21 protein-coding genes (1 of these 21 running past the window's edge) are annotated in these 57,671 nt (G+C 63.3%); 13 read left to right on the top strand and 8 right to left on the bottom strand.

All coding sequences use genetic code 11. The annotated features are described in order from the left end of the window. The 5 genes in view from J1G18_RS14380 to pepN are tightly spaced (at most 33 nt apart) and all read left to right on the top strand, a layout consistent with a single transcriptional unit that may run on beyond the window. Positions 1–831 carry the 3' portion of a metallophosphoesterase gene (locus tag J1G18_RS14380; RefSeq protein WP_372241222.1) on the top strand. The gene continues 144 nt to the left of window position 1, outside the view, so only the last 831 of its 975 coding nucleotides appear in the window; the start codon falls outside the window, past its left edge; it ends in the stop codon at positions 829–831. After that, entirely contained in the window at positions 828–1,697 is an 870-nt protein-coding gene (locus J1G18_RS14375; RefSeq protein ID WP_223007936.1) for a rhomboid family intramembrane serine protease, read from the top strand. Before J1G18_RS14380 ends, J1G18_RS14375 begins: the two co-directional genes overlap by 4 nt. 33 nt (positions 1,698–1,730) lie before the next feature. Further along, on the top strand, positions 1,731–1,991 hold the full coding sequence (locus tag J1G18_RS14370; protein ID WP_003224178.1) for a YeaC family protein: 261 nt from the start codon (positions 1,731–1,733) through the stop codon (positions 1,989–1,991). Further along, on the top strand, positions 1,988–2,818 hold the full coding sequence (locus J1G18_RS14365) for a DUF2797 domain-containing protein (protein ID WP_027613137.1): 831 nt from the start codon (positions 1,988–1,990) through the stop codon (positions 2,816–2,818). The genes J1G18_RS14370 and J1G18_RS14365 overlap by 4 nt, the downstream gene beginning before the upstream one ends. Positions 2,819–2,828: 10 nt before the next feature. Continuing rightward, positions 2,829–5,486, top strand: a complete 2,658-nt coding sequence (gene pepN, locus J1G18_RS14360) for an aminopeptidase N (protein WP_223007935.1) — start codon at positions 2,829–2,831, stop codon at positions 5,484–5,486. Between the two features lie 118 nt (positions 5,487–5,604). On the opposite strand, the gene katG is transcribed toward pepN, so the two are convergent. Then, entirely contained in the window at positions 5,605–7,875 is a 2,271-nt protein-coding gene (gene katG / locus J1G18_RS14355) for a catalase/peroxidase HPI (RefSeq protein ID WP_223007934.1), read from the bottom strand. A gap of 360 nt (positions 7,876–8,235) precedes the next feature. On the opposite strand from katG, the gene J1G18_RS14350 reads away from it, so the two are divergent. After that, a complete protein-coding gene (locus tag J1G18_RS14350; RefSeq protein ID WP_098968292.1) occupies positions 8,236–8,667 on the top strand; it encodes a hypothetical protein in 432 nt (143 codons plus the stop codon). 45 nt (positions 8,668–8,712) lie between these two features. Here J1G18_RS14350 and J1G18_RS14345 read toward each other — a convergent pair whose 3' ends face one another. After that, entirely contained in the window at positions 8,713–10,944 is a 2,232-nt protein-coding gene (locus J1G18_RS14345) for an LTA synthase family protein (protein ID WP_223007933.1), read from the bottom strand. A gap of 108 nt (positions 10,945–11,052) precedes the next feature. On the opposite strand from J1G18_RS14345, the gene J1G18_RS14340 reads away from it, so the two are divergent. Next, the gene (locus J1G18_RS14340) at positions 11,053–11,214 is read left to right on the top strand and encodes a hypothetical protein (protein WP_171061923.1); all 162 of its coding nucleotides are present in this window, start codon (positions 11,053–11,055) and stop codon (positions 11,212–11,214) included. Between the two features lie 39 nt (positions 11,215–11,253). Here J1G18_RS14340 and J1G18_RS14335 read toward each other — a convergent pair whose 3' ends face one another. Together J1G18_RS14335 and J1G18_RS14330 are read right to left on the bottom strand one after the other, a co-directional pair. After that, complete coding sequence (locus tag J1G18_RS14335) at positions 11,254–11,451, bottom strand: helix-turn-helix transcriptional regulator (RefSeq protein ID WP_098968294.1); 198 nt, start codon at positions 11,449–11,451, stop codon at positions 11,254–11,256. Continuing rightward, entirely contained in the window at positions 11,448–11,822 is a 375-nt protein-coding gene (locus tag J1G18_RS14330; protein ID WP_003224193.1) for a hypothetical protein, read from the bottom strand. The genes J1G18_RS14335 and J1G18_RS14330 overlap by 4 nt, the downstream gene beginning before the upstream one ends. Positions 11,823–12,005: 183 nt before the next feature. On the opposite strand from J1G18_RS14330, the gene J1G18_RS14325 reads away from it, so the two are divergent. Further along, the gene (locus J1G18_RS14325) at positions 12,006–12,500 is read left to right on the top strand and encodes a hypothetical protein (protein ID WP_098968295.1); all 495 of its coding nucleotides are present in this window, start codon (positions 12,006–12,008) and stop codon (positions 12,498–12,500) included. 69 nt (positions 12,501–12,569) lie between these two features. Here J1G18_RS14325 and J1G18_RS14320 read toward each other — a convergent pair whose 3' ends face one another. From J1G18_RS14320 to J1G18_RS14305, 4 genes are all read right to left on the bottom strand, one after another. Further along, positions 12,570–13,049 carry a copper chaperone PCu(A)C gene (locus tag J1G18_RS14320; protein WP_027613130.1) on the bottom strand — a complete coding sequence of 160 codons (480 nt, stop codon included), beginning with the start codon at positions 13,047–13,049 and terminating at the stop codon, positions 12,570–12,572. Beyond that, a complete protein-coding gene (locus tag J1G18_RS14315; protein ID WP_047599796.1) occupies positions 13,049–13,654 on the bottom strand; it encodes an SCO family protein in 606 nt (201 codons plus the stop codon). The genes J1G18_RS14320 and J1G18_RS14315 overlap by 1 nt, the downstream gene beginning before the upstream one ends. 156 nt (positions 13,655–13,810) lie before the next feature. Next, entirely contained in the window at positions 13,811–15,217 is a 1,407-nt protein-coding gene (adeC, locus tag J1G18_RS14310) for an AdeC/AdeK/OprM family multidrug efflux complex outer membrane factor (protein ID WP_316851783.1), read from the bottom strand. A gap of 84 nt (positions 15,218–15,301) precedes the next feature. Beyond that, a complete protein-coding gene (locus J1G18_RS14305; protein WP_098968297.1) occupies positions 15,302–16,096 on the bottom strand; it encodes a helix-turn-helix transcriptional regulator in 795 nt (264 codons plus the stop codon). Between the two features lie 488 nt (positions 16,097–16,584). Here J1G18_RS14305 and J1G18_RS14300 point away from each other — a divergent pair, with 488 nt between their 5' ends. The 5 genes from J1G18_RS14300 to J1G18_RS14280 all read left to right on the top strand — a co-directional run bounded on the left by J1G18_RS14300 (position 16,585) and on the right by J1G18_RS14280 (position 57,206). Beyond that, a complete protein-coding gene (locus J1G18_RS14300; protein WP_223007932.1) occupies positions 16,585–22,998 on the top strand; it encodes a non-ribosomal peptide synthetase in 6,414 nt (2,137 codons plus the stop codon). 181 nt (positions 22,999–23,179) lie between these two features. Further along, complete coding sequence (locus J1G18_RS14295) at positions 23,180–36,193, top strand: non-ribosomal peptide synthetase (RefSeq protein ID WP_223007931.1); 13,014 nt, start codon at positions 23,180–23,182, stop codon at positions 36,191–36,193. Further along, positions 36,190–54,033, top strand: a complete 17,844-nt coding sequence (locus tag J1G18_RS14290) for a non-ribosomal peptide synthase/polyketide synthase (protein ID WP_223007930.1) — start codon at positions 36,190–36,192, stop codon at positions 54,031–54,033. Before J1G18_RS14295 ends, J1G18_RS14290 begins: the two co-directional genes overlap by 4 nt. 66 nt (positions 54,034–54,099) lie before the next feature. Then, positions 54,100–55,248, top strand: coding sequence for a macrolide transporter subunit MacA (gene macA / locus J1G18_RS14285; RefSeq protein ID WP_096797354.1), 1,149 nt, complete (start codon positions 54,100–54,102; stop codon positions 55,246–55,248). A gap of 2 nt (positions 55,249–55,250) precedes the next feature. Next, complete coding sequence (locus tag J1G18_RS14280) at positions 55,251–57,206, top strand: MacB family efflux pump subunit (protein WP_223007929.1); 1,956 nt, start codon at positions 55,251–55,253, stop codon at positions 57,204–57,206. Positions 57,207–57,671: the final 465 nt, after the last annotated feature.

Here is a 57,671-nt window from a genome sequence, read left to right as displayed (position 1 = left end):
GGCGATATCATCGACCGTGGCCCGCGAATCCGCGAGGCACTGCACATCGTCCACGACATGGTCGAGGCCGGGCAGGCGCTTTGCATCATGGGCAACCACGAATTCAACGCACTGGGCTGGAGCACGCCGGCGCTGCCGGGCAGCGGCAAGCAGTTCGTCCGTGAGCACACGCCGCGCCATGCGCGCCTGCTGCACGAAACCCTGACCCAGTTCGAAGACCATCCGGGCGACTGGCATGACTTTCTCAACTGGTTCTACGAACTGCCGCTGGTGGTTGATGCCGGACGCTTCCGTGTGGTGCACGCCTGTTGGGATGCCAGCCTGATCGAACCATTGCGCGGGCTGTTTCCCGATGCGCGCATCGACGAGCACTTTCTCCAGGCGTCGGCCGTGCCCGGCAGTTTCGCCTGCACCGTGTTCGACCGCTTGCTGCGCGGCACCGACATGCGCCTGCCGGATGGCTTGACCATGACCAGCGGCGACGGTCTGGTGCGCTCGTTCTTCCGCACCAAATTCTGGGAAGACGACCCGAAAACCTACGGCGACATCGTCTTCCAGCCAGATGCGCTGCCGGAGCCGGTGGCGCAGAAACCGCTGACCTCCAGCGAGAAAAACAACCTGCTGCGCTACGGCATTGACGAGCCCTTGCTGTTCGTCGGCCACTACTGGCGCAGCGGCAAACCGGCGCCGATCCGCCCGAACCTCGCGTGTCTCGATTACAGCGCGGTGCTCTACGGCAAACTGGTGGCCTATCGTCTGGATCAGGAAACACGTCTGGATCCGCATAAATTTGTCTGGGTCGATGTCGAGCGGCCGGAGGTGCTGCAATGAGTGCGGTAGCGGTATTGCGTCTGCCGTTGGCGGTGGATCTGAGCGGTTTCGTCAAGCTGCTGCAACGGATGCAGGTGCCGCATCGAGTCAGCGAAGAGGCGGGCGAGCAGGTGCTGTGGGCGCCTTCGGAAATCAGCGAGGACGTGCGTTCGCTGTACGAGCGCTTCCCGGCCGGCGATCCCGATCAGCAACTGGACATCCCGCTGGCGCCGACTTTCAAGCGTCCGAGCTTCGCCGAGCAACTCAAACACGCCAAGGCCACCGGGTTGATCCTGCTGCTGAGCCTGCTGGTCGGTGGCCTGACCTATCTGGGCGACAACCTCGAGACCATTCGCTGGCTGACCTTCGTCGACTTCCGCGTGGTCGGCGAGTACATCCAGTTCACGCCGCTGGCCGACAGCCTGGCGGCGGGGCAGTGGTGGCGCCTGTTCACGCCGATGCTGCTGCACTTCGGCATCCTGCACCTGGCCATGAACGGCATGTGGTACTGGGAACTGGGGCGGCGCATCGAGTCACGTCAGGGCAGCATCAACCTGCTCGGACTGACCCTGCTGTTCAGCCTGGTGTCGAACTACGCGCAGTTTGCCTGGAGCGGCCCGAGCCTGTTTGGCGGCTTGTCCGGCGTGCTCTACGGTTTGCTCGGCCATTGCTGGATTTTCCAGTTGCTGGCGCCGAACCCGGCGTATCGCCTGCCGCGAGGCGTGCTGGTGATGATGCTGGTGTGGCTGGTGATTTGCATGTCCGGACTGGTCTCGATGATCGGTTTCGGCCAGATCGCCAACGCCGCGCACGTCAGCGGGTTACTCATCGGATGCTTCACCGGTTTGTTGGGCGGTTTGTATAACCGCCGTAAACTGGCCGCCTGAAATTTTAAGTGAATAAAGAGCACGGAGACCCTGATGTCCTCTTTTAACGACATGATCAAGAACATCACCCCGGACATCTACGAGAGCCTGAAACTGGCCGTGGAAATCGGCAAGTGGTCCGACGGCGGCAAACTCACCGCCGAACAGCGCGAGCTGTCGCTGCAGGCGATGATCGCCTGGGAAATCCAGAACCTGCCTGAAGACCAGCGCACCGGTTACATGGGCCCGCAGGAATGTGCGTCGAAGTCGATCGAAGTACCGAACATCCTGTTCAAGTCGGATGCCATCCATTGATCGAGATTGGCCGCGGTGCAATCAGCAAAATGTCGGCGCGCCTGGACGGGCCGAATGTGCAATACGCGTTTCGTCTGGATGACGTCGAGGTCCCGGTCAACCCCATGATCGGCACCACGGTGCGTCTGGAGTACCTGGGGGCGATTCATTGCACCCATTGCGGGCGCAAGACCAAAACCAGTTTCAGTCAGGGTTACTGCTACCCGTGCATGACCAAACTGGCGCAGTGCGATCTGTGCATCATGAGCCCGGAGCGTTGTCACTTCGAGGCCGGTACCTGCCGGGAGCCTGAGTGGGGGCAGAAGTTCTGCATGACTGATCATGTGGTGTATCTGGCCAACTCGTCGGGGATCAAGGTCGGTATCACCCGCGCCACGCAGTTGCCGACCCGCTGGCTGGATCAGGGCGCGAGTCAGGCGCTGCCGATCATGCGCGTATCGACGCGCCAGCAGTCGGGCTTCGTCGAAGACCTGTTCCGCAGCCAGGTGGCCGACAAGACCAACTGGCGCGCCTTGCTCAAGGGCGATGCGGCGGCGGTGGATCTGGCCCAGGTGCGCGACCAGCTGTTTGAAAGCTGCGCCGAGGGCTTGCAAGGCCTGCAACAGCGATTCGGCCTACAGGCAATTCAGACGATTGCCGATGTAGAACCTCTCGAAATCCGCTATCCGGTCGAGCAATACCCGGCCAAAATCGTCAGCTTCAACCTGGACAAGAACCCGATTGCCGAAGGCACGCTGCTGGGAATCAAGGGTCAGTACCTGATTTTTGACACCGGCGTGATCAACATTCGTAAATACACGGCCTATCAGCTCGCCGTGCATCAATAAGGATTCCAGCATGCGCACCGAACAACCGAAGATGATTTACCTGAAGGACTATCAGGCCCCCGAGTACCTGATCGACGAGACGCACCTGACCTTCGAGCTGTTCGAGGACCACAGCCTGGTCCACGCGCAACTGGTGATGCGCCGCAACCCGGAGCGTGGCCCGGGCCTGCCGCCGCTGGTGCTCGACGGCCAGCAGCTGGAACTGCTGTCGGTAACCCTGGCCGACCAGGAACTGAGCGCCGGCGATTATCAGCTGAGCGAAAACACCCTGACCCTGCAACCGGCCAGCGCCAGCTTCACGGTCGACACCAGCGTCAGGATCCACCCGGAAACCAACACCGCGCTGGAAGGCCTGTACAAGTCCGGCACGATGTTCTGTACCCAGTGCGAGGCCGAAGGCTTCCGCAAGATCACCTATTACCTCGACCGCCCGGACGTGATGAGCAAGTTCACCACCACGGTGGTCGCCGAGCAGCACAGCTATCCGGTGCTGCTGTCCAACGGCAACCCGATTGCCTCCGGCCCGGGCGAAGACGGCCGACACTGGGCGACCTGGGAAGACCCGTTCATGAAACCGGCGTACCTGTTCGCGCTGGTGGCCGGTGATTTGTGGTGTGTCGAAGACACCTTCACCACCATGACCAATCGCAATGTTGCACTGCGCATTTACGTCGAGCCGGAAAACATCGACAAGTGCCAGCACGCGATGAACAGCCTGAAGAAGTCGATGCGCTGGGACGAAGAGGTCTACGGTCGCGAGTACGATCTGGACATCTTCATGATCGTTGCCGTCAACGACTTCAACATGGGCGCGATGGAGAACAAGGGCCTCAACATCTTCAACTCCAGCGCCGTGCTGGCCCGCGCCGAAACCGCCACCGACGCCGCGCACCAGCGGGTCGAGGCGATCGTCGCCCACGAATACTTCCACAACTGGTCGGGCAACCGCGTGACCTGCCGCGACTGGTTTCAGCTGTCGCTCAAGGAAGGCTTCACCGTGTTCCGCGACGCCGGTTTCTCCTCGGACATGAACTCGGCCACGGTCAAGCGCATCCAGGACGTGGCGTACCTGCGTACCCACCAGTTCGCCGAAGATGCCGGCCCGATGGCCCACGCGGTGCGCCCGGACAGCTTCATCGAGATTTCCAACTTCTACACCCTGACCGTGTACGAAAAAGGCTCGGAAGTGGTCGGCATGATTCACACCCTGCTGGGCGCCGAAGGCTTCCGCAAGGGCAGTGACCTGTACTTCGAACGCCACGACGGCCAGGCCGTGACCTGCGACGATTTCGTAAAGGCCATGGAAGACGCCAACGGTGTCGACCTGACCCAGTTCAAGCGCTGGTACAGCCAGGCCGGCACGCCGCGTCTGGCGGTCAGCGAGTCCTACGACGCCGCGGCGAAAACCTACAGCCTGACCTTCCGCCAGAGCTGCCCGGAAACCCCGGACAAGGTGGAAAAACTGCCGTTCGTGATCCCGGTCGAACTCGGTCTGCTCGACAGCAAAGGCAACGAGATTGCTCTGCGTCTGGCCGGTGAAGCGTCGGCGCAAGGCACAACCCGCGTGATCTCGGTGATCGAGTCTGAGCAGACCTTCACCTTCGTCGACATCGCTGAACAGCCGCTGCCGTCGTTGCTGCGTGGTTTCTCGGCACCGGTGAAACTGAGCTTCCCGTACAACCGTGACCAGTTGATGTTCCTGATGCAGCACGACAGCGACGGCTTCAACCGCTGGGATGCCGGTCAGCAACTGTCGGTGCAGGTCCTGCAGGAGCTGATCGCCCAGCAGCAGAAGGGCGAGAGCCTGGTGCTCGATCCGCGTCTGATCTCGGCGCTGAAAACCGTGCTGTCCGATGAGTCGCTGGATCAGGCCATGGTCGCCGAAATGCTTTCGCTGCCGAGCGAAGCGTATCTGACCGAAATCAGCGAAGTGGCGGATGTCGAGGCGATCCACACCGCTCGCGAGTTTGCCCGCAAGCAACTGACGGACAACCTGTTCGAAGCGCTGTGGCTGCGTTATCAGGCCAACCGCGATTTGTCGAAGCAGACGCCGTATGTGGCCGAGGCCGAGCACTTTGCCCGTCGTGCGCTGCAGAACATTGCGCTGTCGTACCTGATGCTCAGCGGCAAGCCGCAAGTGCTGGCCGCTACGCAGGAACAGTTCGAAAACAGCGACAACATGACCGAGCGTCTGACCGCGTTGGCGGTGCTGGTCAACTCGCCGTTCGAAGAACAGAAGGCCAACGCGCTGGCGACTTTCGCCGAGCACTTCAAGGACAACCCGCTGGTCATGGATCAGTGGTTCAGCGTGCAGGCCGGCAGCACACTGCCGGGCGGTCTGGCGCGGGTCAAGGCGTTGATGCAGCACCCGGCGTTCAACATCAAGAACCCGAACAAGGTGCGTGCGCTGGTCGGTGCGTTTGCCGGGCAGAACCTGATCAACTTCCACGCCGCCGACGGTTCGGGCTACCGCTTCCTCGCGGATCTGGTGATCGAACTGAACGGCTTCAACCCGCAGATCGCTTCGCGGCAATTGGCGCCACTGACCCGCTGGCGTAAATACGACAGCGCCCGTCAGGCGTTGATGAAGGCTGAGCTGGAGCGGATTCTGGCTTCGGGGCAGCTGTCCAGCGATGTATATGAAGTGGTGAGCAAAAGCCTGGCGTAACGCATAACGAAATGTGGGAGCGGGCTTGCTCGCGAAAGCGGTGTGTCAGACACGGAGATGTCGACTGGTATACCGCATTCGCGAGCAAGCCCGCTCCCACAGGTTTTTGCGTTTTCTGTTATTTCAGGTCGAATCGATCCAGATCCATCACCTTGGCCCACGCCGCCACGAAGTCTTTGACGAACTGTTCCTTCGCGTCAGAGCTCGCATACACCTCGGCCAGCGCACGCAGGATCGCGTTGGAACCAAACACCAGATCAACCCGCGTCGCCGTCCACTTCACGCTACCGGTCTTACGGTCGCGTCCTTCAAACTCGTCCGCTGCCGCCGACGTCGGCTTCCACTCCACACACATGTCCAGCAGGTGGGTGAAGAAGTCGTTGCTCAGCGTTTCAGTGCGCGAGGTGAACACGCCATGCCGGCTCTGCCCGACATTCGCCCCCAATACCCGCAGACCACCGACCAGTACGGTCATTTCCGGAGCGGAGAGGGTGAGCAGTTGCGCCTTGTCGATCAGCAGCGCCTCGGCCGACACGGTGTATTTGCCCTTGCTGTAGTTGCGGAAACCATCGGCAATCGGTTCGAGGAAACCAAACGACTCGACATCGGTTTGCTCCTGAGTCGCGTCGGTGCGTCCTGGATTGAACGGCACAGAGACCGAGTGCCCGGCGTTTTTCGCCGCTTGCTCGACCCCGGCGTTACCCGCCAGCACGATCAGATCCGCCAGCGAGACTTTCTTGCCGGATGATCCGGCGTTGAACTCGTTCTGAATGCCCTCAAGGGTCTTCAGCACCTTGTCCAGTTGCTCCGGCTGGTTGGCCTGCCAGAATTTCTGCGGGGCCAGACGCAGACGTCCGCCGTTGGCGCCCCCCCGTTTGTCCGAACCACGGAATGTCGATGCCGCGGCCCAGGCGGTGGACACCAGTTGCGACACCGACAGGCCGGAAGCCAGCACTTTGCTTTTCAGCGCTGCCGCATCGTTGCTGTCGATCAGTGGGTGAGTGGCATCGGGAATCGGGTCTTGCCACAGCAGTTCTTCGTTCGGCAGTTCCGGGCCGAGGTAGCGCGACAGCGGACCCATGTCGCGGTGGATCAGTTTGTACCAGGCGCGGGCGAAGGCGTCGGCCAATTGATCAGGATTGGCCAGGAAACGGCGGGCGATCGGCTCGTAGATCGGGTCGAAACGCAGCGCCAGGTCGGAAGTGAGCATGGTCGGCGAGAGCTTTTTGCTCGGATCGTGCGCATGGGGAACAGTGCCAGCCCCGGCGCCGTTTTTTGGTTTCCACTGATGCGCACCGGCCGGGCTTTTGAACAGTTCCCACTCGAAACCGAACAGGTTTTCCAGGTAGTTGTTGCTCCACTGAGTCGGGGTCGTGGTCCAGGTGACTTCGAGGCCGCTGGTGATGGTGTCGGCGCCTTTGCCGGTGCCGAATGCGTTGCGCCAGCCGAGGCCTTGTTCTTCCAGCCCGGCCGCTTCCGGCTCAGGCCCGACATTATCGGCCGGGCCGGCGCCGTGGGTCTTGCCGAAGGCGTGACCGCCAGCGATCAGGGCCACGGTTTCTTCGTCGTTCATGGCCATGCGGCCGAAGGTTTCGCGGATATCGCGACCGGAGGCGACCGGGTCGGGATTGCCTTCAGGGCCTTCCGGGTTGACGTAGATCAGGCCCATCTGCACGGCGGCCAATGGATTTTCCAGATTGCGTTCGCCCTGATCGGTGCGGCTTTGCTCTTTGCCGTGCAAGTCCGGTTCGGCCACCAGCGTACCGTCACCCGGTTCCTGCATGGCCGACTTGTCTTTGCCGTAGCGACTGTCGCCGCCAAGCCATTCGCGTTCCGAACCCCAATACACGTCTTCGTCCGGTTCCCAGACATCGGGACGTCCACCAGAGAAGCCGAAGGTCTTGAAGCCCATCGACTCCAGCGCGACGTTGCCGGTGAGCACGATCAGGTCGGCCCAGGAAATATTGCGGCCGTATTTCTGTTTGATCGGCCACAGCAGTCGCCGCGCTTTGTCGAGGCTGACGTTGTCCGGCCAGCTGTTGAGCGGAGCGAAACGCTGTTGCCCGGACCCGGCGCCCCCACGGCCATCGGCGGTGCGATAGGTGCCGGCGCTGTGCCAGGCCATGCGAATGAACAGCGGGCCGTAGTGGCCGAAGTCGGCTGGCCACCAGTCCTGGGAGTCGGTCATCAGTGCGCGCAGGTCTTGTTTCAGCGCCTGGAAGTCCAGGCTTTTGAAGGCTTTGGCGTAGTCGAAGTCCTTGCCCAGCGGATCGGACTTGGGCGAGTGCTGGCTGAGGATCTTCAGGTTCAGTTGATTCGGCCACCAGTCACGGTTCGTCGTACCACCACCGGCGGCGTGGTTGAACGGGCATTTCGATTCGTTTGCCATGTTCGAGTCCTTATCAGGTCTTGTGCGGCCGGCTCATGCCGACTTCGGACTAGTAAGGCTAGACCCGACTTGGGCAGTCAGCTAATAGGCCGACTATTGGAGCGTGATAGGCGCAGTCTTTCGAGACCCTGGTAACGCGGGTCTATTCCATAGCTGGCTGATACTTTGCCGAAAACTGGTTTGATAACGCCGTTAATGATTTTAAATATTGAACTTTTTATTTCGAATTGGGCTAGCGGCCTGTCAGATATGACAGTAGCGCTCGAAGTAATGGCGCATTAGCTTTGTCAGCGGAAGCAACGGTCTCAAGATTTTTTGAGAGCCAATCATCACTATAAAACTATTTTGGAATGCATTCGGATGAACAAATCAATTAATACAAAAGAGCAACTTGATGCGTTGCTGCAGGAGATTGGTCGCGGCTCTAATGGTGAGTTCAGTGCATCTATTGGTGGAAGAAATTTCTTGTCGGCGACGAAGGAGAATGCGACTTTTTATATAGCAGCAAATGACTTCATGATTATTGGAGCTGATGACAACAATCGAGGGCATGTAGCTTTCTGCGTTCCAAAGAGCCTGGTTGGTGACGGACCTCATGAGGTGACGTGCTACACAGGTGACTTGAGTTGGACCGCGGCTGACAATGACAATTATCAACTTATTAAATCAGGACGGGCAAAACTGACGTTCTTGAAAAAGGAACATGCGCGAGTCGGCGTTACAGGAAAGATCTATTTTGATTTTCCTGATGGAGGGGAAATAGAGGGGGATTTTAATATCAAGCTTGTTTAGCAAACGTAAAGGGACGGATCCAGCCAATCCGTCCCTTCCCTGATTTCAACTCGATTGCACAGTCTCATCATCGGGCAACGCATCCAGCGGATCTTCCTGCCCCGGCAATTCAGTAATCACACTGAAATCCGTGACCTCGACCGCACCCAATCCATAACCCAGCAAATGAAACGAGAAAGCCTTGCGTTGCTGCGGGTTGTCGAAGCTGAAATCCATCTCCAGCGGCTGATCGGCTGTGGCGACCATCTCGGTCGGCAGGCCCAGTTGCACGTCCTGTTCGAACTCCTTGGCCTTGAGCTGAATGTACGCCGCCTGCTGCGGATCTACTGAGCGCACGGTCAGGCGCACGCGGGTGTGCGAGCCCTTGGGCATTTCCAGGTATTGCGCGCCGATCAGGTTATCGGCCCAGTCATCCTTGATCTGCGCTTGCAGCGGGATGACGTTGTTGCTGCCGAACTGGTAACGCTGATTGAGCGGGGTGCGCAGCAGCGACAGGTCCAGCGCCATGGCCCGCGCGGCAATTTGTCGGGCCTGCTGGCTGCTTTCATTGCCCTTGAAGGTGGCGCGCTCGGCAATGAAGCCGGGGCTTTCGTAGTAGCGGCAACGGCGCGGCATGTCGCACTCGGAGAAAATCCCCTGGCCGTTGTGGTAGCGCAGTTTGCCGTTGGTGTAGGACATGATTTCACGCCCGCTGTCATAGTCGCGGAACAGCGAACGGCCGCTCAGCGCTGACGGCACCGGCAGGTCGAAATAATCGAGGATCGACGCGCTCAGATCGACATGCCCGTAGACCCCGGCATTCAGTCGCGGCAGTTGCTCATGTTCCGGGGCCAGGGTCAGGTTGAAACCCCAGGACGACGCCAGACGCACGCCGTCGATGCCGTGGGATTCGTCCGAGGTGATCACCACCAGCGTGTCCTTGAGCACGCCCTGACGTTCGAGGCCGCTGAGGAACTGCTCCAGTGCATCGTCGAGGTAACCGACAGCCGCCTGTTTCGGCGTCTCGTAACGCGCCAGGTAGTCTTCCGGCGCGGAGTAGGGCTGGTGGGTGCCGACGGTCAACAGGGTGAGCATCCACGGTTGCTTCTGCTTCTTCAGTTGGCCGACGTAATCCAGCGCGCCTTCGAAGAACGCCTTGTCATCCTTGCCCCACGGGAACTCCAGATAATTGGCGTTAGTGAACCATTCCAGACCATGGGTCGCATCGAAACCGATGTGCGGCATGATCTTGTCTTTGGCCATGAAACGCAGACCGGCGCCTTGCAGGTAATGAGTGCTGAATCCGTTCTGCCGCAGCTGCGCCGGCAGGCAGGCCTGATTGCGCTCCTGCTGGGTGAGCATTTCCACGCCTTTGGGCGTGCCGTTGTTGAGCTTGTCGTAATCGCCACAGAGCATGGCGTACAGGCCGCGAATGGTCTGGTGCGTATGCAGCACGTAATCCGGGGTGTTCATGCCGCGCTCGGCCCAGCGGCTGAGATGGGGCATCAGGTCTTCCTGATAATGACTGCCGATGGCCTCGCGATTGGCGCGGATGTACGCGCCGGGGATGCCTTCCAGGGCGATGATCAGCACATTGCGCGCCTGACCCGGTGCGGCCAGCAGCTTGTGGCCATTGAGATCCAGATCGGTCAACCCGGCCATCTGTGGCGCGGGCTCTTCGACGTCACCGTCCAGCCATTCCTCGGCCTGCAACTGCAGCTCGGCGACTTGCGAGGCGAGCAACTGATGCGGCAGGTTGTACAGGCGCCACGGATCTTCCTCGCTTGGCCACTGGTTTTGCACGCCCCAGTGCGCGGCGAACAGCAGCGCCGGTGCGGCCCACACGGCACGGGGCAGGGCAGCAGCGGGCTGCGCGCGATTGGCGAAACGCGTCAGCAACCAGAGCAGCAGCGCCAGCAACAGGGCCGCGCCCAGCGCCGGATGGGCAAAGCCGCCACCGGTGGAGTTCTCCACGAACTGCGGGTCAATCAGGTAATGCAGGTCGGATGGGGTCGGCAACCGGCCGACAGCGCTGACCAACTCCGCCGTCGCCACCGCCAGCAACCCCCAGAACAGCAGCAACGGCAACGCCAGCCACCACGCGCGGCGATGCAGCAACAGCACCAGCAAACTGCCACTCGCCAGGTCGGACAAATAGCCCAGCGACGACGACCAGCCCAACGCCGCGCGCAGGCACACCGGTACGATCAGCACCAGCAGAATCAGGGAAAACAGGCGGGCATGCGGCTGCCGCAACCAACGCAATAAAACGCTCACAAACAAAGACCTTCCAGCCATCAAACCGTCATAAAAGTGTGCGCGATGATACCAAGGGTGGGCTGTCTGATCGCCCTTTTAAACACGCGGCTGATCTGCTCTCGCAAGCGCGGTAAAGGGCCTGAAGCCATGACCGGCGTTCGTGTCAGCTCGATAGCGGCGAATGGGCGCGCTGCTATCGACGGCAGATTTATTGTTTCAGGCTGTTTAAGGAAGTCGCCCGCACTGTATGAAAGCCACACCACGACGGCAGCTGGAATCGAAGAAGTGCATGGCGATGCCGGCAGCTGACAACTCTGAGGCATCGCCCACCGTCAGCCAATTCGGCGATCAGTCCAAACCGTCGTCGAAGATGCTTTCAATCGGTAACTCGAACGCCCGGGCAATCTGAAACGCCAGTGGCAGGCTAGGGTCATAACGCTCGTTTTCGATGGCGTTGATCGTCTGGCGCGACACCTTGAGGCGTTCAGCCAGATCGACCTGCGACCAGTTGCGCTCGGCGCGGAGTGCCTTGAGGCGATTTTTCATTGGTAGCGACGTCGCGCGATTTGCAGGCCGAGAATCCACATGGCGCCCATCACAGGCCACACGCAAGTCCACGGTATGTGTGGGGCGCCGACGTTTTCCAGAAAACCGTAACTGAAGGTCAGCAGCGCTGAGGCGGCGAAGGCAAATCCCAGCGCTTCGAACTGTATACGCAGATGCATTTCGTCCATGCGCCGCATGTTGCGCACGATGCTCCAGCACATCAATCCTGCCGGGATAATCGGTGTCAGCGCGACGGCTGAACGCAGAATCATGTTGGCATCCGTCAGGTATTGCGTAGCGATCACTGAGGCCGTCAACACCAGCATATAGAGGATCAACGCCGCGCCCATTTCAAGGTAGTACCGGTTCATTCTTCAACTTCCTGTGTAAAAGACCCTTTACATACTTGCTAAAATTTTTCCTTATGTAAAGCAAGCTTTCCATAAACCTCGACCGGGTTGTTTCTGGACAGCCTGATGGCCACTCAGTAGCATTCGAGCCCAACGGATTTTCCCTTCGCACGTCGTCCGACGTGGAGTTCTCAAGGAATCGACATGCGCGACACCCCCAATGGCGAACAACGAACGGTCGTGACCTTAGTCAACGGCGAGATTCATCACGAAACCCAGATCAGTTTCAGCTCGGTGTCGGTCGTCAATGGAGAAGTGCGGGTGCATACCGCTGAAGGCAATCAGATAAATGTCCAGGTGCCGGGGGCGGACTTCTCATTGCGCTTTGATCTGGATGGAGTGCAGCAGATTCCAGTGGCGCAGCAGGCACCGGTTGAAACGGTGCCCGTCGACAACAACCTGAAGCTGTTCACCTGGAAAACCGTACTGATCACCCTTGGGCTGTGGACGGTGGTCAACCTGATCACTGGTTGGCTGGGATTCTTCGCGGCGGCCGGTTATCTCGGTTATCGCTGGAGTCAGGTGTTGAAGCGCAAGCAGCAGTTGGCGGCGGCGCCCGTGGAGAAAACTGCGGCGGCATCGCGCTCGGGGATGTCGAGAGAAAGCGTGCGCAATGCACTGGCCCGCAAGCGCGGCTGACATGCGCGATAAAAAAGGGGCGACCTGATCATCAATCAGGCCGCCCCTTTTTATTACCGCCAAGTCAGATCAATGCATCTTGCTGTGATCGTGGCCTTCCATGTGCGTCAGCGCACGCACTTCGGCTTTGACTTCGACGGTTTCTTTCTCGCCCTTGGCGTTTTCCACGGTCAGGGTCAGCGGTACGCTTTCGCCTTCCTTGAGCTGGCCGGTCAGGCCCATCAGCATCACGTGGTAGCCGTTCGGGTCGAAGGTGACGGCTTTGCCGGCTGGCAGGTCGACCGATTTGACCGGGCCCATGCTCATCACGTCGTTCTTCATCGACATTTCGTGGATCTGCACATCCTTGGCCACTGGCGAGGCCACGCTCAGCAGTTTGCTGTCGCTGTCAGCGGTGACGGTCATGAACGCGCCGCTGGCCGATTGGGTCGGCACGGTCGCACGCACCCAGGCATCATCGACCTTGGTCTGAGCCGAGGCTTGAAACGCCAGGCCCAGCAGGGACAGGGCGAAAACGGCGCGTTTGATGTTGTTCAAAACGGGGTGCATCAGCAGACCTCCATAACGGTGAGCAAATCTTCCGTGCACTCTTGTGCCGAAAGCGATACAGACAGACCCATGCGCAACTGGCCACGCGAGTCGTAGACGTAACTGGTGGACGTGTGGGAGATCGTATAGGTGTCGCCGGCCGGCACCTTCTCGAAGAACACGTCGAATTCCTTGGCGGTGGCCTGGGTTTCTTCCAGCGTGCCGTACAGTGCGACGAAGCTCGGGTCGAAGGCTTTGACGTAGGCGTCGAGGATCTGCGGCGTGTCGCGTTCCGGGTCGAGGGTGATGAAGATCACCTGCAGACGGTCGCCGTCCTTGCCCATCAGCTTCTTGATTTGCGCGGCGCGGGCGAGGGTGGTCGGGCACACCGCCGGGCATTGGGTGAAGCCGAAGAAGATCATCGGCATCATCCCGCGAAAGCTCGACAGCGTCATGGTTTCGCCGTCGGTGTTCTTCAGCTTGAAGGTGCGTCCGAGGATCTTGTCACTCAGGTCCTTGCCGTACTTGTACGACAGTTGGCCACGGGTGTCGCAGCCGGCGAGCAGGCCCAGGCCCAGCACGCCCATTCCCGCAAGCACCTTGCGGCGAGTCAACAAAGCCGTCATCTAATACCGCCTTTTGCAGCCCGTCAGTCGGCAGGACTGGCGGGGGGTTAACCGTAAAAGCGGCGCATGATACCAAACTGACGGCAGACGCCGGCCACGGATCGCCGCGCGGCGTCGGATCGGGCGACAAAAGGTGTAAGAAAAAGTGACGAGGGGCTACTGAACCCGGGCCTCATTGGCCTGCCAGCCGCCGCCCAGCGCGGTGTACAGGTTGACTTCGGCAACCAGCTGCGCAAGACGATCAGTGATCAGCCCCTGCTGTGAACTGAACAGCGAACGCTGTGCATCGAGAAACGTCAGGCTGCTGTCGACGCCATTCTGATAACGGTGTTGCGCCAGGTTGTAATAGTCCTGAGTCGCCTGCACCAGATCGCGTTGTGCCTGCAATTGCTGCTGATAAGTGCTGCGCGCCGCCAGGCCGTCGGCAACTTCCTGAAACGCGGTTTGAATCGATTTCTCGTATTCGGCGACCGCGACGTCTTTCTGCAATTTCGAATAATCCAGACTCGCGCGCAGGCTGCCGGCGTTGAAAATCGGCAAGTTGATTTGCGGCTGGAACGTCCACGCCCCGGAGCCGGCGCTGAACAGGCCGGACAGATCGCGGCTGGAGGTGCCGGCGCTGGCGGTCAGGCTGACACTGGGGAAAAACGCCGCGCGCGCTGCACCGATATTGGCGTTGGCCGCTTTCAGTTTGTACTCGGCCTGCAGAATGTCCGGGCGCCGTTGCAGCAGGTCCGACGGCAACCCGGCCGGCAATTGCTGAACCAGATCGTTGGCCAGTGGTTGCGCCGGCAGTTGCTCGGGGACTGGCGCGCCAACCAGCAGTGTCAGGCTGTTGAGATCCTGCGCCACCTGACGTTTGTATCGCGCCAGATTGGCTCGCGAACTGTCGACGCTGGTTTGCGCCTGCGCCTGTTCCAGCGCCGAAGACTTGCCGGCCTCACGGTTGCGCGTGGTCAGGCGCAGGCTTTGCTGATCGGAGGCCAGGGTCTGGCGCGTCAGTTCGAGCAACTCCTGATCGGCGCGCCAGGTCAGGTAGGCATTGGCGACATTGGCCACCAGACTCAGCTCGGCACTGCGCCGCGCCTGTTCGGTCGCCAGCCAGGTTTGCAGCGCCTGCTCGCTGAGGCTGCGCACTCGGCCGAAAAAATCCAGTTCATAGGCACTGACGCCCAGATTCACCGCATAGGTCGAATTGATCATGGCTTTGCTGCGGGTCACGCTGGGCGGCATGCGCTGGCGCGACTCGCTGGCATTGGCCGATACCGCCGGCAGCAGATCGGCGCGCTGGATCCGATACTGCGCCTGGAACGCCTCGACGTTCAGCGCCGCGACCCGCAGGTCGCGATTGTTCACCAGCGCGCTTTCAATCAACTGTTGCAGCGCCGGGTCGTTGAACAGCGTGCGCCAGTCTTCAGTGCGCGCTGCGGCGGGTTTCGGTGCCGGGTAAACCGCGCCTTGCGGATACTGCGCCGCGCTCGGTGAGGCAGGGCGCTGGTACTCGGGAATCAACGAACAACCGGCCAGCAGGGCGGCGAGGGACAGCAGGGAAATGCGCAGCATCGAACGCTCTCATGCAGAAAAAACACGTGCCGGGCACTGCGTCCCCACACCATCATCAAACACCGTTGAACCACGGCCGCGCGGTTATGCCCCAGCCATCCAGCGCGCCAGACCGTGCCGTCCGCTGACCCCCAGTTTGGCGGTCGCCCGTTTGAGGTAGGTCTCGACCGAACTGCTCTTGACCCGCAGCTTCTCGGCCAGTTGCGGCACGGTACCGCCGGTCAGCAGACCCAGGCAGACTTCCTTTTCCCGCGCCGACAGCACGATGCCACCCAGCGCCAGGCGTTCGTCGAACACCTGCTGCAACGGCGCCTGCTCCAGATCGGCCAAGGGCAGGCGCGGCTGTTTGGCGACAATCTGCCGACTGAGCTGCGCGTGCCGTTCGATCAGCGGCAACAGCGTGTCGGACAGGCTTTTAAGAAACGACAGCTCCGGCAAGGAAAACACTCGTTGCGTATGCGGTCGGTAGAACGAGATGACACAGCGGCGATTAGAGGTGCGGGACACCAGATTGCACTGGTGCACGCTGTGCTGCGGATGTTGCGGCTGGAGCGACGCTTTGAGTTGAATCAGCAGGGAATCATTCATCTCGATCATCTTCTGCAACAACGGATGATCGTCCGGACTTTTCAACGGGTCCGGTGGCGGGAAGGTCTGCGGCAGTCCGGCGCTGCCCAGCGCCTTGATCTCGACCACGCTGGCCTGACGTTCGTCCAGCGTCCACTCACTGAGATCGACGCGATTGACCGGCACCAGGGTGTCGACCAACTGGAACAGGTTGCTGGCGAAATGATCGTCGCCGGTGCTGGCAATCAGTTCCCCCAGTTGCCAGTAGAAATGCGGGTTTTCCATGTTGCGAATGCTGCCGGTCAGATTCATATCCTTGTCATCCCTGGTTCCGAGTCATCACCGAGTCGTCCGCTGTTTATGCAAAAGCCGCCCACGCAATCGTCTCTCCTTGAAACTGATCTGGGGCGGGATTTAAGCCTATGGATTTGTCCTACGTCTGTAGGGGAAAACAGGGACACAAAGTGCCATCATTTCTGAAAGTTGGCGCCGGGCTTCTGACGCCGTTTGCGACAGGTGTTGCACATCGCGTGACTGTTTGGTCACGTCAAGACCTTGAAAACCGGGGCAGTTGCGTTTTTTTGAGGTCACAACGCAGGTCGATGGCAGCGCTGGTGTGTGGCATTTTTCCTACAGAATTTTCAGTCTTTCCTCTCCGAACTTTTAGTGGGTTCCCACCCAATCAGGGGCTACAAGCGCTGACAGGCCAGCGCCCGGGGCGGGGTTGTCCGGGTTTTACGTGTCATGTCGGCATCGGGGCCGATGCTTGAATAGGCGCAAAATCACATGAGAAGGATCTTATGCCGCCTATTTCTGCCCCTGCGGTGGCCACGCCGTCCGCATCGCTCCAGACGTATCCGCTGACCGCTGCGCAGCTGGATATCTGGCTGGATCAGCTGAGTCGCGGGGATTCGCCGCTGTACAACATCGGCGGCTACCTGGACCTCAGCGGGCCGCTGGATCCGGCGCGGATGCAGGCTGCGCTGGAAGCACTGGTAGCCCGGCATGACGCGCTGCGCACGATTCTGCTGCCGGGCGCTGGCGCCGATGGCCTGCCTTTGCAGCAGTTCGCCCGGTCAGTAGCGGTGCCGATGCCGATCGACGATGTGTCGGCGCACAGCGACCCGGAATCGGCGGCGCGGGCATTGGTGCAAGCACGCATCGATCAACCCTTTGTGCTGGACGGCGGCTGCCTGTTGCGCTTTCTGTTGATCCGTCTCAATGACCAGCGACACTGGCTGTCCGTGCAGGCGCATCACTTGATCGTCGATGGCTGGGGCTTCGGCGAAATGTTCAAGTCGCTGGACGAGATCTACAACGCGCTGGCGCACGGCCAACCGACACCGGTCGCGGCGCCGTCGTACATCGACTTCATCGAGGACAATGCGCGCTATCAAGCGTCGCCGCGTTATGCGCAGGATCGCGCCTACTGGCTGGACAAGTACCGACAATTGCCCGAGCCGCTGTTGCTGCCACGGCATCAGCAGAGTCTGGCCGGCCAGACCGCTCAGACGCAGGTCTACGCGCAGCCCTTGCCGGCATTGCTGCACGAGCGCATGCAGCAGGTGGCCCGAGCGTTCGGCGCGTCGGCGTTCCATGTGTTGCTGGCGGCGCTGCATGTCTACTTCAGCCGCACCGCACAACGTGACGAATGGGTGGTTGGATTGCCGATTCTCAACCGCTCCGGCGCGCGCTTCAAATCCACGCTTGGGCTGTTCGCCCAGGTCAGTGCGGTGCGCATGGGCTTCGGTCGCCACTGCACGTTCGCTGAACTGGTCAGAGCGATCCGTGATGAACTGCGCACGGATTTCCGCCATCAGCGTTTTCCCGTGAGTGAGATGAACCGCGCCCTTGGCCTGCTGCGGGAGGAGCGCTCGCAGCTGTTCGAAGTCACTGTTTCCTACGAGCAGGGCACTCACGATTATCGCTACGGCGAGGCGTCGGGACGGATCATCAAGGCCTCGAACGTCGAGGAGGCCACACCGCTGGCGGTGCACTTGCTGAGCAATCTGGCCAATGACGACGCACGGCTGTATCTGATCTACAGCGAGGCGTATTTCAGCGCCGATGAAGTCAAGGCACTGGCTGAGCGCTGGTTGCTGATTCTGGAGCAGGGGCTGGAAGCGGTGAATCTGGCGGTGGCGGATTTCGATCTGAGCACGCCGGAAGAAACCGCGCTGCTGCAACAGTGGAATGCCACGCGGGTGGACTACCCGGCTCCGACCACCATTCAGCAGCGTGTCGAAGCGCAGGCGACGCTACGGCCGCAGTCGCTGGCGGCGGTTGATCAGGGGCAAAGCCTGACCTATGCCGAACTCAATCAACGCGCCAACGCGCTGGCTCATCATCTGCTCGATCTCGGGGTGCGCCCGGATGACCGGGTGGCGATCGTTGCCCGGCGCGGGCTCGACACGCTGGTCGGGCTGTTGGCGATCCTCAAGGCTGGCGCCGCGTATGTACCGCTGGATCCGGCGCATCCAGCCGAGCGCCTGAGCTATCTGCTGGAGGACAGCGCGCCCATCGCGGTGCTGACCCAGCGCGCGCTGCGCGGGCATTTGCCGGCGTTGTCGGTGCCGGTGATCGAGCTGGATCAGCCGAGTTGGTCGGCTGGCCGGGTCGACGCGCCGAAGGTGCCGGGGCTGACCCCGGCCAACCTCGCTTATGTGATTTACACCTCCGGCTCCACCGGCCTGCCCAAGGGGGTGATGGTCGAGCACCGCACCCTGTGCAATCTGGTCGATTGGCACGCTGATGTCTTCGACCTGCATGCCGGCAGCCATACCTCAAGCCTGGCCGGTTTCGGTTTCGATGCGATGGCCTGGGAAGTCTGGCCAGCGCTGTGCGTGGGCGCGACCCTGCACCTGGCGCCGGCCAGCGAGGGCAGCGAAGACATCGATGCGCTGCTCGACTGGTGGCGTGCGCAGCCGCTGGACGTGAGCTTCTTGCCGACGCCGATCGCCGAATACGCGTTCAGCCGCCAGCTCGATCACCCGACGTTGCGCACGTTGCTGATCGGTGGCGACCGCCTGCGCCAGTTCCCGCGTCAGCCATCGTTCGAAGTGATCAACAACTATGGCCCGACCGAAGCCACGGTGGTGGCGACCTCGGGACGCATCGACGCCGGGCAGGCGCTGCACATCGGCAAACCGGTGAGCAACGCCACGGTGTATCTGCTCGACGAGCAGCAGCAACCGGTGCCGCTGGGCGTGACGGGCGAGTTGTACGTCGGGGGGGCCGGGGTGGCGCGCGGTTACCTGAACCGCGCAGAGCTGAGCGCCGAACGCTTCCTGCGTGATCCGTTCAGTGCTGAACCGGGCGCGCGCCTGTACCGCACCGGCGACCTCGCGCGCTGGCGCGCCGACGGCAATCTGGAGTATCTGGGGCGCAACGATGATCAGGTGAAAATCCGTGGCATCCGGATCGAGCCGGGGGAGATCGAGAGCGCACTCGCCAGCCATTCGGCGGTGCGCGAAGCGGTGGTGCTGGTGCGCGACGGGCAATTGCTGGCGTGGTTCACCGAGCAGGCGCCGCTGGACATCAATGAGCTGCACGCGCAGCTGAAAACCCGCCTGAGCAGCGCCATGCTGCCGAGCGCCTACGTGCGTCTTACGGCGCTGCCGCTGACCGCCAACGGCAAGGTCGATCGCAAGGCACTGCCGGCGCCCGGGCCGGACGATCTGATCCGCCGCGAATACGAGGCGCCGCAGGGTGAGGTCGAAATCGCCCTGGCGCAGATCTGGGCCGAAGTCCTGCAAGTCGAGCGGGTCGGGCGTCACGATCACTTCTTCGAACTCGGCGGGCATTCGTTGCTGGCGGTGATTCTGATCGAGCGCATGCGTCAGCTCGATCTGAGCAGCGACGTGCGCGTGCTGTTCAGTCAGCCGACCCTGGCGGCGCTGGCGGCTTCGGTCGGCAGCGGTCGGGAGATCGAAGTGCCGGCCAACCGCATCGCCGCCGATTGCACCCATATCACTCCGGCAATGCTGCCGCTGGTGCAACTGCAGCAGGCGGACATCGAACGGATCGTCGCCACGGTGCCGGGCGGCGCGGCTAACGTGCAGGATATTTATCCGTTGGCACCGCTGCAGGAAGGCATTCTCTACCACCACATCACCGCTGAGCAGGGCGATCCGTACCTGCTGCAATCGCAACTGGCGTTCGACAGTCTTGAGCGCGTCGAGGCTTTCGCCGCTGCACTGCGCGAGGTCATGGCGCGCCACGACATTCTGCGCACTTCGGTGCTCTGGGAAGGCCTGAACACCCCGGTGCAGGTGGTGTGGCGCGCGGCAATTCTGCCGTTGCAGGAGGTCGAGCTGGACCCGGCCGACGGCCCGATCATCGACCAGTTGCACCAGCGCTTCAGTGCCCGGCGTTATCGCCTCGACGTTAGCCAGGCGCCGCTGATGCGCCTGGTGTATGCCCGTGATCCGGCGCTGGATCGGGTGGTGGGGATTCTGCTGTTCCATCACTTGGCGATGGATCACATCGCCCTCGAAGTGATGCGCAGCGAAATGCGGGCCAGTCTGTCGGGGCAGGTCGTGGCGCTGGCGCCGCCGGTGCCGTATCGCAATTACGTGGCGCAGACGCGGCTGGGTGTCACGGAGCAGGAACACGAAGTGTTTTTCCGCGCGCAACTGGCGGACGTCGACGAGCCGACCCTGCCATTCGGCCTGCAGGAAGTGCAGGGCGACGGACGCGGCATCGACGAAGCGCAGCAGGCGTTGCCGGCTGACGTCTATCAGCGTCTGCGCACCCAGGCGCGACAGGCCGGGGTCAGTGTGGCGAGCCTGATTCATCTGGCCTGGGCGCGGGTGCTGGCGGCGACGTCGGGCCAACAGCGTGTGGTGTTCGGTACGGTGCTGATGGGGCGTATGCAAGGCGGCGAGGGCGCCGACCGGGCCTTGGGCGTGTTCATCAACAGCTTGCCGTTGCGCATCGATGTCGATGCCGGGGTGCGCGACGCCGTGCGCGCCACCCATGCGCGGCTGACCGCGCTGCTCGGGCATGAGCACGCGTCGCTGGCACTGGCCCAGCGCTGCAGCGGCGTCGCCTCGCCGTCACCGTTGTTCAGCGCGCTGCTCAATTATCGGCACAGTGACGAGTCCGAACTGCTGGAGCCGTCCAGCCATGCCTGGAAAGGCATCGAAACCCTGGCCAACGAGGAGCGCACCAATTACCCGCTGACCATGAGCGTGGATGATTTTGGCAACGGCTTGCGCCTGACCGGCAGGGCTGTGGCGCAGATTGGCGCGCAACGGATTTGCGGTTACATGCAAGCGGCGTTGAGCGGCCTGGTACAGGCCTTGGAGCAGACTCCGCAACAACTGTTGAACCGCTTGCCGATCCTGCAAGCCGAGGAGTTGCAACGTTTGCTGATCACGTTCAACGCCACCGAGGTCGATTGTCCGCTGGACCAGCCACTGCACGCGTTGTTCGAAGCACAGGTGCGGCGTAAGCCGGACGCCATCGCGCTGCAATCCGCGCAGGGAACCCTGACTTACCTTGAGCTCAATCAGCGCGCCAATCGTCTGGCCCATCACCTGCGTGAACTCGGCGTGCAACCGGACTCGCGCGTAGCAATCTGCGTCGAGCGCGGACTGGATCTGATCGTTGGTTTGCTCGGCATCCTCAAGGCCGGTGGTGCTTATGTGCCGCTGGACCCGGACTATCCGCTGGAGCGCCTGAATTACATGTTGCAGAACAGCGCGCCGGTCGCACTGCTGGTGCATGGCGCCACGCGGCAATTGCTCGGCGAACCGAGTGTGCCGCTGATCAATCTGGATCACGGCAGTTGGGAGCAGCAGCCGTCAGGAAATCCGCAGGTGCCTGGCCTGAATGCTTCGAATCTCGCTTACATGATCTACACCTCGGGCTCCACCGGGTTGCCCAAAGGCGTGATGATCGAGCATCGCAGTGCCTGCAACATGGTGCATTGGGGTTCGCAGCTCAGTCCGCCGACCGGGCACGGTGCGCTCCTGCAAAAAGCGCCGTTCAGCTTCGACAGCTCGGTGTGGGAGATCTTCTGGCCGCTGTGTTCGGGGATGCGTCTGGTACTGGCGCGACCGGACGGCAACCGCGATTCGGCCTATGTGGTGCAGACCATTCGCGAGCATCAGGTCACCGTAGTCAAATTCGTTCCTGCGTTACTGCAGCAGTTCATTGAGCAGGACGGTGTCGAACAGTGCACCAGCCTGACCGATGTGCTCAACGGTGGCGGCGAACTCAGTGCAGCGCTGGCGCGCCAGGTGCGCGATCGCCTGCCGTGGGTGCGGTTGCATAACGTTTACGGGCCGACTGAAACCACGGTGGACAGCACGGGCTGGACGCTGGACCCGGAAATGCCGGTGCCGGACAACGTGGTGCCGATCGGCACAGCCTTGAGCAACACCCGCCTGTACGTGCTTGATGCGTATGGTCAACCGGTGCCGCAAGGCGTCAGCGGAGAGTTGCATATCGGCGGCGTCGGTGTGGCGCGTGGTTATCACGGCTTGCCGGAGATGCAGGCCGAGCGCTTCATCGACAGCCCGTTTGTGCCGGGGGATCGCCTGTACCGCACTGGCGATCTGGCGCGCTACAACCACCACGGGGAACTTGAATTCCTCGGCCGCAATGACTTCCAGATCAAGCTGCGTGGCTTGCGTCTGGAGCCGGGGGAAATCGAGGCGCGGCTGATCGAACATCCGGCAATTCGCCAAGCGGTAGTGATGGTCCGCGATGAGCGTCTGGTGGCCTGGTACACCGTTCGCTCGGGTGTAGAAGCACCCAGTCTGGAGGCCTTGCGCGCGCATGTGTTGGAGCGTTTGCCGGAGTACATGGTGCCGGGCGCGTTTGTGCTGCTCGACGCTTTGCCACTGACGCCAAACGACAAGATCGATCGTAAAGCCTTGCCGGAGCCGGGAGCCGACGCAGTCATCAATCGCCCATACGTGGCACCCGAGGGTGAAGTCGAAACCGCGCTGGCGCAGATCTGGAGCGAGGTGCTTGGCGTCGAACAGGTCGGTCGTCACGACAACTTCTTCGAACTCGGTGGGCATTCGTTGCTGGCGGTGAGTCTGGTGGCGCGCATGCGTCAGAGCGGCCTGCACACCGACGCCCGGGCGCTGTTCAGCCAGCCGACGCTGGCGGCACTGGCGCTCAGCACCACACCCGAGGCGCAGCAAGTGTTGATCCCGCAAACCACCATCCCGAGCCTCAATCGCAAACGCCGGCTCTAGCCCGGAATTGATTGTGTAAACCAAACCCTGTGGGGGATTGCGGCGGCCGAGCCGGCGGCTTGTCCCCGCTTCCCATGTCAGCCCCGCAAGCCCCGATGTTTTAGTTTTTCCAGGCTGCGCACAGCAGGCACGGACTCGCGGCTGCGCGCTCCTTTTTCTCGTATTTACAGCAGGTTATCCCATGCATTTCAGCGAACTGATGGCTGTTCTTTCCACCCATGCGATCCGCCTTCAACAGGAAGATGAAGACCTGGTCATTCTGGGCAGCGACGACGCGCTGGACGATGCGTTGTGGGACAGCCTCAGCGAACACAAGGCGCAGTTGCTGGAACTGGTCGCGCAAAACGGTGGCGACTGGCTGAGCCCGGCGTTTCGCATCACCCCGGACATGCTGCCGCTGGTGACTCTGGATCAGCCGACCATCGATCGCCTGGTCGCCAAAGTACCCGGCGGCGCCGCCAACCTGCAGGACATTTACCCGCTGGCGCCGCTGCAGGAAGGCATGCTCTATCTGCACCTGTCGGCGCCCGCCGGTGACCCCTACGTGTCGCAAGCGCGATTCGCCTTCGACAGCCGCGAACGGCTGGAGGCTTTCGCCGAGGCGCTGCAATGGATGATCGAACGCCACGACATTCTGCGCACCTCGTTCGTCTGGGAACGCCTGGACGAACCGCTGCAAGTGGTGCAGCGGCAGGCTCGTCTGCACTGCGAAGAAATCGCCCTCGACCCGGGCGCGGATGTCCTGACGCAATTGCTGGAGCGCCACGACCCACGGTTCTTCCGCCTCGACATCCAGCGGGCGCCGCTGCTGCGACTGGTGTACGCCATGGATCCGGCCAACGGGCGCGTGGTCGCGCTGTTGCTGTTCCATCACCTGATCATGGACCACGTCGCGCTCGACGTGGTGCGCCGTGAAACCCGCGCGCATCTGCTGGGCCAGACCGCGCAGGTCGGGCCGCCGGTGCCATACCGCGATCACCTGGCCAAGGCCCGCCTGCGTCTGGACGAGCAGGTGCACGAAGCGTTTTTCCGCGAGATGCTTGCCGACATCGACGAGCCGACCTTGCCCTGTGGTTTGCAGGATGTGCAGGGCGATGGCCAAGGCATCGAAGAAGCCTTGCTGATGCTCGACACCGACTTCAGCCGTCAACTGCGCGGGCAGGCGCGTCAGCTCGGCGTCAGCGTCGCCAGCCTGATGCACCTGGCGCTGGCGCGGGTGCTCGGGCAGTTGTCCGGGCGCACGGCGGTGGTGTTCGGCACTGTGCTGCTGGGGCGGATGGAGGCGGGCGAGGGCGGCGAACAGGCGCTGGGGATGTTCATCAACACCTTGCCGCTGCGCGTGGATGTCGGGCAGGACGGCGTGCGTGCCGGGGTGCTGGCCACCCATCGACGCCTGACCGCGTTGCTCGGCCATGAACAGACCTCACTGGCCCTGGCCCAGCGTTGCAGCGCAGTGGCGGTGCCGACGCCGTTGTTCAGCGCGATCCTCAACTATCGCCACAGCAGCAGTGAAGAGATCGCCGAGGTCAGCGAACTGGCCCCCGGCGTGCAAGTGCTGGGCGCCCGCGAACGCACGAACTACCCGCTGACGATCAACATCGACGACCTCGGCGAAGACTTGCGCATCACCGCGCTGGCGGATGCGGCGCTGGGTGCCGAACGCATCGCCGCTTACCTGCACACCGCGTTGCACAGCCTGCTGCAGGCCTTGCAATCGACCCCGGATGCACCGCTGCAACGCCTGAATACTCTGCCGGCGGCCGAGCGCGAATACCTGCTGCACGGGGTCAACTCGCCGTTGCCGCAGTTCCCGGAAACCCCTTTGATCCATCAGCAATTCGAAGCCCACGCGGCGGCACGCCCGGAGGCCGCAGCGCTGCTGTTCGAAGAGCAGACGCTGAGCTACGGCGAGCTCAACCGCCGCGCCAATCAGCTCGCGCATCACCTGCTGGCGCGGGGGATTCGTCCGGATCAGCGCGTGGCGATCTGCGTCGAGCGCGGCCCGCAGATGATCATCGGCCTGCTAGGTATCCTCAAGGCCGGCGCCGGTTACGTGCCGATCGACCCGGCCTATCCACTGGAGCGCATCGCTTACACCCTGGAGGACAGCGCCCCGGTGGCGGTGCTGACCCAGGCCGATACGCTGGATCGGGTTGGCGCGCTTGGCGTGCCGATCATCGATCTGGACAGCCTGCAGTTGCAGGCTGAACTCAGCAGCAATCCGCAGATTCCCGAGCTGACCCCAAATCATCTCGCCTACGTGATCTACACCTCCGGTTCCACCGGGTTGCCCAAAGGCGTGATGGTCGAACACCGCAACGTGGTGCGACTGTTTTCGGCGACCCACGACTGGTTCAACTTCAACCCGCAAGACGTGTGGGCGCTGTTCCATTCCTTCGCTTTCGATTTCTCGGTCTGGGAAATCTGGGGTGCACTGGCGTTTGGCGGCCAGTTGTTGCTGGTGCCGCAGGCGGTCAGCCGCTCGCCGGACGACTGCTACGCGCTGCTGTGCCGCACTGGCGTCACCGTGCTCAATCAGACCCCGAGCGCCTTCCGTCAACTGATCGCCGCGCAGGGCCGCAGCCCGTTGCAGCACTCGTTGCGCGAAGTGATCTTCGGCGGCGAAGCACTGGAACCGGGCCTGCTCAAACCGTGGTACGCGCGGGTCGGCAATGCCGGTACGCGGCTGGTGAACATGTACGGCATCACTGAAACCACGGTGCACGTGACCTATCGCCCACTGCAGGCAGCGGACGCGCTGCTGGTCGGGCGCAGCCCGATCGGTGTGGGCATTCCCGACCTGCAACTGTACGTGCTCGACGCGCAGCGCGAGCCGGTGCCGGCCGGCGTGATCGGCGAGTTGTACGTCGGTGGCGCCGGGGTTGCCCGGGGTTACCTCAATCGTGAAGCGCTGACTGCTGAACGCTTTATCGCCGACCCGTTCAGCGGCCGTGCCGAGGCGCGTCTGTACAAGACCGGTGACCTGGCGCGCTGGACCGCCGATGGCAGCCTCGAATACCTCGGTCGCAACGACGATCAAGTGAAGATCCGTGGTTTCCGCATCGAACTCGGTGAAATCGAAGCTCGCCTCGCCGCCTGCGCCGGGGTGCGCGAAGCGCTGGTGATCGCCCGCGAAGACAGTCCCGGTGACAAGCGTCTGGTCGCCTACTGGCTGGCCGCCGCAGGCACTGAACCGAGCGCCGCGCAATTGCGCGACGAGTTGCTGCTGTCGCTGGCCGACTACATGGTGCCGAGCGCCTTTGTGCGCCTCGACGCGTTACCGCTGACCACCAACGGCAAGCTCGATCGCAAAGCCTTGCCGCAACCGGACAGCGATGCGTTTGCCCGGCGCGGTTTCGAAGCCCCAGTGGGGGAAGTCGAAACCCTGATTGCCGGGATTTGGCAGAGCCTGCTCGGTGTCGAGCAGGTCGGGCGGCACGACAATTTCTTCGAACTCGGCGGCCATTCGCTGTTGGCGGTGAAACTGATCGAACGCATGCGCCAGCACGACTTGCAGTGCGACGTGCGCGTGCTGTTCGGCCAGCCGAGCGTTGCGGCGCTGGCGGCGACCTTGAGTCACAGTCACGCCCTACGGGTTCCAGAAAATCTGATTGCCGCCGATTGCACGCGGATCACCCCGGACATGCTGCCGCTGGCCACGCTGGATCAGGCCGCCATCGACCGCGTGGTCGCCAGTGTGCCCGGCGGCGTCGGCAATGTGCAGGATATTTACGGCCTGGCGCCGTTGCAGGCGGGGATTCTCTACCACCATCTGGCGACCAGCGCCGGGGATCCGTACGTGCTGCAGGCGCAATTCGCCTTCGCCGGTCTGGCACAGATCAAGGCTTTCGTCCGTGCGTTGAATGCGGTGATCGAGCGCCACGACATTCTGCGCACCAGCGTGGTTTGGGAAGGGCTTGAGGAGCCAGTGCAAGTGGTCTGGCGCGAGGCGCCGCTGGCGCTGGAACGGGTCGATGCCGACCTGCTGGAGGGCGATGTGCTGGAGCAGATGCAGGCGCGGTTCGATCCACGGCACTACCGCCTCGACCTGCGCCGGGCGCCGCTGATGCGTCTGGCCTACACCGAAGACCGTGAACAACAGCGCTGGGTCGGCATCCTGTTGCTGCACCACATCGTGCTCGACCACACCGCACTGGAAGTGTTGCTGGCGGAAATGAACGACAGCCTGTACCCGAGCGGCGCCGATTTGCCGATGCCGGTGCAGTACCGCAACTACGTGGCGCAGGCGCAGCAACAGGCCAATGCCGAGGCGCATGAAGCGTTCTTCCGCGACATGCTCGGCGACATCGACGAGCCGACCGTGGCCTTCGGTGTGCAGGACGTACATGGCGACGGCAGCACCATTGTCGACAGCGAGCAGGCGCTGGATTCGAGCGTGGCCCAGCGCTTGCGCGAGCAGGCGCGCCGCCTCGGCATCAGCGCGGCCAGTCTGGTGCACCAGGCCTGGGGCCAGGTGCTGGCGCAGGTTTCGGGGCGCGAAGAGGTGGTGTTCGGCACCGTGCTGCTCGGGCGCATGCAGGGCGGCGAGGGCGCCGATCGCGCACTCGGCATGTTCATCAACACCTTGCCGTTGCGGGTCAGTGTTGGCGCTACCTCGGTAGAGCAAGGCGTGCGCGCTACTCATGAGCGTCTGGCGCAATTGCTGGCGCATGAGCAGGCCTCGCTGTCGCTGGCCCAGCGTTGCAGCGGTGTTGCCGCGTCGCTGCCGCTGTTCAGCAGCTTGCTCAACTATCGCCACAGCGCGGCGGAACCGACAGGCGTGGCCTGGGACGGGATCGAGATTCTCAGCTCGCGCGAGCGCAGCAACTATCCGCTGGTGGTCAGCGTCGACGACCTCGGCACCGGTTTCCGCCTGAGCGTGCAGGCGGTGCCGCAAGTGGATGGCGCGCGGGTCTGCGATTACCTGCAAACCGCGCTGCACAACTTGCTGACCGCTCTGGAGCACTCGCCAGCAACGTCGCTGCGGCAGATATCGGTGCTGTCGCCGAGCGAACGCCAGCGGGTCCTGGTCGGCTTTAACATCACCGGTCGCGACTACCCGCCGGCGCAAACCGTGCAGCGTTTGGTCGAGGCCCGGGCGGCCGCGCACCCCGAGGCATTGGCGGCGGTGCAAGGCGCGCAGCAGTTGAGCTATGGCGAACTCAATCAGCGGGCCAATCGCCTGGCACATCACCTGATTGGCCTTGGCGTGCAGCCCGATGACCGGGTCGCCCTATGTGCCCGGCGCAGCCCGGACATGCTGGTGGCGCTGCTGGCGATCCTCAAGGCCGGCGCCGGTTATGTGCCGGTCGATCCGGCGTATCCGGCGGAACGCATCGCCTACCTGTTGCAGGACTGCGCCCCGGTGGCGGTGGTGGCGCAGGCATCGACTCGCGATCTGCTCGGTGGCGTGCAGGTCATTGATCTGGACAACGACCTCTGGCAGCACCTGTCGGATGCCAATCCGCAGGTGCCGGCATTGACGCCGAAGCATCTGGCTTACGTGATCTACACCTCCGGCTCCACCGGCCAACCGAAAGGGGTGATGGTCGAGCATGCGACCCTGGAAAACCTTGTGCACTGGCACGCTGAAGCCTTTGATTTGCAGGCCGGCAGCCAGACCGCGAGTGTCGCCGGCTTCGGTTTCGATGCGATGGCCTGGGAAGTCTGGCCGGCACTGTGTGTCGGCGCGACCTTGCACCTGCCGCCGCCGTCGATCCGCAACGAGCACCTCGACGAGATGCTCGACTGGTGGTGCGCGCAGCCGTTGCAGGTCAGCTTCTTGCCGACGCCGGTGGCCGAATACGCGTTCAGCCGGCAATTGCAGCACCCGACCTTGCGCACGCTGCTGATCGGCGGCGACCGACTGCGTCAGTTCAGTCGCCAGCAAACCTTCGAAGTGATCAACAACTATGGCCCGACCGAAGCCACGGTGGTCGCCACCTCGGGGCCGGTCGAACTGGATCAGCCGCTGCATATCGGCCGGCCGATCGCCAACGTCAGAATCTATGTGCTGGACGCCGAGCAGCGTCCGGTGCCGGTGGGCGTGGCGGGCGAGTTGTATGTCGGCGGGGCAGGCGTGGCGCGCGGCTATTTGAATCGCCCCGAGCTGAGCGCTGCGCAGTTCCTTTTCGACCCATTCAGCGATGAGCCGCAGGCGCGCATGTACCGCACCGGCGATCAGGCGCGTTGGCTGGCCGACGGCAACATCGAGTACCTGGGGCGCAACGATGATCAGGTCAAACTGCGTGGCGTGCGTATCGAGCTCGGTGAAATCGAAGCCGCGCTCGGCAGTCACGTTGCACTGCAGGAAGCGGTGGTGCTGGTTCGCGATGGGCGGCTGATTGCGTGGTTCACCGAGCGCACGGCGGTCGATATTCAGCAGTTGCACACGCATTTACAGGCACGCTTGCCGGATGCGCTGCTGCCGGCGGCCTACGTACGTCTGGATGCGTTGCCGTTGACCGCCAACGGCAAAATCGACCGCAAGGCCTTGCCGGAACCGGAGCAGGGCGCGTGGCTCAGCCGCGAATATGAAGCGCCCCACGGTGCGGTGGAAACCGCGCTGGCGCAGATCTGGATCGACGTGCTGAAAGTCGAGCGGGTCGGGCGTCACGACAACTTCTTCGAATTGGGCGGGCATTCGCTGCTGGCGGTGAGCCTGATCGAACGCATGCGCCAGATTGACCTCGCGGCCGACGTGCGCGTGCTGTTCAATCAGCCGACCCTGGCCGCATTGGCGGCCGCTGTGGGCAGCGGTCGCGAAATCGAGGTGCCGGCCAACCGCATTCCGCCGGGCTGCACCCGCATCACTCCGGACATGCTCAGCCTGACTGAACTCGATCAGGCCAGCATCGAGCGTATCGTCGCCACCGTGCCGGGCGGGGCCGCCAACGTGCAGGACATCTATCCGCTGGCACCGCTGCAGGAAGGCATTCTTTACCACCACCTGAGCGCCGAACAGGGCGATCCGTACCTGCTGCAATCGCGGCTGATCTTCGACAGCGTCGAGCGCCTGCGCACGTTCAGCCAAGCCTTGCAGCAGGTCATCGCGCGCCACGACATTCTGCGCACCAGTGTGGTCTGGGAAGGGCTGGCGAGTCCGCAGCAAGTGGTCTGGCGTCAGGCGCCGCTGGTGGTGCAAGCGGTGCCGCTGGATCCGGCGCAGGGCGACGTCCTCGAACAGTTGCACGCGCGGTTCGATGCCCGGCACAACCGCCTCGACCTGAGCCAGGCGCCGCTGATGCGCATCGTCTACGCCGAAGACCCGGCGCAGCAACGGGTGGTGGCGATCATCCTCTTCCAGCACTTGATTCTCGACCACACCGCCATGGAGGTGGTGGGCCAGGAAATGCGCGCGTTCATGTTCAATCAGGCCGACAGCCTCGGCACGCCGATGCCGTATCGCAACTACGTGGCGCAGGCGCGTCTGGGTGCCAGCGAGCAGGAACACGAAACGTTCTTCCGCGACATGCTCGGCGATATCGATGAACCGACCCTGCCGTTCGGCCTGCACGATGTGCAAGGCGATGGCGGCGACATCGAGGAGGCGCAGCAAGCCGTGGATGCCGGGTTGACCCTGCGCCTGCGTGAACAGGCGCGGCAGCTGGGTGTCAGTCCGGCGAGCCTGATGCACCTGGCCTGGGCACAGGTGCTGGGCGTGCTTGCCAACCGCCGCGACGTGGTGTTCGGCACGGTGCTGTTGGGGCGTTTGCAGGGCGGTGAGGGCGCGGATCGCACCCTCGGCGTGTTCATCAATACCTTGCCGCTGCGGGTGGATGTCAGCGAAGGCGTGCGCGCTGCGGTCAAGACTACCCACGCACGGCTGACCGCGTTGCTGGCCCATGAACACGCGCCATTGGCGCTGGCCCAGCGTTGCAGCGCGGTGTCCGGGGCGCCGCTGTTCAGCGCACTGCTCAACTACCGGCATACCGCTGCCGAAGCGCAGCCGCATGACGGTCAGGGCATCTGGGAAGGCGTGCAATTGCTTGGCGGCGAAGAGCGCAGCAACTATCCGCTGACCCTCAGCGTCGACGATCTCGGCGAAGACTTTTCCCTGTCCGTGCTGGCGTTGGCGCAGATCGGCGCGCAACGGATCTGCGGCTACATGCACACCGCGCTGGAGCATCTGGTGCACGCACTGGAGCAGACGCCACAGCGTGCGCTCAACCGTTTGCCGATTCTTGCGGTCGAGGAATACGAGCGCCTGCTGGTCGGTTTCAACCCGACTGCGGCGGCATACCCGCGCGGCGCAACGATTCAGGCGCTGGTGCAAGTGCAGGCCGAGCAGCAGCCGCAGGCACTGGCAGTGGTGCAGGGCACGCAGCAACTGACCTATGCGCAACTCAATCAGCAGGCCAATCGCCTGGCGCATCACTTGCTCGGCCTCGGCGTGCAGCCGGACGACCGGATTGCCGTGTGCCTGCAACGCAGCCCGCAGATGCTGGTGGCGCTGCTGGCGATTCTCAAGGCCGGCGCCGGTTACGTGCCAATCGACCCGGCGTACCCGGCGGAGCGCATCGCCTACCTGTTGCAGGACAGCGATCCGGTGGCGGTGCTGGCGCAGGGCGCGACCCGCGAGCTGCTGGGTCGAGTGCCGGTGATCGATCTGGACAACGCCCTCTGGCAACACCTGCCGGAGACCAATCCGCAACTGCCGACGCTGACCCCGGCGCATCTGGCCTACGTGATTTACACTTCGGGATCGACCGGCCAGCCGAAAGGCGTGGTGGTCGAACACGCGACCCTGGAAAACCTTGTGCACTGGCACTGTGAGGCATTCGACCTGCGCGCCGGCAGCCACACCGCGAGCGTCGCCGGTTGCGGTTTCGACGCGATGGCCTGGGAGGTCTGGCCGGCGCTGTGTGTCGGCGCGACCCTGCACCTGCCGCCGCCGTCGATCAGCAACGAACACCTCGATGAACTGCTCGACTGGTGGCGCGCGCAACCGTTGCAAGTGAGCTTCCTGCCGACGCCGATTGCCGAATACGCCTTCAGTCGTGAGTTGGGTCACCCGACCTTGCGCACGCTGTTGATCGGTGGCGACAAGTTGCGGCAGTTTTCGCGTGGGCAGACGTTCGACGTCATCAACAACTACGGCCCGACCGAGGCCACGGTGGTTGCGACTTCCGGTTCAATCCATGCCGGGCAATTGCTGCACATCGGCCGGCCCATCAGCAACGCCCGGATCTACCTGCTCGATGAACAGCAGCGTCCGGTGCCGGTTGGCGTGGCGGGCGAGCTGTACGTCGGTGGCGCGGGTGTCGCGCGTGGTTATCTGAACCGTCCCGAGCTGACCGCCGAACGCTTCCTCGAAGACCCGTTCAGTGACGAACCGCAGGCGCGCATGTACCGCACCGGCGACCTCGCGCGCTGGTTGGCCGACGGCAATATCGAATACCTGGGGCGTAACGACGATCAGGTCAAACTGCGCGGCGTGCGGGTGGAGCTGGGTGAAATCGAAGCCGCGCTGTCCAGCCATCCGGCGGTGCAGGACGCGGTGGTGCTGGTGCGCGAGGCGCGGTTGATCGCCTGGTTTACTGCTCGCACAACAGTCGATAACGAGGATCTTCGCGCGCATTTGCTAGCGCGTCTGCCACAGGCACTGGTGCCGGCAGCTTACGTGCGGCTTGAGGCGCTGCCGCTGACCGCCAACGGCAAACTCGACCGCAAGGCCTTGCCAGAACCGGATCAGGACGCCTGGCTCAGCCGCGAATACGCCGCGCCGCAAGGGCCGGTGGAAACCGCATTGGCGCAGGTCTGGGCCGAGGTGCTGCAAGTCGAACAGGTCGGTCGTCACGACAACTTCTTTGAACTGGGCGGCCATTCGCTGCTGGCGGTGACCCTGATCGAGCGCATGCGTCAGCTCGGCCTGAGCACCGATGTGCGCGTGCTGTTCAGCCAGCCAACCCTCGCCGCACTGGCCGCCGCCGTCGGCAGTGGTCGCGAAGTCGCGGTGCCGGCCAATCTGATTCCAATCGGTTGCACGCATATCACTCCAGACATGCTGACCCTGGTGCAACTGGATCAGCAGAGCATCGAGCGTATCGTTGCCACGGTGCCTGGCGGTGCCGCCAACGTGCAGGACATTTATCCGCTGGCGCCGTTGCAGGAAGGCATTCTTTATCATCACTTGAGCGCCGCGCACGGCGATCCATACCTGCTGCAATCGCGCCTGGCATTCGACAGCCTTGAACGCTTGCAGGCCTTCGCCGCCGCGCTGCGCCAGGTCATGACACGTCACGACATTCTGCGCACCGGAGTGGTCTGGGAAGGGTTGGCGACGCCGGTGCAAGTGGTCTGGCGCGAAGCTCAACTGCCGCTGCAGGAAGTCGCACTCGACCCGGCCGGCGGTGACGTACTCGCGCAATTGTTTGAGCGTTTCGACGCGCGGCATTTCCGCATCGACCTCAGTCAGGCGCCGCTGATTCGCCTGGTGTATGCGCAGGATCCGGCCAACCACCGGGTGGTCGCCATGCTGCTGTTCCATCACATCGCCATGGATCACACGGCGCTGGAAGTGGTGCAGCAGGAACTGCAGGCGCTGCTCTTCGGTCACGGCGAAGCCCTGATACCCGCCGTGCCGTATCGCAATTACGTGGCGCAGACCCGGCTGGGCGTCAGCGAGCAGGAGCATGAAGCGTTCTTCCGCGCGATGCTCGGCGAGATCGACGAGCCAACGCTGCCGTTCGGTCTGCTGGACGTGCACGGTGACGGCCATGACATCGAAGAAGTCCGTCAGCGCGTGCCGGAAGTCTTGGCGCAGCGCTTGCGCAGCCAGGCGCGGCAGCTGGGCGTGAGCGTCGCGAGCCTGTTCCATCTGGCATTTGCCCAGGTATTGGCGGCGACTTCCGGACATGAGCGCGTGGTGTTCGGCACCGTGCTGCTGGGGCGGATGCAGGGCGGTACCGGTGCTGATCGCGGTCTGGGAATGTTCATCAATACGCTGCCGCTGCGGGTGGATCTGGGCGATGTTCCGGTGCGTGCCGGGGTGCGCGCCACCCATGCGCAACTGACCGCATTGCTCGGCCATGAACATGCGTCACTGGCATTGGCCCAGCGTTGCAGCGGGGTGGCGGCGCCGTCGCCGCTGTTCAGCGCCATGCTCAACTACCGGCACAGCGTCAGCGCGGAACAGTTGCAAGCCAATCGCCTGGCCTGGCAAGGCATCGAAAATCTGTCCAGCGAGGAGCGCACCAACTATCCGCTGAGCTTCAACGTCGATGACCTGGGGCAGGGCTTTGATCTCACGGCCATGACCCCTGCGCCGATTGGCGCGGCGCGGGTGTGTGGCTACATGCAGCAGGCGTTGGCGGGGCTGGTCGAGGCGCTGGAGCAGGCACCGCAGCAGGCCTTGAACCGCCTGCCGGTGCTGGCGGATGCCGAGCGCCAGCAGTTGCTGTTCGGCCTGAATGCCACGGACGTCGATTACGATCTTCAGCAGACCATTCATGGCTTGTTCGAAGCGCAAGTGGAGCGCTCGCCACAGGCACCCGTCGTGGTCGCGGGTGAGCAGCAACTGAGCTACGCCGAACTCAATGCCCGGGCCAATCAACTGGCGCGGCACCTGCGCGAATTGGGCGTAGGGCCGGACTCACGGGTGGCGCTCTGCGTCGAGCGCGGTCTGGACATGGTGGTCGGGCTGCTGGCGATCCTCAAGGCTGGCGGCGGTTATGTGCCGCTGGACCCGGCGTATCCGCTGGAGCGTCTGGCCTACATGCTGAAAGACAGCGCGCCGTTGGCGGTGCTGGTGCAGGGAACCACGCGTTCGTTACTCGGCGAAGTCTCAGTGCCGGTGGTCGATCTGGATCAGCCGCACTGGCAATCGCTGCCTGCCGACAACCTTTCAGTAGCCGAACTGACCCCGCAGCACACCGCTTACGTCATTTACACCTCCGGTTCCACTGGCCAACCGAAAGGCGTGATCAACGAACACAGCGGGGTGGTCAACCGATTGCTGTGGATGCAGGACGCCTATCAACTGACCTCCAGCGACACGGTATTGCAGAAAACCCCGTTCAGCTTCGACGTCTCGGTCTGGGAGTTCTTCTGGCCGCTGATGACCGGCGCACGTCTGGTCATGGCCCGGCCCGAGGGGCACAAGGATCCGCAGTACCTCAGCGAAATCATCGAACGCGAACAGATCACCACGCTGCACTTTGTTCCGTCGATGCTCGATGTGTTCCTCGCTCATGCTGACACCGCACGCTGCAGCAGCCTGCGGCAAGTCATGTGCAGCGGCGAAGCGTTGCCGGGCAGCGTGGTACGGCGCTTCAAGCAGCAACTGCCGGCCAGCCAATTGCACAACCTCTACGGCCCGACCGAGGCTGCGGTGGACGTGACCGCGTGGAACTGCGCCGGGCCGCTGGAACAAACGCCAGACAACACGCCGATCGGCAAACCGATCGCCAACACCCGCATGTACATCCTCGATGCCCAGCAACAACCGGTGCCGCACGGCGTGGTCGGCGAGCTGTATATCGGTGGCGTGCAGGTGGCGCGCGGTTATCTGAATCGCCCGGAGCTGAACGCCGAGCGCTTCCTCAACGATCCGTTCCAGGCCAATGGGCGGATGTACCGCACTGGCGACGTCGCCCGCTATCTGCCGGACGGCAATATCGAATACCTGGGCCGTAACGACGATCAGGTGAAGATCCGTGGCCTGCGCATCGAACTCGGTGAAATCCAGGCACGCCTGACCCAGATCGATGGCGTGCAGGAAGCCGCCGTACTGGCCCGCGAAGATGCATCCGGCGACAAGCGTCTGGTGGCGTACTACACCGGCGCACGCCTGGAAATCGACGTGCTGCGCAGCCATCTGCTGGAGCACCTGCCGGACTATATGGTGCCCGCGCTGTTCGTGCACCTCGATGCATTGCCGCTCAGCCCCAACGGCAAACTCGACCGCAAGGCACTGCCGGCCCCGGATCTGGCGGCGCTGACCGCCCGCGAATACGAAGCCCCGGTGGGCGAAGTGGAAATCACCCTCGCACGGCTCTGGGCAGAGTTGCTCAACGTCGAGCGGGTAGGGCGCCACGATCATTTCTTTGAACTGGGTGGTCACTCGCTGCTGGCGGTCAGTCTGATCGGCCGGCTGCGTCAGGAAGGCATGGAAGCCGATGTCAGGTCGCTGTTCGAACATCCGACCTTGGCAGGCTACGCCGCAATTACCGAACGAATGGAGATCGTCCTGTGAACGTGATCGAACTGTTGGCCACATTGAAGGCTAAAGATATCCAGCTGGCGGTCGCGGACGACCAATTGCGGGTCAATGGCAACAAGCAGGCGTTGAACGACCCGGCGTTGCTGGCGCTGTTGCGCGAGCACAAACCGGCGCTGATCGAACTGATCAAGGCCGGGCAGTACTCGGCCAGCAAGCACGGTCAGGTCGAAGTGCCAGCCAACGGCATCGTTGCGGGCACCACGCACATCACCCCGGCGATGCTGACGCTGGTCGAGCTCGACCAAACCACCATCGACCACCTCGTCGCACAAGTCCCCGGCGGCGCAGCCAATGTGCAGGACATCTACCCGCTGGCGCCGCTGCAGGAAGGCATCCTGTATCACCACGTCAGTGGCGGTGACGGCGATCCGTATGTCATGCAATCGCATTTCGCCTTTGCCAGCCGCGAGCGTTTTCAAGCGTTCGCTCATGCGCTGCAAGCGGTGATCGATCGCCATGACATTCTGCGCACCGCTGTGCATTGGGCAGGGCTGGATGCACCGGTGCAGGTGGTCTGGCGCCGCGCCGAACTGCCGGTGGAAGAGGTGACGTTGCCTGATGCAAATGGCGACGTGCTGGCGTATCTGCACGAGCGCTTCGACGCCCGGCATTTCCGCCTCGACGTTACCCAGGCGCCGCTGATGCGTCTGGCCCACGCCTGGGATGAGGCCGGGCAACGGGTGATCGCCACGCTGTTGTTCCATCACATGGCGCTCGACCACTCGGCCCTCGACGTGGTGCGCCACGAAATGCGCGCGTGCCTCACCGGGCAGCGTGAACGGCTCGGGCGCCCGGTGCCGTTTCGCAACTACGTGGCGCAGGCGCGTCTGGGCGTCAGCGAGGCCGAGCACGAGGCGTTTTTCCGCGAGATGCTCAGCGACATCGACGAACCGACGCTGCCTTACGGCCTGCAGGACGTGCAGGGTGACGGCAGCGAAATCGTCGAACTCAGCGTGCCGGTCGCGGCGCTATTGGGCCAGCGTCTGCGGGCGCAGGCGCGGTCGCTCGGCGTCAGTGTCGCGAGCCTGTTCCACCTCGGCTGGGCGCAGGTGCTGGCCGCGCTGACCGGCAAGCAGCAGGTGGTGTTCGGCACGGTGCTGATGGGCCGCATGCAAGGCGCTGAAGCGATTGATCGGGCGCTGGGGATTTTCATCAACACCTTGCCGTTGCGGGTGAACATCGACGGGCAGGACGTGCGCGCGGCGGTCAACGCCACCCACGCCCGGTTGACCACGCTGATGCGGCACGAACACGCACCGCTGGCCCTGGCTCAGCGCTGCAGCCACGTCGTGGCGCCGACCCCGCTGTTCAGCACACTGCTCAATTATCGTCACAGCCACAACGTGGCCACTGCCAGCGCCGAGACCCTCGCGGCGTGGCAGGGCATCACCACCCTGCACTCAGAAGAGCGCAGCAACTATCCGCTGACGATGAGTGTCGATGACCTCGGTGACGGTTTCAGCCTGACCCTGCTGGCCAGCACCCAGACCGATCCACAGCGCATCTGCGACTACCTGCACTGCGCGCTGGAAAACCTCGTGCTTGCGCTGGAGCAGGCGCCGCAGACACCGGTCAACCAACTGCCGATCCTGCCGGCGGCGGAGCTTGCGCAGGTACTGCTCGAGTTCAATGCCACTCAAGTGGATTTCCCGGCTGCACAGACCATCCAGCAACGTTTCGAGGCACAGGTGGCCGAACGGCCGGACGCGCTGGCGGCAGTGTTTGCCGACGCGCAACTGACCTACGCCGAACTCAATCAGCAAGCCAATGCCTTGGCGCAGCATCTGATCGGTTTGGGCGTGAAACCCGACGACCGTGTCGCCATCGTCGCCCGTCGCGGGCTGGACACCCTGGTCGGGCTGGTGGCGATCCTCAAGGCCGGCGCCGGTTACGTGCCGATTGACCCGGCGCACCCGGCGGAGCGATTGAACTACCTGCTCGACGACAGCGCGCCAGTCGCCGTACTGACCCAAAGTCATCTGCGCGAGCGACTGCCGGCGCTAAACGTGCCGGTGCTCGACCTCGATCACTGCAACTGGCCGCTGACGGTTACGCAAAACCCGCAGGTACCGGGCCTGAGCACCGCGAACCTGGCCTACGTGATCTACACCTCCGGCTCCACTGGTTTGCCCAAAGGCGTGATGGTCGAGCATCACACCTTGAGCAATCTGGTCGACTGGCACTGCACCGCGTTCGACCTGTGTGCCGGGCGTCACACCTCAAGCCTGGCCGGGTTCGGCTTCGATGCGATGGCTTGGGAAGTCTGGCCGGCGCTCTGCGCGGGCGCGACCCTGCATCTGGCGCCGACTCACGAGGGCGGCGAAGACATCGATGCCTTGCTCGCGTGGTGGTGCGCGCAGCCGCTGGACGTGAGCTTCCTGCCGACCCCGGTGGCCGAATACGCCTTCAGCCAGAACCTCGAACACCCGACCCTGCGCACGTTGTTGATCGGCGGCGACCGCTTGCGGCAGTTCAATCGCAATCAGCATTTCGACGTGATCAACAACTACGGCCCGACCGAGGCCACGGTGGTCGCGACCTCAGGTCTGGTGCAAAGCGGCGACGCGCTGCACATCGGCAAACCGCTGAGCAATGCCACGGTGTACCTGCTCGACGAACAACAGCGCCCGGTGCCGCTTGGCGTTGCCGGTGAGCTGTACGTCGGCGGTGCCGGGGTTGCCCGTGGCTACCTCAATCGCCCGGACATGACTGCCGAACGCTTTCTGCGTGACCCGTTCAGCCGCGCGCCGAACGCGCGGATGTACCGCACCGGCGACCTTGCACGCTGGCGCGAGGACGGCAACATCGAGTACCTCGGGCGCAACGACGATCAGGTGAAGATCCGTGGCGTGCGCATCGAGCTGGGCGAGATCGAAACCTGCCTCAACCAGTTGCCGGGGATTCAGGAAGCGGTGCTGCTCGCTCGCGAAGATCAACCCGGCCAGCCGCGCCTGGTGGCCTACTTCACCGAGCAGCCGCAGGTCGAAGCGCTGCCGGTGGGCGAGTTGCGCGCGCAATTGCTCAGCCGTTTGCCGGAATACATGGTGCCGACGGCGTTCGTCAAACTCGCCGCGCTGCCGCTGACCGCCAACGGCAAAGTCGACCGCAAGGCCTTGCCGGCGCCGGATCTGGCGGCGCTGTTCACCCGCGAGTACGCAGCGCCCGAAGGCGAGGTGGAAACCGCGCTGGCGCAGATCTGGGCCGACGTGCTGCAGGTCGAGCGGGTCGGGCGGCAGGATCACTTTTTCGAACTCGGCGGGCATTCGTTGCTGGCGATGCGCATGGTCTCGCAAGTGCGCCAGCGTCTGGGTGTCGAGCTGGCGCTGAGCGATCTGTTTGCCAACGCCGAACTGGCGGCGGTCGCGGCAGTGCTGAGCGAGGCCGGACGCTGTGCGCAACCGCAGATCGTGCCGGTCCCGCGTGACGGCGCGTTGCCGCTGTCGTTCGCCCAGCAACGCTTGTGGTTCCTCGCGCAAATGGAAGGCGCTAATACCGCCTACAACATTCCCGTGGCCCTGCGTCTGCGTGGCCGTCTCGACGACGCGGCGCTGCAACGCGCACTGGCGCGGATCGTCGCCCGCCACGAAACCCTGCGCAGCCGCTTCGCGCAATTCAACGACGAAGCGCAAGTGCTGATTGCCCCAGTGGATACCGGTCTGCTGCTGCGGGTCGAAGACCTGCGCCAGCACCCGCAACCCGAGGAAACCCTGCAGGCGCTGATTCAGGGCGAAGCCTCCGGGCCGTTCGACTTGCAGGACGATCCGTTGATTCGCGGGCGACTGGTACGTCTGGCCGACGATCACCATGTGCTGTTGCTGACCCTGCACCACATCATCTCCGACGGCTGGTCGATGGGTGTTTTGACCCGCGAACTGATGGCGCTGTATCAGGCGTTCAGTCATGGCCAGCCGGATCCGCTGCCGCCACTGGCGCTGCAATACACCGACTACGCGGTGTGGCAACGGCGCTGGCTCAGCGGCGAAGTGCTGCAGCGTCAGAGCGAGTACTGGCAACAGACCCTCGCTGGTGCCCCGGCACTGCTGATGCTGCCGACCGATCGGCCGCGCCCGGCGCAGCAGGACTATGCCGGCAGCAGCGTTGCCGTCGTGCTCGACGAGCGCCTTAGCGCCGGGCTCAAAGCCTTGGGCCAGCGCCACGGCGTGACCCTGTACATGACGCTGATGAGTGCCTGGGCGATGCTGCTCAGCCGCTTGTCCGGGCAGGCGGAAGTGGTGATCGGTTCGCCAGTGGCCAACCGCACCCGCGCCGAGATCGAAGGCCTGATCGGCATGTTCGTCAACACCCTGGCGCTGCGCATCGACACCTCGGGCGAGCTGAGCGTCGAAGCGCTGCTGGCGCGGGTCAAGGCGCAAACCCTGCAAGCGCAGGCGCATCAGGATCTGCCGTTCGAGCAAGTGGTGGAAATCACCCGGCCGGTGCGCAGCCTGGCGCACAGCCCGTTGTTCCAGACCTTGCTCAGTTGGGATGGCCTCGAAAGCCCGGCGCTGGCCCTCGGCGAACTGACGCTGGAAGGCGTGGCCGAGCCGAGCCACTTCGCCAAGTTCGACCTGTCGCTGAGCCTCAGTGAGTCCAACGGCATCATTCGCGGTGCGCTGGAATACGCCACGGCGTTGTTCGACCAGAGCACGGTCGAGCGCTTCGTCGGTTATTTCCAGCGCCTGTTGCAGGCGATGGTCGCCAACGATCAGGCGCTGCTGGAACAGGCGACGCTGCTGGCGCCGGAAGAACAGCAGCGTTTGCTGGTCGAGTTCAATGCCACGGCGGTCGATTACAACCTTGAGCAGACCATTCATGGTCTGTTCGAAGCGCAAGTGGCGCGTACGCCTTGGGCTCCCGCGGTGGTTGCTGATGAACAGCAACTGACTTATGCCGAGCTCAATGCCCGGGCCAATCAACTGGCGCGGCACCTGCGTGAATTGGGCGTAGGGCCGGATTCGCGGGTGGCGATCTGCGTCGAACGCGGTCTGGACATGGTGGTCGGGCTGCTGGCGATCCTCAAGGCTGGCGGCGGTTATGTGCCGCTGGATCCGGCGTATCCGCTGGAGCGTCTGGCTTACATGCTCGAGGACAGCGCGCCGCTGGCCGTATTGGTGCAGGGAACCACGCGTTCGTTGCTCGGTGACACTTCCGTGCCGGTGATCGATCTGGATCAGTCGCAATGGCAATCGCTGCCTGCCGACAACCTTTCAGTAGCCGAACTGACCCCGCAGCACACCGCCTACGTGATCTACACCTCCGGCTCCACCGGCCAACCGAAAGGCGTGATCAACGAACACAGCGGGGTGGTCAACCGTTTGCTGTGGATGCAAGACGCCTATCAACTGACCTCCAGCGACACGGTGTTGCAGAAAACCCCGTTCAGCTTCGACGTCTCGGTCTGGGAGTTCTTCTGGTCGTTGATGACTGGCGCCCGATTGGTCATGGCCCGGCCCGAGGGACACAAGGATCCGCTGTATCTCAGCGAAATCATCGAACGCGAACACATCACCACGCTGCACTTTGTTCCGTCGATGCTCGACGTCTTTCTCGCCCACGCCGACACCGCGCGTTGCGCCAGCCTGCGGCAAGTCATGTGCAGCGGCGAAGCGTTGCCGGGCAGCGTGGTGCGGCGTTTCAAGCAGCAACTGCCGGGCAGCCAATTGCACAACCTCTACGGCCCGACCGAAGCCGCGGTGGACGTGACCGCGTGGAACTGCGCCGGGCCGCTGGAAAGCACCCCGGACAACACGCCGATCGGCAAACCGATCGCCAACACCCGCATGTACATCCTCGATGCCCAGCAACAACCGGTGCCGCACGGTGTGGTCGGTGAGCTGTACATCGGTGGCGTGCAGGTGGCGCGCGGTTATCTGAATCGCCCGGAACTGAACGCCGAACGCTTCCTCAATGATCCGTTCCAGAGTAATGGACGGATGTACCGCACCGGCGACGTCGCCCGCTATTTGCCGGACGGCAATATCGAATACCTGGGCCGCAACGACGATCAGGTGAAGATCCGTGGCCTGCGCATCGAACTCGGTGAAATCCAGGCACGCCTGACCCAGATCGACGGCATTCAGGAAGTCGCCGTACTGGCCCGCGAAGACGTTCCGGGCGACAAGCGTCTGGTGGCGTACTACACCGGCGCACCGCTGGAAATTGAAACACTGCGCGGCCACTTGCTGGAAAACCTGCCGGACTACATGGTGCCCGCCGTGTTCGTGCATCTCGATGCATTGCCGCTGAGCCCCAACGGCAAACTCGACCGCAAGGCACTGCCGGCCCCGGATCTGGCGACGCTGACCGCCCGTGAATACGAAGCGCCGGTCGGCGAAGTGGAAACCGCGCTCGCGCAGCTTTGGGCTGAATTGCTCAAGGTTGAGCGGGTAGGGCGCCACGACCATTTCTTCGAACTCGGTGGTCACTCGCTGCTGGCGGTGAATCTGGTGGCGCGGATGCGCCGTGCCGGCCTGAGCGCCGACATTCGCGTGCTGTTCAACCAACCGACCCTCGCCGCGCTGGCCGCTGCCGTGGGCGGTGAACCGGAAGCCGAAGTCCCGGCCAACCTCATCCCGGCGGACTGCACGCGCATCACTCCCGAGTTGTTGCCACTGGTGGCGCTCGACCAGCCGAGCATCGACCGCATCGTCGCCAGCATCCCCGGCGGCGTGGCCAACGTGCAGGATATTTACCCGTTGGCGCCGTTGCAGACCGGCATCCTCTTTCATCACCTGTCCGCCGCCCAGGGCGATCCGTATGTGTTGCAGGCGCAGTTCGCGTTTGCCGATGAGCAACGCCTGAACAGCTTCACCCAAGCCTTGCAGAACGTAATCCAGCGCCACGACATCCTGCGCACTTCGCTGTTCTGGGACGGGCTGCAAGACCCGGTGCAAGTGGTCTGGCGTGAGGCGCCGCTGGCGTGCGAAGCGCTGGAGCTGAATGGCACGGACGGCGATGTACTGGAGCAATTGCGCCGGCGTTTCGACGCTGCGCAGTACCGCATGGCCGTCAATCAGGCGCCGCTGATGCGCGTGGTGCACGCCTGGGATTCAGCCAATCAGCGGGTAGTAGCGTTGTTGCTGTTCCATCACCTGGTGATGGACCACGTGGCACTGGAGGTGCTGCAACACGAGATGCAGGCGTTCCTCAGCGGCCAGCCGCAGCGTCTGGCCGAGCCGGTGCCGTATCGCAATTATGTGGCGCACAGCCGTGGCGCAATCAGTGATCAGGCGCATGAAGCGTTCTTCCGCAAAATGCTCAGTGACATCAGCGAACCGAGCGCGCCGTACAGCCTGCACAGCATTGCCGAGGGCCACGCCGCAGAAGCACGACGGGTACTCGACCTCGATCTGAGTCAGCGCGTCAGGGCCAAGGCCCGACGGCTGGGGATCAGCGCCGCGAGCCTGATGCATCTGGCCTGGGCGCAGGTGTTGGGAAAACTCTCCGGGCGTGACGAAGTGGTGTTCGGCACTGTGTTGCTGGGGCGGTTGCAGGCGGGCGAGGGCGCCGAGCGCGCGCTCGGGGTGTTCATCAACACCTTGCCGCTGCGGGTCGATCTCGGGCAACGCTCGGCGCAGGAAGCCGCGCTCGCCACCCACCAACAGTTGAACGCGCTGCTGCAACATGAGCATGCGCAATTGGCGCTGGCCCAGCGTTGCAGTGGTATGCCCGCCGGCACGCCGTTATTCAGTACGCTGTTCAACTATCGCCACAGCGCAACTGCCGGCACGCCTTCTGCGGAGGCGACGAACGCGTGGCAAGGCATGCAGTTGCTCAATACCCAGGAGCACACCAACTATCAGTTGAGCGTGAGTGTCGATGACCTCGGCGAAGGTTTCGCCTTCACTGCACTGGCCGCTCCCGGCATTAATCCCGCACGCATCTGCGAGTACCTGCAACGGGCGGTGAGCAACCTGCTGCAGGCACTGGAACAGACACCACAATTGAGCGTTGATCAGGTGTCGATCCTGGCCCCAGACGAACGCCGGCAATTGCTGGTCGAGTTCAATGCCACCGAGCGGGAATACCCGCGTGCGCCGACCGTGCACGCATTATTCGAAAGGCAAGTGGCGGCAGATCCACACGCCATCGCTGTGGTGCATGGCGGGCAAACGTCGAGTTATGGCGATTTGAATGATCGGGCCAACCGCTTGGCCCACTACCTGATCGCTCAAGGCGTACAGCCGGGCGCTCAGGTGGCGATCCTGCTGCCGCGCTCGCGGGAGCTGTTGGTCGCGCAGCTGGCGATTGCCAAGTGTGCGGCGGCTTATGTGCCGCTGGACATCAACGCGCCGAGCGAGCGCCAGGCGTTCATGCTTGAGGACAGCCGCGCCGTGGCGTTGCTGACACTCAGCAGCGAAGCCATCGACTACGCCGCGCCGCGCATCGACCTCGACCGGCTCAAGCTCAGCGGTCAGTCGACGCACAATCCGAATCTGGCGCAAAGCTCGGACGCGCTGGCGTACATCATGTACACCTCCGGTTCCACCGGTACGCCGAAGGGTGTGATGGTGCCGCACCGTGGCATCGCTCGTCTGGTGCTGAACAACGGCTACGCCGATTTCAACCGGCAGGATCGCGTAGCGTTTGCGTCCAACCCGGCGTTCGACGCCAGCACCATGGACATCTGGGGGCCGCTGCTCAACGGCGGACGCGTGGTGGTGATCGATCACCAGACCCTGCTGGATCCGAACGCATTCGGTCGCGAATTGAGCGCCAGCGGCGCGACAATCCTGTTTGTCACCACCGCGCTGTTCAACCAGTACGTGCAACTGATTCCGCAGGCCCTGAAAGGCTTGCGCATGGTTCTGTGCGGCGGTGAACGCGGCGATCCGACAAGCTTCCGCCGCTTGCGGGCCGAGGCGCCGCAGCTGCGCATCGTGCATTGCTACGGCCCGACCGAAACCACCACTTACGCCACCACGTTTGAAGTGCACGAAGTGGCGGAAAACGCCGAAAGCGTGCCGATTGGCGCGCCGATCTCCAACACGCAGGTGTACGTGCTCGACGCGCATCAGCAACCGGTGCCGATGGGCGTGACCGGCGAGTTGTACATCGGCGGGCAGGGCGTGGCCCTCGGTTACTTGAACCGTGCCGATCTGACGGCGGAAAAATTCCTGCCCGATCCGTTCAGCGACCGTCCGGGCGCGTTGCTCTACCGCACTGGCGACCTCGTGCGCTGGCTGGCGCCGGGGCAGCTCGATTGCATCGGGCGCAATGACGATCAGGTGAAAATCCGTGGTTTCCGCATCGAACTCGGTGAGATCGAAAATCGTTTGCTGAGCTATCCGGGGATCAACGAAGCGGTGGTGCTCGCCCGGCGCGATGGTCAGGAACCGCTGCGGCTGGTGGCCTACTACACCGCGCACGACGGCACGCTGGAACTGGCTGGCCTGCGTGAGCATTTGCAGACGCAATTGCCGGAATACATGGTGCCGAGTGCCTGGGTGCAGCTCGATGCCTTGCCGCTGAACAACAACGGCAAGGTTGATCGCAAAGCCTTGCCCGAACCGGATGCTGCGGCGTTGTTCACCCGTGAATACGTTGCGCCGCAAGGTGAACTGGAAACCGCGCTGGCGCAGATCTGGGCCGAGACCCTGCAAGTCGAACAGATCGGCCGCCATGACCACTTCTTCGAACTCGGCGGTCATTCGTTGCTGGCGATGCGCATGCTGTCGCAGGTGCGCCAGCGTCTGGGCGTCGAACTGCCCCTGAGCGAGTTGTTTGCCGATCCGCATCTCAGCGCGGTGGCCGAGGTGCTGACCCGCGCCGGGCGCAGCACGCTGCCAGAGATCGTCGCGGCCGCGCCGGATCAAGCGCTGCCGCTGTCCTTCGCCCAGCAGCGCCTGTGGTTCCTCGCGCAAATGGACGGTGGCAACTCGGCGTACAACATTCCGCTTGGCCTGCGCCTGCGCGGGCAACTCGACGGCGAAGCGCTGCAACGCGCACTGGCGCAGATCGTTGCGCGGCACGCAACCCTGCGCAGCCGTTTCGTCAGCATCGACGATCAGGCGCAGGTGCTGATTGCGCCGGTCGATAGCGGTCTGCTGTTGCCGATTGAAGACCTGCGCCAAGACCCGCAGGCCGAAGCCTGCGTGCAGGCACTGCTCGCGCAGGAAGCCGCGACGGCCTTCGATCTGCAGCATGATCCACTGATTCGCGATCGCCTGATTCGTCTGGCTGACGATCATCATGTGCTGTTGCTGACCGTGCATCACATCGTCGCCGATGGCTGGTCGATGGGTGTGCTGACCCGTGAGCTGATGGCGCTGTATCAGGCGTTCAGTCACGGTCAGCCGGATCCATTGCCACCACTGGCGCTGCAATACGGCGACTACGCCGTGTGGCAGCGGCGCTGGCTCAGCGGTGAAGTGCTGCAGCGCCAGAGCGATTACTGGCAGCAGACCCTCGACGGCGCGCCGGCCTTGCTGACCTTGCCCACCGACCGTCCGCGCCCGGCGCAGCAGGACTTTGCCGGCAGCAGCGTCGAAGTACGGCTGGACGAGCGCCTGAGCGCCGGGCTCAAAGCCTTGAGTCAGCGTCACGGCGTGACCCTGTTCATGACCCTGATGAGTGCCTGGTCGCTGTTGCTGAGTCGTCTGTCCGGGCAGTCCGACGTGGTGATTGGCTCGCCGGTGGCCAACCGCACCCGCGCCGAAATCGAAGGCCTGATCGGCATGTTCGTCAACACCCTGGCCCTGCGCATCGACACCTCAGGCGAACCGAACGTGGCCACGCTGCTGGCACGGGTCAAGGCGCGCACGCTGGAGGCGCAGGCGCATCAGGATCTGCCGTTCGAGCAAGTGGTGGAAATCACCCGGCCAGCGCGCAGTCTGGCGCACAGCCCGTTGTTCCAGAGCACGCTGAGCTGGGACAGCAACGTGGGGCCGAACCTGGCGCTGGGCGATCTGCGCCTCGAAGGTGTGGCCGCACCGGGCCGGGTGGCCAAGTTCGACCTGACTTTGACCCTGGGTGAGGTCAACGGGGTGATTCGCGGTTCGCTGGAATACGCCACGGCGTTGTTCGATCAAGCGACCGTCGAGCGTTATGTCGGCTACTTGCAGCGCCTGCTGGCGGCGATGGTCAGCGATGAGCTGACAGTCCTGGAGCGGGTGCAATTACTCGCCGAGTCTGAGCGTCAGCGCTTGCTGTACGACTTCAACGCCACGGCGCGCGAGTATCCGCAAACGCTGACCGTACACGGGATTTTCCAGCAACAGGCAGCGGCGCATCCCAAAGCGGTGGCGGCGGTGCATGGCGAGCATTCGCTGAGCTACTTTGAGCTGAACGCCCAGGCCAACCGTCTGGCGCATCACTTGATCAGCCAGGGCGTGCAGCCGGGCGATCACGTGGCGATCCTGTTGCCGCGTTCGCTGGAACTGCTGGTGGCGCAACTGGCGATTGCCAAATGCGCGGCGGCGTATGTGCCGCTGGACATCAATGCCCCGAGCGAGCGTCAGGCATTCATGGTCGAGGACTGTCAGGCCGCGGCATTGCTGACCCTCAGCCGTGAAGACATCGACTACGCTGCGCCACGTATTGACCTTGACCGCTTGATCCTCAGCGGCCAACCGACGCACAACCCGAACCTGCTGCAATCCTCGGAAGCGCTGGCGTACATCATGTACACCTCCGGCTCCACCGGCACCCCGAAAGGCGTGATGGTGCCGCACCGCGCCATCGGCCGCCTGGTGCTGAACAACGGTTACGCCGATTTCAATGCGCAGGACCGCGTGGTGTTCGCCTCCAACCCGGCGTTCGACGCCAGCACCATGGACATCTGGGGACCGCTGCTCAACGGCGGGCGTGTGGTGGTGATCGATCACCAGACCTTGCTTGATCCGAACGCGTTCGGCCATGAATTGAGCGCCTCCAGGGCGACCGTGCTGTTCGTCACCACGGCGCTGTTCAACCAGTATGTGCAGCTGATTCCGCAGGCGCTGAAAGGCTTGCGCATTCTGCTGTGCGGCGGTGAGCGCGGCGACCCGGCGGCGTTCCGTCGACTGCTGGCCGAGGCGCCAAAGTTACGCATCGTGCACTGCTACGGCCCGACCGAAACCACCACTTACGCCACCACCTTCGAAGTGCGTGAAGTGGCGGAAAACGCCGAGAGCGTGCCGATTGGCGGGCCGATCTCCAACACCCAGGTGTATGTGCTCGACGCGCATCAGCAACCGGTGCCGATGGGCGTGACCGGCGAGTTGTACATCGGCGGGCAGGGCGTGGCGCTGGGTTACCTGAACCGCGCCGATCTGACCGCCGAGAAGTTCCTGCGCGATCCGTTCAGCGATCAGCCGGGCGCGCTGCTGTATCGCACGGGCGACCTCGCACGCTGGCTGGCGCCGGGGCAGCTCGATTGCATCGGGCGCAATGACGATCAGGTGAAGATTCGTGGTTTCCGTATCGAACTGGGTGAAATCGAAAACCGCCTGCTCAACTGCCAGGGGATCAAGGAAGCCGTGGTACTGGCGCGCCGCGATGGTCAGGACATCACCCGTCTGGTGGCGTACTACACCGCGCACGCCGGCCGCCTGGACAGCGCCGATCTGCACGCGCAGTTGCTGGCACGACTGCCGGAATACATGGTGCCGACCGCGTGGGTGCAACTGGATGTGCTGCCGTTGAACAACAACGGCAAGGTCGACCGCAAGGCGCTGCCGGCACCGACGCAGGCAGCGCTGCTCAGCCGGGTGTATGTGGCGCCGATCTCGGCGCTGGAAGACCATTTGGCGCGGATCTGGGCTGGCTTGTTGCAGCTCGAACAGGTCGGTCGTCACGACAACTTCTTCGAACTGGGCGGGCACTCGTTGCTGGCGATGCGCATGCTGTCGCAGGTGCGCCAGCAGTTGGGCGTCGAGCTGACACTCGCCGAGCTGTTCGCCAACCCCGAGCTGGCCGCTGTCGCCGAGGTACTGAGCCGGGCGGGGCGCAGCACCTTGCCGGAGATTTTGCCGGCGCCGCGTGATCAGCTATTGCCGCTGTCCTTCGCCCAGCAACGTCTGTGGTTCCTGGCGCAGATGGATGGCGGCAACAGCGCCTACAACATCCCGGTCGGTCTGCGCCTGCGCGGTCGGCTGGATGAAGACGCGCTGCAACGGGCACTGGCACGCATCGTCGCCCGACACGAAACCTTGCGCAGCCGCTTCAGCCAGATCGACGATCAGCCGCAGGTGCGGATTCTGCCGGCCGACACCGGTCTGTTGCTGCCGGTAGAAGACCTGCGCCGGCACCCGCAGGCTGATAACGCCTTGCGCGGCCTGATCGAGGAGCAGGCCTGCGCCTCCTTCAATCTGCAGCATGATGCGCTGCTGCGCGGACGTCTGGTGCGTCTGGCTGATGATCATCATGTGCTGTTGCTGACGCTGCACCACATCATCGCCGATGGCTGGTCGATGGGCGTGCTGACCCGTGAGCTGGCCGCGTTGTATCAAGCGTTCAGCCGTGGCGAAGACGATCCGCTGCCGCCGCTGGCGCTGCAATACACCGACTACGCGGTGTGGCAACGGCGCTGGCTCAGTGGCGAGGTGCTGCAGCGTCAGAGCGATTACTGGCAGCGGACCCTGGCCGGCGCGCCAGCCCTGCTGACCCTGCCCACCGACCGTCCGCGTCCGCCACAGCAGGACTATTCCGGCAGCCGCGTCGACCTGCTGCTCGATCAACACTTGAGCGCCGGTTTGAAAGCCTTGTGTCAGCGTCGCGCGGTGACGCCGTACATGGTGATCATGAGCGCCTGGGCGATGTTGCTCAGTCGGTTGTCCGGGCAGAGCGACGTGGTGATCGGCTCGCCGGTGGCCAACCGCACCCGCGCCGAGATCGAAGGCCTGATCGGCATGTTCGTCAACACCCTGGCGCTGCGCATCGACACCTCGGGTGAGCCGAGCGGCGAGGCGCTGCTGGCGCGGGTCAAGGCGCAGACTCTGGACGCTCAGGCGCATCAGGATCTGCCGTTCGAGCAAGTGGTGGACATCAGCAAGCCTGTCCGCAGCCTGTCGCACAGCGCGTTGTTCCAGACCATGCTCAGTTGGGACAACAACGACGGTCCGAGCCTGACCCTCGGCGACCTGACCCTGGAAGGGGTGGCCGGCGACAGCCATTTTGTGAAGTTCGACCTGTCGCTGAGTCTTGGCGATTCCCACGACGGGATTCGCGGTTCGTTGCGCTATGCCACGGCGTTGTTCGATGAAGCGACGGTGCAGCGTTTTGTCGGCTACTTCCAGCGGCTGCTGGCGGCGCTGGTCAACGATGATCAGGCGGTGCTTGCGCGAGTGCCGTTGCTGGCACCGCAGGAGCAGCAGCGTTTGCTGGTCGATTTCAATGCCAGCGCCGTTGATTGTCCGCTGGAGCAGCCGTTGCATGGCTTGTTCGAAGCGCAGGTGCGGCGCAAACCGGACGCTGTCGCGCTGCAGTCCGCGCAAGGCAACCTGACCTACCGCGAGCTCAATCAGCGCGCCAACCGCTTGGCCCAGCACCTGCGCGAACTCGGTGTGCAGCCGGATGCGCGGGTGGCGATCTGCGTCGAGCGCGGGTTGGATCTGGTGGTCGGTCTGCTCGGCATCCTCAAGGCCGGTGGTGCCTATGTGCCGCTGGACCCGGGGTATCCGGTGGAGCGTCTGGCCTACATGCTCAAGGACAGCGCGCCGACTGCGGTGCTGGTGCAGACCGCTACTCGCGGGTTGTTCGATGACGCGGTCGCCACGGTGATCGACCTTGACCGCAGTACCTGGCAGCACCTGCCGGATCACGATTCGTCAGTGCCGGGCCTCAGCGCCTCGAACCTTGCGTACATGATCTACACCTCCGGTTCTACCGGGCTGCCGAAGGGCGTGATGATCGAACACCGCAGCGCCTGCAACATGGTGCATTGGGGTTCGCAGATTTCGCCGCCGACCGAACACGGTGCGTTGCTGCAAAAAGCACCGTTCAGCTTCGACAGTTCGGTGTGGGAGATCTTCTGGCCGCTGTGTTCCGGGATGCGTCTGGTGCTGGCGCGGCCGAACGGCAACCGCGATTCGGCCTATGTGGTGCAGACCATTCGTGAGCAGCAGGTCACCGTAGTCAAATTCGTTCCGGCGCTGTTGCAGCAGTTCATTGAGCAGGACGGTGTCGAGCAATGCACCAGCCTGACCGATGTGCTCAACGGTGGTGGTGAACTCAGTGCGGTACTGGCGCGACAGGTGCGTGATCGCCTGCCGTGGGTGCGTTTGCACAACGTTTATGGCCCGACTGAAACCACGGTGGACAGCACGGGCTGGACGCTGGAGCCGCATATGCCGGTGCCGGACAACGTGGTGCCGATCGGCACAGCCTTGAGCAACACTCGGCTGTACGTGCTCGATGCGTACGGTCAGCCGGTGCCGCAAGGCGTCAGTGGTGAGTTGCACATTGGCGGCGTCGGCGTGGCGCGTGGTTATCACGGACTGCCGGAGATGCAGGCCGAGCGCTTCATCGACAGCCCGTTTGTGGCGGGTGATCGCCTTTACCGTACGGGAGATCTGGCGCGCTACAACAATCACGGCGAGCTGGAATTCCTTGGTCGCAACGACTTCCAGATCAAGCTGCGGGGCTTGCGCTTGGAGCCGGGGGAAATCGAGGCGCGGCTGATCGAACATCCGGCGATTCGCGAGGCGGTGGTGATGGTCCGTGATGAGCGTCTGGTGGCCTGGTACACCGTGCGTTCCGGCGTGGAAGCACCGAGTCTTGAGACGTTGCGCAGCCATGTGCTGGAGCGCCTGCCGGAATACATGGTGCCGGGCGCGTTCGTGTTGCTCGACGCTTTGCCGCTGACACCAAACGACAAGATTGATCGCAAAGCCCTGCCGGAGCCGGGAGCGGACGCCGTGATCAACCGCCCATACGTGGCGCCACAGGGTGACGTCGAAACCGCGCTGGCGCAGATATGGGGTGAAGTCCTCGGCGTCGAACAGGTCGGTCGCCATGACAACTTCTTTGAACTGGGCGGGCATTCGTTGCTGGCGGTGAAGCTGGTCAATCTGATGCAACGGGCCGGGCTGTCGCTGTCGCTGGCCGAACTGTTCCAGCATCCGAGCATCGAGTCTGCCGCCGCGCTGCTCAGTCAGGGCGAGGCGGTCAGTCAGCCTGACGGGCTGGTCGTGGTGCGTGCCGGGACGCACGGTACGCCGCTGTTCCTGCTGCATGAATTCAGCGGCAGGGACGTGTATTTCCCGACGCTGGCCCAGCACATCGGTGGCGAGTTCCCGATTTACGGCCTGCCCGGTGTGCCGCTGGGGCAAGCGCAATTGCGCACGCTTGAGTGCATGGCGCAGCGCATGGTCGGGATCATCCGCGCGGTACAGCCTCACGGGCCGTATCGGCTGGCGGGCTGGTCGTTCGGCGGGGTGCTGGCGCATGAGGTCGCGCAGCAATTGCTCGGCCTCGATGAGCCGGTGGATTTCATCGGCATGCTCGACAGCTATGCGCCAAACCCGCTCGCCCAGGACAAGGCAATGTGGAGCGGCGAGGGCCTCGACAAGCGCCAGTTGCTCGGCCATTGCCGAGGGCGTTCGCTGATGCTGGGTGCCGAAAGCGAGGCGGCGCTGGCGGCGGTGCAAGTGCTGGAAGCACAAGTCGAACAACTGGATTTCCCCGAGCTGTTCAAGCGTTGCCAGGCACAGCAACTGACCGATCCGGAACTGGCCACGGTCAGCGCGGCGGACGCCTGGCATTACTTTGATCGCGAAGCGGCGCATCGTCTGGCGCTGGCGCATTACCGAGTCAGCCCGGCGAGCCAGCCGATCCACCTGTTCCGTGCACAGGAACTGATGGAAGGCCAGTCATTGCCGAGCCCGACGCGCGGCTGGGAAGAGCGCTTCGACATTGGCTTGCTGCGTTGCATCGACATCCCCGGCGATCACCGGACCATGATGAAGCACCCGCACATCCAAGCGCTTGGCCAGGCCATTACCCAGGCGCTGGAAACCCTGGTGACGCCGGAACCGGCGCTGTATCAACCGCTGCTGACGATTCAGACCGGGCAGCCGGGGTATGCGCCGATTTTCTGTGTGCCGGGGGCGGGTGACAGCGTCACCGGGTTCATTCACCTGACCGAGGCCATCGGCCCGGAGTGGCCGATCATCGGCCTGCAACCGCGCGGGCTGGACGGCGTCAGTGTGCCGCACAGCGCGGTCGAAGCCGCTGCCGCGTTCTACCTGCAGGCCATCGAGCAGATCCACCCGCAGGGGCCGCTGCACCTGATCGGCCATTCGTTCGGCGGCTGGGTCGCGCATGCCATGGCGGCGCAGTTGCAGGCGGCCGGGCGCGAGGTGGCTTCGCTGACCTTGATCGACAGCGAGGCACCGGGCGGTGACGGCACGGCGGGCAAGCCGTACACGGCCACTGCCGCGCTGCAACGGCTGATTGACACCCTGCAGTTGTCCTGTGGCAAATCGCTGGGCATCGATCCTGCGACCTTCGCCAACGCCGACGACACCACGCAACTGCGACTGCTGCACGCCGGCATGGTGCGCGCCGGGGTGTTGTCGGAGCGCGCGGCGCCGGACGCGATGCATGGCCCGGTACGCACCTTCGCCAGCGCCTTGCGCACGGTCTATCAACCGCGTCTGGCCTACAGCGGGCCGGTGCGGCTGGTGCTGGTCGATGACCCGACGCTGGACGAGTGGGGCAATCAGCGCGAGCAGGCGGCGATGCTCGAAGGCTGGCAGCGGCAGGTCAGCGATCTGGCGGTGTGGTACGGGCCGGGCAACCACTTCACGATTCTCAAGGCGCCCAACGTCTTCAGTTTCGCCGCGTGGTGGCATGACGGCCTGGCGCTGACGGTCGGCGAAGTGCTGTCCTGAGTGTGGTTGTTCTATCAAGACCCGGCCGCTGGCCGGGTTCATCCCTGAACGGACTTGTGGTTATTTATGGAAAAGTCGAAGTTGCGCAAAGTCGGTATGGGGTTGGCATTGGCGGCGGTGGCCGGGTTGGTGCTGTACACGGTGCAGGCACCGGCCGAAGCGCCGAAATACCAGACCGCCCCGGTCGAACGCTCGGATATCGAAAACACTGTGCTAGCTACCGGTTTGCTGGAAGGCGTCAAGCAAGTGGACGTCGGTGCCCAGGTGTCGGGGCAATTGAAGTCGCTCAAGGTCAAGGTTGGCGACAAGGTGAAGAAGGGCCAGTGGCTGGCCGAGATCGATCCGCTGGTGCTGCAGAACACCCTGCGGCAGGCGCAGGTCGATGAGGAAAACCTGCAGGCGCAAAAGCGCGCCACGCAAGCCCAGCTCAAGCAGACCAAAGCGATTTACCAGCGCTATCAGAACCTGCAGGAAGATGCGTCGATCTCGCGTCAGGACTTCGAAACCGCGCAATCGGACTACGAGGTGCAGCAGGCCAATCTGCTGTCGCTGGATGCGCAGATCAAGAGCGCGCACATCCAGATCGACACCGCCAAGGTCAACCTCGCGTATACGCGGATCGTCGCGCCGATCGACGGCGACGTGGTCGGCATCGTCACCCAGGAAGGCCAGACCGTGATTGCTAACCAGTTGGCGCCGATCCTGCTGAAACTGGCGGATCTGGACACCATGACCATCAAGGCCCAAGTGTCGGAAGCCGACGTGATTCATATCGCGCCGGGGCAGCAGGTGTATTTCACCATTCTCGGCGAAGACAAACGCTATTACGGCAAGCTGCGCGGCACTGAGCCGGCGCCGCAGAACTTCCTCGAAACGCCGCCGGCCGGCACCCCAAAACAAAACACCGCAGTGTTCTATAACGCGCTGTTCGAGGTGCCCAATCCCGACCATCGCTTGCGCATCTCGATGACCGCGCAAGTGCGCATCGTCCTCGATACCGCGCAATCGGTGCTGACCGTGCCGGTGGCCGCGCTTGGGCCACGCAACGCCGATGGCAGCTTTCCGGTGCGGGTGCTCGATGCCAAGGGCCAGGCGCAGTCGCGCAACGTGCAGACCGGGATCAACAACAACGTCAAAGTGCAGATCAATCAGGGCCTCAGCGAAGGCGAGCGGGTGGTGATCGGTGATCCGTTGCCCGCCGTGGCGGGGGCTTGAGCATGACGCAAGCGTTGCTGCAACTGACTGGCATCACCCGCAGTTTCACTGCCGGCGACCGCGAATTTCTCGCGCTGAAGGACATCAACCTGACGATCAATGCCGGAGAAATGGTGGCGATCATCGGCGCCTCCGGCTCCGGAAAATCAACCCTGATGAACATCCTCGGCTGCCTCGATTACGCCACTGCCGGCAGCTACAGGATCAACGGCCAGGAGACCCGCGACCTTGACGATCAGGCGCTAGCCGAGCTGCGCCGCGATTACTTCGGTTTCATCTTCCAGCGCTATCATTTGCTGCCGCACCTGAGCGCGATGCACAACGTCGAGATGCCGGCGATCTACGCCGGCATCCCCGCGCCGCAACGCCACGCCCGCGCCCGCGAGCTGCTGGCGCGTCTGGGTCTCGACGGGCATCTGACGCACCGTCCGAGTCAGCTCTCCGGCGGTCAGCAGCAGCGGGTGAGTATCGCCCGGGCCTTGATGAATGGCGGTGAAGTGATTCTCGCCGACGAACCCACCGGCGCCCTCGACACCGCCAGCGGCAAGGAAGTGATGCGCATCCTGCTGGAGCTGCACGCGGCCGGGCACACGGTGATTCTGGTGACCCACGACCCGAAAGTCGCGGCCAACGCCGAACGCATCATCGAAGTCAGCGACGGTGAAATCCTCAGCGACCGGCGCAACCAGCGCGACACCGGGCAACTGTCGGACGAAGACGTGCCACCAAAACCCCCGGCGACCCGCCGCCTGGTGGCCAGCCTCGGGCTGTTCAAGGAAGCCTTCAACATGGCCTGGGTGGCGCTGATTTCGCACCGCATGCGCACCTTGCTGACCATGCTCGGGATTGTCATCGGCATCACCTCGGTGGTGTCGATTTCGGCGATCGGCGAGGGCGCGAAAAACTACGTGCTCAAGGACATTTCGGCGATCGGCAGCAACACCATCGACATCTATTCCGGCAGCAGTTTCGGCGACAAACGCGCCGCGTCGATCGAGACACTGGTGCCGGCCGACGTCACCGCGCTGAATCAGCTGTATTACGTCGACAGCGCCACCCCGGTGGTCGGTCGCAGCATGCTTCTGCGTTACCGCAACATCGACCTCGATGCGCAGATCAACGGGGTCAGTGATCAGTATTTCCAGGTTCGCGGAATCAAACTGGAGGCGGGCATCACCTTCAGCGAGAGCGACGCGCGGCGTCAGGCGCAGGTGGTGGTGATCGACTACAACACCCGGCATCGGTTATTCGGCGAGGGCGTCGATCCGCTGGGGCAGGTGATCCTGATCGGTAACCTGCCATGCACCGTGATCGGCGTGGCCGCCGAGAACAAGAACCTGTTTGCCTCGGGCAAAACCCTCAACGTCTGGGTGCCCTATGAAACCGCCGCCGGGCGTATCCTGGGCCAACGTTTTCTCGACAGCATCAGCGTACGGATCAAGGACGGCCAGTCGAGCAAAGTGGTGGAAAATCACGTCACCCAATTGATGCTGCAACGCCACGGCATCAAGGACTTCTACACCAACAACCTCGACAGCGTGATGCAGACCGTGCAGAAAACCAGCCGTTCGCTGGCCTTGCTGCTGTCGCTGATCGCGGTGATTTCGCTGGTGGTCGGCGGCATCGGCGTGATGAACATCATGCTGGTGTCGGTCACCGAGCGTACCCGCGAGATCGGCATTCGCATGGCGGTCGGCGCACGGCAGTCGGACATCCGTCAGCAGTTTCTGGTGGAGGCGGTGATGGTCTGCTTGCTCGGCGGGGCCATCGGCATTTCCCTGTCGTATGCCATCGGCCATCTGTTTTCGCTGTTCATCAAGGAATGGGAGATGGTGTTCTCCATGGCCTCGGTGCTGACGGCAGTGATCTGCTCGACGCTGATCGGCATCGTCTTCGGCTTCGTCCCCGCGCGCAATGCATCGCGCCTCGATCCGATCGAGGCGCTGGCGCGGGACTGATTGCCGAAGCTGATTGGCCGGGCTCGTGCCTGAAGTGCAAAAATCGAAAGGGACGGGTCATGAACCCGTCCCTGTTTTTCGCTTTCCAACTGTGGGAGCTGGCTTGCCAGCGATGACGGCCCAGAAGCCGACCAACCTCCCAACTGAATGCACTCGTTCCAACTGTGGGAGCTGGCTTGCCAGCGATGGCGGCCTACCCGCCGACCAACTCCCACCTGAATGCACTCATTCCAACTGTGGGAGCGGGCTTGCTCGCGAAAGCGGCCTCACAGTCGACCAATCCCCAACTGAATACACTCGGTCAAATTGTGGGAGCTGGCTTGCCAGCGATGGCGGCCTACCAGCCGACCAACCTCCCACCTGAATGCACGCAATCCAACTGTGGGAGCGGGCTTGCTCGCGAAAGCGGCCTCACAGTCGACCAATCCCCAACTGAATACACTCGGTCAAATTGTGGGAGCTGGC

The sequence above is a fragment of the Pseudomonas sp. MIS38 genome, assembly GCF_019891575.1.
GTDB classification, from domain to species: Bacteria; Pseudomonadota; Gammaproteobacteria; order Pseudomonadales; family Pseudomonadaceae; genus Aquipseudomonas; species Aquipseudomonas putida_A.
The sequence above is the reverse complement of the archived record's forward strand: the minus strand, read 5'-3'. Positions and strand labels throughout refer to the sequence as shown.

Excerpts from the sequence above, each read along its gene's own strand:
- J1G18_RS14315 (WP_047599796.1), bottom strand. The coding sequence starts at position 13,654 with ATGACGGCTTTGTTGACTCGCCGCAAGGTGCTTGCGGGAATGGGCGTG.
- J1G18_RS14280 (WP_223007929.1), top strand. The coding sequence starts at position 55,251 with ATGACGCAAGCGTTGCTGCAACTGACTGGCATCACCCGCAGTTTCACT.
- J1G18_RS14335 (WP_098968294.1), bottom strand. The coding sequence starts at position 11,451 with ATGAAAAATCGCCTCAAGGCACTCCGCGCCGAGCGCAACTGGTCGCAG.
- J1G18_RS14340 (WP_171061923.1), top strand. The coding sequence starts at position 11,053 with ATGACCGGCGTTCGTGTCAGCTCGATAGCGGCGAATGGGCGCGCTGCT.
- J1G18_RS14300 (WP_223007932.1), top strand. The coding sequence starts at position 16,585 with ATGCCGCCTATTTCTGCCCCTGCGGTGGCCACGCCGTCCGCATCGCTC.
- katG (WP_223007934.1), bottom strand. The coding sequence starts at position 7,875 with ATGGCAAACGAATCGAAATGCCCGTTCAACCACGCCGCCGGTGGTGGT.
- J1G18_RS14375 (WP_223007936.1), top strand. The coding sequence starts at position 828 with ATGAGTGCGGTAGCGGTATTGCGTCTGCCGTTGGCGGTGGATCTGAGC.
- J1G18_RS14330 (WP_003224193.1), bottom strand. The coding sequence starts at position 11,822 with ATGAACCGGTACTACCTTGAAATGGGCGCGGCGTTGATCCTCTATATG.
- J1G18_RS14345 (WP_223007933.1), bottom strand. The coding sequence starts at position 10,944 with ATGGCTGGAAGGTCTTTGTTTGTGAGCGTTTTATTGCGTTGGTTGCGG.
- pepN (WP_223007935.1), top strand. The coding sequence starts at position 2,829 with ATGCGCACCGAACAACCGAAGATGATTTACCTGAAGGACTATCAGGCC.
- J1G18_RS14350 (WP_098968292.1), top strand. The coding sequence starts at position 8,236 with ATGAACAAATCAATTAATACAAAAGAGCAACTTGATGCGTTGCTGCAG.
- J1G18_RS14295 (WP_223007931.1), top strand. The coding sequence starts at position 23,180 with ATGCATTTCAGCGAACTGATGGCTGTTCTTTCCACCCATGCGATCCGC.
- J1G18_RS14305 (WP_098968297.1), bottom strand. The coding sequence starts at position 16,096 with ATGAATCTGACCGGCAGCATTCGCAACATGGAAAACCCGCATTTCTAC.
- macA (WP_096797354.1), top strand. The coding sequence starts at position 54,100 with ATGGAAAAGTCGAAGTTGCGCAAAGTCGGTATGGGGTTGGCATTGGCG.
- J1G18_RS14320 (WP_027613130.1), bottom strand. The coding sequence starts at position 13,049 with ATGCACCCCGTTTTGAACAACATCAAACGCGCCGTTTTCGCCCTGTCC.
- J1G18_RS14370 (WP_003224178.1), top strand. The coding sequence starts at position 1,731 with ATGTCCTCTTTTAACGACATGATCAAGAACATCACCCCGGACATCTAC.
- J1G18_RS14325 (WP_098968295.1), top strand. The coding sequence starts at position 12,006 with ATGCGCGACACCCCCAATGGCGAACAACGAACGGTCGTGACCTTAGTC.
- adeC (WP_316851783.1), bottom strand. The coding sequence starts at position 15,217 with ATGCTGCGCATTTCCCTGCTGTCCCTCGCCGCCCTGCTGGCCGGTTGT.